Annotated in this window: 52 protein-coding genes (1 of these 52 cut by a window edge); 21 read left to right on the forward strand and 31 right to left on the reverse strand. The window is 73.1% G+C overall.

Translation table 11 applies throughout. From position 1 onward, the window contains the following. Positions 1-297 precede the first annotated feature (297 nt). Complete coding sequence (locus ACVWWH_RS13205) at positions 298-819, forward strand: GtrA family protein (RefSeq protein ID WP_457316876.1); 522 nt, start codon at positions 298-300, stop codon at positions 817-819. 80 nt (positions 820-899) lie between these two features. Beyond that, positions 900-2,450: a DUF222 domain-containing protein gene (locus ACVWWH_RS13210; RefSeq protein WP_457316877.1), complete on the forward strand. Its 1,551-nt coding sequence runs from the start codon at positions 900-902 to the stop codon at positions 2,448-2,450. Positions 2,451-2,503: 53 nt separating this feature from the next. On the opposite strand, the gene ACVWWH_RS13215 is transcribed toward ACVWWH_RS13210, so the two are convergent. The 6 genes from ACVWWH_RS13215 to ACVWWH_RS13240 form a co-directional block, all read right to left on the reverse strand. Next, the gene (locus ACVWWH_RS13215) at positions 2,504-3,661 is read right to left on the reverse strand and encodes a cysteine desulfurase family protein (RefSeq protein WP_457316878.1); all 1,158 of its coding nucleotides are present in this window, start codon (positions 3,659-3,661) and stop codon (positions 2,504-2,506) included. Beyond that, positions 3,658-4,590 carry a carboxylating nicotinate-nucleotide diphosphorylase gene (nadC, locus tag ACVWWH_RS13220; protein WP_447419143.1) on the reverse strand — a complete coding sequence of 311 codons (933 nt, stop codon included), beginning with the start codon at positions 4,588-4,590 and terminating at the stop codon, positions 3,658-3,660. The genes ACVWWH_RS13215 and nadC overlap by 4 nt, the downstream gene beginning before the upstream one ends. A 1-nt stretch (position 4,591) precedes the next feature. Further along, the gene (gene nadB / locus ACVWWH_RS13225; protein WP_457316879.1) at positions 4,592-6,289 is read right to left on the reverse strand and encodes an L-aspartate oxidase; all 1,698 of its coding nucleotides are present in this window, start codon (positions 6,287-6,289) and stop codon (positions 4,592-4,594) included. Further along, entirely contained in the window at positions 6,286-7,578 is a 1,293-nt protein-coding gene (gene nadA, locus ACVWWH_RS13230) for a quinolinate synthase NadA (protein WP_457316880.1), read from the reverse strand. The genes nadB and nadA overlap by 4 nt, the downstream gene beginning before the upstream one ends. Then, positions 7,575-8,438 carry an NUDIX hydrolase gene (locus tag ACVWWH_RS13235; RefSeq protein WP_457316956.1) on the reverse strand — a complete coding sequence of 288 codons (864 nt, stop codon included), beginning with the start codon at positions 8,436-8,438 and terminating at the stop codon, positions 7,575-7,577. Before ACVWWH_RS13235 ends, nadA begins: the two co-directional genes overlap by 4 nt. Before the next feature lie 168 nt (positions 8,439-8,606). After that, positions 8,607-9,077: an Lrp/AsnC family transcriptional regulator gene (locus ACVWWH_RS13240; protein ID WP_066498411.1), complete on the reverse strand. Its 471-nt coding sequence runs from the start codon at positions 9,075-9,077 to the stop codon at positions 8,607-8,609. Positions 9,078-9,326: 249 nt separating this feature from the next. On the opposite strand from ACVWWH_RS13240, the gene ACVWWH_RS13245 reads away from it, so the two are divergent. From ACVWWH_RS13245 to ACVWWH_RS13295, 11 genes are all read left to right on the forward strand, one after another. After that, on the forward strand, positions 9,327-10,748 hold the full coding sequence (locus ACVWWH_RS13245) for an amino acid permease (protein WP_066498413.1): 1,422 nt from the start codon (positions 9,327-9,329) through the stop codon (positions 10,746-10,748). A gap of 335 nt (positions 10,749-11,083) precedes the next feature. Continuing rightward, positions 11,084-12,076 (forward strand): thiamine pyrophosphate-dependent enzyme, encoded by a 993-nt coding sequence (locus ACVWWH_RS13250; protein WP_457316957.1) that lies wholly within the window; start codon positions 11,084-11,086, stop codon positions 12,074-12,076. Positions 12,077-12,197: 121 nt separating this feature from the next. Continuing rightward, complete coding sequence (locus ACVWWH_RS13255; RefSeq protein ID WP_229710949.1) at positions 12,198-13,211, forward strand: alpha-ketoacid dehydrogenase subunit beta; 1,014 nt, start codon at positions 12,198-12,200, stop codon at positions 13,209-13,211. Beyond that, on the forward strand, positions 13,204-13,533 hold the full coding sequence (locus ACVWWH_RS13260) for a biotin/lipoyl-containing protein (protein ID WP_066498414.1): 330 nt from the start codon (positions 13,204-13,206) through the stop codon (positions 13,531-13,533). The genes ACVWWH_RS13255 and ACVWWH_RS13260 overlap by 8 nt, the downstream gene beginning before the upstream one ends. Before the next feature lie 74 nt (positions 13,534-13,607). Next, positions 13,608-14,426: an alpha/beta fold hydrolase gene (locus ACVWWH_RS13265; RefSeq protein WP_066502466.1), complete on the forward strand. Its 819-nt coding sequence runs from the start codon at positions 13,608-13,610 to the stop codon at positions 14,424-14,426. Positions 14,427-14,790: 364 nt separating this feature from the next. Further along, positions 14,791-16,383 (forward strand): fumarylacetoacetate hydrolase family protein, encoded by a 1,593-nt coding sequence (locus ACVWWH_RS13270; RefSeq protein WP_066498415.1) that lies wholly within the window; start codon positions 14,791-14,793, stop codon positions 16,381-16,383. After that, complete coding sequence (locus ACVWWH_RS13275) at positions 16,380-17,099, forward strand: GntR family transcriptional regulator (protein WP_066498417.1); 720 nt, start codon at positions 16,380-16,382, stop codon at positions 17,097-17,099. Before ACVWWH_RS13270 ends, ACVWWH_RS13275 begins: the two co-directional genes overlap by 4 nt. 55 nt (positions 17,100-17,154) lie before the next feature. Further along, positions 17,155-18,705, forward strand: coding sequence for a 5-carboxymethyl-2-hydroxymuconate semialdehyde dehydrogenase (hpaE, locus tag ACVWWH_RS13280; RefSeq protein WP_066498420.1), 1,551 nt, complete (start codon positions 17,155-17,157; stop codon positions 18,703-18,705). Between the two features lie 51 nt (positions 18,706-18,756). Next, a complete protein-coding gene (gene hpaD / locus ACVWWH_RS13285; RefSeq protein WP_457316881.1) occupies positions 18,757-19,923 on the forward strand; it encodes a 3,4-dihydroxyphenylacetate 2,3-dioxygenase in 1,167 nt (388 codons plus the stop codon). A 3-nt stretch (positions 19,924-19,926) separates the two neighbouring features. Further along, a complete protein-coding gene (hpaH, locus tag ACVWWH_RS13290; RefSeq protein ID WP_447419149.1) occupies positions 19,927-20,712 on the forward strand; it encodes a 2-oxo-hept-4-ene-1,7-dioate hydratase in 786 nt (261 codons plus the stop codon). Continuing rightward, a complete protein-coding gene (locus ACVWWH_RS13295; protein WP_084249492.1) occupies positions 20,697-21,533 on the forward strand; it encodes an HpcH/HpaI aldolase family protein in 837 nt (278 codons plus the stop codon). Before hpaH ends, ACVWWH_RS13295 begins: the two co-directional genes overlap by 16 nt. A gap of 169 nt (positions 21,534-21,702) precedes the next feature. Here ACVWWH_RS13295 and ACVWWH_RS13300 read toward each other — a convergent pair whose 3' ends face one another. From ACVWWH_RS13300 to ACVWWH_RS13310, 3 genes are all read right to left on the reverse strand, one after another. Next, positions 21,703-22,314: a DnaJ family domain-containing protein gene (locus ACVWWH_RS13300; protein WP_066498431.1), complete on the reverse strand. Its 612-nt coding sequence runs from the start codon at positions 22,312-22,314 to the stop codon at positions 21,703-21,705. Between the two features lie 115 nt (positions 22,315-22,429). Further along, on the reverse strand, positions 22,430-23,956 hold the full coding sequence (locus ACVWWH_RS13305; RefSeq protein WP_457316882.1) for an APC family permease: 1,527 nt from the start codon (positions 23,954-23,956) through the stop codon (positions 22,430-22,432). Positions 23,957-24,098: 142 nt separating this feature from the next. Further along, positions 24,099-26,126, reverse strand: a complete 2,028-nt coding sequence (locus ACVWWH_RS13310) for a primary-amine oxidase (RefSeq protein ID WP_457316883.1) — start codon at positions 26,124-26,126, stop codon at positions 24,099-24,101. A gap of 131 nt (positions 26,127-26,257) precedes the next feature. Here ACVWWH_RS13310 and ACVWWH_RS13315 point away from each other — a divergent pair, with 131 nt between their 5' ends. Both ACVWWH_RS13315 and ACVWWH_RS13320 read left to right on the forward strand, forming a co-directional pair. Beyond that, positions 26,258-26,851, forward strand: a complete 594-nt coding sequence (locus tag ACVWWH_RS13315; protein ID WP_457316884.1) for a TetR/AcrR family transcriptional regulator — start codon at positions 26,258-26,260, stop codon at positions 26,849-26,851. Positions 26,852-26,868: 17 nt separating this feature from the next. Continuing rightward, positions 26,869-27,831 carry an AraC-like ligand-binding domain-containing protein gene (locus ACVWWH_RS13320; RefSeq protein ID WP_066502472.1) on the forward strand — a complete coding sequence of 321 codons (963 nt, stop codon included), beginning with the start codon at positions 26,869-26,871 and terminating at the stop codon, positions 27,829-27,831. Between the two features lie 27 nt (positions 27,832-27,858). Here ACVWWH_RS13320 and ACVWWH_RS13325 read toward each other — a convergent pair whose 3' ends face one another. The 3 genes from ACVWWH_RS13325 to ACVWWH_RS13335 form a co-directional block, all read right to left on the reverse strand. Then, complete coding sequence (locus tag ACVWWH_RS13325) at positions 27,859-28,644, reverse strand: alpha/beta fold hydrolase (protein ID WP_457316885.1); 786 nt, start codon at positions 28,642-28,644, stop codon at positions 27,859-27,861. Positions 28,645-28,697: 53 nt separating this feature from the next. Beyond that, a complete protein-coding gene (locus tag ACVWWH_RS13330; protein WP_457316886.1) occupies positions 28,698-29,117 on the reverse strand; it encodes a hypothetical protein in 420 nt (139 codons plus the stop codon). Between the two features lie 156 nt (positions 29,118-29,273). Further along, the gene (locus ACVWWH_RS13335) at positions 29,274-30,638 is read right to left on the reverse strand and encodes an MFS transporter (protein WP_457316887.1); all 1,365 of its coding nucleotides are present in this window, start codon (positions 30,636-30,638) and stop codon (positions 29,274-29,276) included. 352 nt (positions 30,639-30,990) lie between these two features. Here ACVWWH_RS13335 and ACVWWH_RS13340 point away from each other — a divergent pair, with 352 nt between their 5' ends. Next, positions 30,991-31,701, forward strand: coding sequence for an IclR family transcriptional regulator (locus ACVWWH_RS13340; RefSeq protein WP_457316888.1), 711 nt, complete (start codon positions 30,991-30,993; stop codon positions 31,699-31,701). 70 nt (positions 31,702-31,771) lie between these two features. Here ACVWWH_RS13340 and ACVWWH_RS13345 read toward each other — a convergent pair whose 3' ends face one another. The 4 genes from ACVWWH_RS13345 to ACVWWH_RS13360 are packed head-to-tail and all read right to left on the reverse strand — an operon-like array spanning position 31,772 to position 38,621. Continuing rightward, positions 31,772-33,055 (reverse strand): MFS transporter, encoded by a 1,284-nt coding sequence (locus ACVWWH_RS13345; protein ID WP_457316889.1) that lies wholly within the window; start codon positions 33,053-33,055, stop codon positions 31,772-31,774. A 49-nt stretch (positions 33,056-33,104) separates the two neighbouring features. Then, positions 33,105-36,386, reverse strand: coding sequence for an AAA family ATPase (locus ACVWWH_RS13350; protein WP_457316890.1), 3,282 nt, complete (start codon positions 36,384-36,386; stop codon positions 33,105-33,107). Then, a complete protein-coding gene (locus ACVWWH_RS13355; protein WP_457316891.1) occupies positions 36,383-37,546 on the reverse strand; it encodes an exonuclease SbcCD subunit D in 1,164 nt (387 codons plus the stop codon). The genes ACVWWH_RS13350 and ACVWWH_RS13355 overlap by 4 nt, the downstream gene beginning before the upstream one ends. Positions 37,547-37,601: 55 nt before the next feature. Next, the gene (locus tag ACVWWH_RS13360) at positions 37,602-38,621 is read right to left on the reverse strand and encodes an aquaporin (protein ID WP_457316892.1); all 1,020 of its coding nucleotides are present in this window, start codon (positions 38,619-38,621) and stop codon (positions 37,602-37,604) included. A gap of 170 nt (positions 38,622-38,791) precedes the next feature. Here ACVWWH_RS13360 and ACVWWH_RS13365 point away from each other — a divergent pair, with 170 nt between their 5' ends. Then, positions 38,792-39,262 (forward strand): MarR family winged helix-turn-helix transcriptional regulator, encoded by a 471-nt coding sequence (locus ACVWWH_RS13365; RefSeq protein ID WP_457316893.1) that lies wholly within the window; start codon positions 38,792-38,794, stop codon positions 39,260-39,262. Positions 39,263-39,280: 18 nt separating this feature from the next. On the opposite strand, the gene ACVWWH_RS13370 is transcribed toward ACVWWH_RS13365, so the two are convergent. Next, the gene (locus tag ACVWWH_RS13370) at positions 39,281-40,534 is read right to left on the reverse strand and encodes a chloride channel protein (protein ID WP_066498464.1); all 1,254 of its coding nucleotides are present in this window, start codon (positions 40,532-40,534) and stop codon (positions 39,281-39,283) included. 127 nt (positions 40,535-40,661) lie between these two features. On the opposite strand from ACVWWH_RS13370, the gene ACVWWH_RS13375 reads away from it, so the two are divergent. After that, complete coding sequence (locus ACVWWH_RS13375; protein ID WP_457316894.1) at positions 40,662-41,663, forward strand: ADP-ribosylglycohydrolase family protein; 1,002 nt, start codon at positions 40,662-40,664, stop codon at positions 41,661-41,663. Positions 41,664-41,702: 39 nt separating this feature from the next. On the opposite strand, the gene ACVWWH_RS13380 is transcribed toward ACVWWH_RS13375, so the two are convergent. Continuing rightward, positions 41,703-42,293, reverse strand: a complete 591-nt coding sequence (locus tag ACVWWH_RS13380) for a DUF4395 domain-containing protein (protein WP_457316895.1) — start codon at positions 42,291-42,293, stop codon at positions 41,703-41,705. 110 nt (positions 42,294-42,403) lie between these two features. Beyond that, the gene (locus ACVWWH_RS13385; RefSeq protein WP_457316896.1) at positions 42,404-43,432 is read right to left on the reverse strand and encodes an exonuclease domain-containing protein; all 1,029 of its coding nucleotides are present in this window, start codon (positions 43,430-43,432) and stop codon (positions 42,404-42,406) included. Positions 43,433-43,553: 121 nt separating this feature from the next. Here ACVWWH_RS13385 and ACVWWH_RS13390 point away from each other — a divergent pair, with 121 nt between their 5' ends. Beyond that, positions 43,554-44,333: a VTT domain-containing protein gene (locus tag ACVWWH_RS13390; RefSeq protein WP_371326627.1), complete on the forward strand. Its 780-nt coding sequence runs from the start codon at positions 43,554-43,556 to the stop codon at positions 44,331-44,333. A 25-nt stretch (positions 44,334-44,358) separates the two neighbouring features. Here the strand turns inward: ACVWWH_RS13390 and rdgB are convergent, their stop codons facing one another. Both rdgB and rph read right to left on the reverse strand, forming a co-directional pair. Further along, the gene (gene rdgB, locus ACVWWH_RS13395; protein ID WP_457316897.1) at positions 44,359-45,045 is read right to left on the reverse strand and encodes an RdgB/HAM1 family non-canonical purine NTP pyrophosphatase; all 687 of its coding nucleotides are present in this window, start codon (positions 45,043-45,045) and stop codon (positions 44,359-44,361) included. Then, positions 45,042-45,806, reverse strand: coding sequence for a ribonuclease PH (rph, locus tag ACVWWH_RS13400; protein WP_447419165.1), 765 nt, complete (start codon positions 45,804-45,806; stop codon positions 45,042-45,044). The genes rdgB and rph overlap by 4 nt, the downstream gene beginning before the upstream one ends. 24 nt (positions 45,807-45,830) lie before the next feature. Here rph and ACVWWH_RS13405 point away from each other — a divergent pair, with 24 nt between their 5' ends. Beyond that, positions 45,831-46,685: an aldo/keto reductase gene (locus ACVWWH_RS13405; RefSeq protein ID WP_457316898.1), complete on the forward strand. Its 855-nt coding sequence runs from the start codon at positions 45,831-45,833 to the stop codon at positions 46,683-46,685. 60 nt (positions 46,686-46,745) lie between these two features. Here the strand turns inward: ACVWWH_RS13405 and ACVWWH_RS13410 are convergent, their stop codons facing one another. The 4 genes from ACVWWH_RS13410 to clpS are packed head-to-tail and all read right to left on the reverse strand — an operon-like array spanning position 46,746 to position 49,419. After that, entirely contained in the window at positions 46,746-47,543 is a 798-nt protein-coding gene (locus ACVWWH_RS13410) for an MBL fold metallo-hydrolase (RefSeq protein ID WP_066498479.1), read from the reverse strand. Continuing rightward, entirely contained in the window at positions 47,540-48,535 is a 996-nt protein-coding gene (gene murI, locus ACVWWH_RS13415; protein WP_066498481.1) for a glutamate racemase, read from the reverse strand. The genes ACVWWH_RS13410 and murI overlap by 4 nt, the downstream gene beginning before the upstream one ends. Further along, on the reverse strand, positions 48,528-49,109 hold the full coding sequence (locus ACVWWH_RS13420; protein WP_066498483.1) for a DUF2017 domain-containing protein: 582 nt from the start codon (positions 49,107-49,109) through the stop codon (positions 48,528-48,530). The genes murI and ACVWWH_RS13420 overlap by 8 nt, the downstream gene beginning before the upstream one ends. Next, positions 49,102-49,419 carry an ATP-dependent Clp protease adapter ClpS gene (gene clpS / locus ACVWWH_RS13425; RefSeq protein WP_084249497.1) on the reverse strand — a complete coding sequence of 106 codons (318 nt, stop codon included), beginning with the start codon at positions 49,417-49,419 and terminating at the stop codon, positions 49,102-49,104. The genes ACVWWH_RS13420 and clpS overlap by 8 nt, the downstream gene beginning before the upstream one ends. 124 nt (positions 49,420-49,543) lie before the next feature. Here clpS and ACVWWH_RS13430 point away from each other — a divergent pair, with 124 nt between their 5' ends. Further along, a complete protein-coding gene (locus tag ACVWWH_RS13430; protein ID WP_457316958.1) occupies positions 49,544-50,842 on the forward strand; it encodes a nicotinate phosphoribosyltransferase in 1,299 nt (432 codons plus the stop codon). 73 nt (positions 50,843-50,915) lie between these two features. Here ACVWWH_RS13430 and ACVWWH_RS13435 read toward each other — a convergent pair whose 3' ends face one another. The 6 genes from ACVWWH_RS13435 to nagB form a co-directional block, all read right to left on the reverse strand. Beyond that, positions 50,916-51,656, reverse strand: a complete 741-nt coding sequence (locus tag ACVWWH_RS13435) for an endonuclease domain-containing protein (RefSeq protein WP_457316899.1) — start codon at positions 51,654-51,656, stop codon at positions 50,916-50,918. Between the two features lie 298 nt (positions 51,657-51,954). Then, positions 51,955-52,545 carry an isochorismatase family protein gene (locus ACVWWH_RS13440; protein ID WP_457316900.1) on the reverse strand — a complete coding sequence of 197 codons (591 nt, stop codon included), beginning with the start codon at positions 52,543-52,545 and terminating at the stop codon, positions 51,955-51,957. A gap of 185 nt (positions 52,546-52,730) precedes the next feature. Further along, positions 52,731-54,614 carry a DEAD/DEAH box helicase gene (locus ACVWWH_RS13445; protein WP_457316901.1) on the reverse strand — a complete coding sequence of 628 codons (1,884 nt, stop codon included), beginning with the start codon at positions 54,612-54,614 and terminating at the stop codon, positions 52,731-52,733. Beyond that, a complete protein-coding gene (locus ACVWWH_RS13450) occupies positions 54,611-56,077 on the reverse strand; it encodes an MFS transporter (RefSeq protein ID WP_457316902.1) in 1,467 nt (488 codons plus the stop codon). Before ACVWWH_RS13450 ends, ACVWWH_RS13445 begins: the two co-directional genes overlap by 4 nt. A gap of 4 nt (positions 56,078-56,081) precedes the next feature. Next, positions 56,082-56,393: a DUF3039 domain-containing protein gene (locus tag ACVWWH_RS13455; protein WP_066498494.1), complete on the reverse strand. Its 312-nt coding sequence runs from the start codon at positions 56,391-56,393 to the stop codon at positions 56,082-56,084. A gap of 29 nt (positions 56,394-56,422) precedes the next feature. Next, positions 56,423-56,518, reverse strand: partial view of a glucosamine-6-phosphate deaminase gene (gene nagB, locus ACVWWH_RS13460; protein ID WP_457316903.1) — the end only. 687 nt of this gene lie beyond the right edge of the window; only the last 96 of its 783 coding nucleotides appear in the window; the start codon falls outside the window, past its right edge — the gene reads right to left on this strand; the stop codon is at positions 56,423-56,425.

Raw genomic sequence — 56,518 nt, forward strand, 5'->3', positions numbered from 1 at the left:
CCGCGAACGCATCCACGAGATCGCCGCCGCCCGCGACGGCTACACCGGCGCAGCCCCCGTCGTCGCCAACCGCACCCGACACGACTGACCCACCCGCCCCACGAGGGGACGGCCGACGACGGCGCCGCACCGCGCCGTCGTCGGCCCACCCTTGTGAGCCGACCTACTCTTGTGAGTCGGGCTACCCTGGTGAGTTCCTCCCCGCCCTTGTGAGTCGGGCTCGCGCCTACGGCAGGACGCATCTGGTCACACATACGGCACAGCACAGCCACAGCGCAGCGTGAGAGGGTGAAGCGCATGGAGAACCCGCAGACCCCGCCCGAGGCCACTGCGGACCGCTCCGCCGACCCCGCCCCGCGCCTCCGTGGGGCGCTGGGCGTCCTGCTGTCCGCGCGGCGGCTCCGGAAGAGCTGGCGCGTGCCCATGGTCCGCCAGCTCACGCGCTTCACCGGGGTCGGTGTGGTCTGCACCGTCAGCTCGCTCGCCCTCTACGCGCTGTGCCGCCCATGGCTCGGGGCCCAGACCGCCAACGCGGTGGCCCTCATCATCACCTCAGTGATGAACACGTCCCTCAACCGCCGCTTCACCTTCAGGGTGCGCGGCACCGCGAAGCTCGCCCAGGACCATCTGAACGGCCTGGTGGCCCTCGCCGTCGCCCTGGTGCTGACGGCCGGGAGCCTCGCGGGCCTGCACTGGGTGCAGCCCTCGGCCAGCGTCGCGGCGGAGCTCTGGACGACGACGATCGCCGGCTGGGTCGCCACAGCGGTCCGGTTCAGCCTCCTGCGGCACTGGATCTTCCGCCGCGCCCGCAACGCCTGAACCGGAAAGCCTGAACCGGGTCGAGCAGCGGGTGGGCTGCCTCGCCGAGAAGTGTCGGAGGCCTCTTCTAGAGTGGCCTCATGGGGTTGGAAGACATCTTCGATTGGATCGGCGATCCGCCGGTGGGTGAGCCGCCCGCGCCTCCTCCCTGGCTTCTGGCTGCATGGGCCGAACACGACCGTCTCGAGCCGGCTCTGTCGCCCCCGGCGCGGGCCGCGGCCCGGCTCGAGCAGGCCGACCGGCTGGTGGACGCCCTCAGAGAGCTCGATGCCGAGGAAGCCCGCCTGGCTGGCGAACGGGCACGGGTCCTCGGGGCCCTGACGGTGGCGGTGGGCGGCGCATCGACGGATCCTCTCCTCCGGGCCGATGCCGCGGGCATCGCCGCATCGGAGGTCGCGGCCGCGCTGAAGGTCTCGCAGCGGACGGCGCGGGCGCAGGTTGCCGAAGCTCTCGAGCTGACGGCGGATGAGTGGAGCCCGGTCCTCGAGGCCATGGAAGCCGGGCGCCTGCCGCGCCGGCGAGCCCTGGCGATCGTGGCGGCGGCGCTTCCCGTCCCTGCCAGGAGGCTTGCCGCCTTCGCTGCCGAGGCCCTCGCGCAGGCGTGCCCGGAGGACCCGGACCGGATCCCGTCGCAGGGCGCGCTGGGCCGCAGGCTGCGGCGGCTCGTGGAGGAGTACGCAGCCGAACCCCCGCAGATCCGCAAGCGTGAGGCCGTGGCGCGGCGGCGGGTCGACCTCGAACCGGCAGCTGATGGCATGTGCTGGCTCACGGCCTATCTCCCACTCGAGGTCGGCGCGGCGATCGACACCCGGCTTGAGGCGCTCGCGCGCTCCCTCCAGACGCCGAACGAGTCCCGAGGCATCGGCCAGCTCCGCCTGGACGTCTTCGCGGATCTGCTCAGGGGCCCCGGACTGAGCCGGGGCGCGTCGGCCATTCGGTGCGCGCCGGGGATCTCGAGCGGACCGGCTGCCCCGGAGGACGTTCCGCACCGAGAGTTCGGCGGGGCGCGCACCGAACTCCTCGTCACGGTCCCGGCCCGGACTCTGCGCGGCGATTCCGACGACCCCGGAGAGATCCTCGGGTACGGACCGATCGACGCGGACGCTGTGCGGCTTCTGGCTGCCGACGCTGCGACATGGAGCCGGATGTGGGTCGATCCCGAGGACGGCACGCCGGTCGCGCTGGGCCGGCGGCGCTACACGCCGACGCTGGCCATGCGCCGGCAGCTCGGAGCACGCGACGCCACCTGCCGCTTCCCCGGCTGCGACGTCCCCGCGGCCGCCACCGAGGCGGACCACACGGCCGAATGGGCCGACGGCGGCACGACAGACCTGTCCAACCTCGCCCTGCTGTGCCGCGAGCACCACCGCCTCAAGTCTCTGGGCCGCTGGAAGCTCCGGCAGCTCACCCGTGCGGACAACAGACCGCCCGGCCCCGCGGCCGGCACTCCCCCTGCCCCACCGGCTGGCACTCCCCCTGGCCCGCCGGCCGACACTCCGGGGCCCGTTTCGCGCCCTCCGGCCGAAACGCCGGGGCCCGCTCCGAGCGCTTCGGGAGTGCTCGAATGGACGTCGCCGACCGGGCACCGGCATGTGAGCTATCCCGAAGGGGACCCTCCGCCGCCGTTCTGACGCCAGTCGGCCTGACGCCAGTCGGCGCCAGGACCTTCCAGCGCTCCAGCCGGCTACCGGTGGGCGATGCCCGTCACGGCCGCATAGGCCTCCGCCACGGCCGCGGCGGCCTGCTCGAGTGCGGCGGCGTCGATCGAGCCCGGGAGGGTGAAGCGGACTGCCGTGAGGGCGACCTCGGGATCGAGTCCCATGGCGAGCAGCACGTGTGAGGGGTCGCTGGAACCGGCGGCGCAGGCCGACCCGGACGAGCACACTACGCCGCGCCGTTCGAGTTCGAGCAGGACTGACTCTCCGCTGACCCGCGGGAAGCAGAACGAGGCGCTGCCCGGCAGCCGCTCCGTGGGGTGGCCGGTCACGATCGCCTCCGGGACGAGTTCCAGGATGCGGGCGACGAAGGCGTCGCGGAGGGACGCGAGGCGGGCCGCCGCCGTCGTGCGCTCGGCCTCGGCGAGCCGCAGCGCCGTGGCGAGGGCCACCGCGCCGGCCACGTTCTCGGTGCCCGAACGCCGGCCGCGCTCCTGGCCGCCGCCGTCGAGGACCGGCTCGAGCGTGAGCCGCCCGGCCGTGTACAGCGCGCCGACGCCCTTCGGGGCGCCGAGCTTGTGCCCGGAGATGCCCAGAGCGTCCACACCGAGCGCCCGCACGTCGAGCGGCAGCCAGCCGGCGGCCTGGACCGCGTCGGTGTGGAACGGGACCCCGACCTCGTGCGCCACGCGCGCGAGCTCCGCGACCGGCTGCACCGTGCCCACCTCGTTGTTGGCGTACATGACCGAGACCACCGCCGTCTGCGGCCCCACGACCGCGGCGAGCGACTCCGGCGCGACCTGCCCCGCGGCGTCGACCGCCAGCACGTCGACGGAGAAGCCGTGCAGCCTGGCGAGCGCCCGCGCCGACTCGAGGACCGCCGGGTGCTCGACGGCGCTGACCACGACGCGCGACCGCCGCGGATCGGTGCCGCGCCGGGCGAGGGCGATGCCCTTGACGGCCAGGTTGTCCGCCTCGGTGCCGCCCGAGGTGAAGGTGACCTCCGCGGCCCTGCACCCCAACAGCCCGGCCACCTCGTCGCGCGCAGCCTCGAGCGCCTCGCGTGCGCGGGCGCCGAGGTCGTGGTGGCTCGAGGCGTTGCCGAAGTCTCCGGTGAGGAAGGGCCACATGGCCTCGAGGACTTCGCGGCGCACGGGGGTGGTCGCGGCGGCGTCCAGGTAGATCATGGCGTGCCGATCACCACGTCGAGCCCGAGGTCGAGGTTGACCACCGAGTGGGTGAGGGCCCCGACCGAGATGACGTCGACCCCCGTGGCGGCGATGGCGGCGACCGTCTCGAGGGTGACGCCCCCGCTCGCCTCGACGATGGCCCGGCCACCGATGAGCTCGACGCCGGCGCGCAGGTCGTCGAGGGTGAAGTTGTCGAGCATGATCGTGTCCACCCCCGCGGCGAGGACGGGCTCGATCTGCTCGAGGCGGTCCACCTCGACCTCGACGTGCGTGGTGTGGCCGAGCCGGGCGCGGACGCCGCGCAGGGCCTCGGTGAGCCTGGCCGGGTCGCCGCCGGTGAGGACGGCCAGGTGGTTGTCCTTGGCCATGACGGCATCGGAGAGGCTGAACCGGTGGTTGCGGCCGCCGCCGCAGCGCACGGCGTACCGCTCGAGCTCCCGCAGTCCTGGGGTGGTCTTGCGGGTGTCGACGATCCGGGCACCCGTCCCCGCCGTGAGGGCCACGTACTGGGCCGTGAGGGCCGCGATGGCGCTCATCCGCTGCACGAGGTTGAGGACCACCCGCTCGGCGGTGAGGATCGACTGCGCCCGGCCGGTGACCCTGGCGAGGACGGCCCCGGCGGCGAACTCCTCGCCCTCGGCGGCCAGCAGCTCGACGGCGGCGTCCGGGTCGTGGAAGCGGAAGCCCGCCTCGATGATGGGGCCGCCCGAGAAGACCCCCGGCACGCGGGCGCGCAGCTCGGCCGTCGCCGCCGCCTCGGCGGGGATCAGCAGCAGGGACGTGAGGTCCCCGCTCGGGGCGTCCTCGGCGTACGCCGCCTCGAGGACCCGGCGCACCGCCCCCGTGGGGAGCGGGATGGGCGCCCACTGGATCGTCGTCTGGCCGTGCGCCGCGGGGACGCCCGCGGCCTCTGCGGTGTGGGTCATGTCAGGCGGTCCTTCCGAGGAGTGCGGGCTGGGCGGGAGCGGCGTCGTCGGCGCGGCCGGCCGGGCGGCGCACGACGCCGGGACGCGGCTGGGCGTCCTGCGCGCCACCGAGCGGGGCGGGCAGGGCGCGGTCCGGGAAGTCGAGCCGGAAGTGCGCCCCGACGGACTCCTCCCGGACTGCCGCGGCGGCCGCGAGCAGGCGCCCGAGGAGGAGGAGGTGGGCGGTCTCCGGGTCGTCGGAGGTCCATCCGCGCAGCGTGCTGGACAGGCGCGCGAGGCCGCTGCCGTCCCTGATGACCCCGCCGTCCGCCTGCATCGCGTCGGCGACGCGCGTCCGCCCGGCCCGCCCCGAGAGAGCCCGGGCGTCGGCGGCCGCGGAGGCGTCCACCTCGTGCGCCTCGGCAGCGTCCGGGCCGTTCCAGCGGCCGGAGCGTCCCTCGGTGAGCGCGTGCCGCACGGCGCGGCCGGCGAACACGACGCCCTCGAGGAGCGAGTTGGAGGCGAGCCGGTTGGCCCCGTGCACGCCGGTGCAGGCGGCTTCCCCGACGGCGTAGAGGCCCGGGACGCTCGTTGCCCCATGCAGGTCGGTCGCGATCCCGCCCATCCAGTAGTGGGCGGCGGGGCCGATGGGCAAGGGCTCCCGGCGCCAGTCGAAGCCTGCGGCGCGCGTCATCGCGTCGAGTCCCGGGAAGCGCCGCGCGAGGAAGCCGTCGCCGTGGACGTCCTCGAGCCCGGTGGCGTCCAGGTACGCCTGGCCGCCCCCGGAGCGCGCGTGCAGGGCGAGGGCCCGGGAGACCACGTCCCGCGGGGCGAGCTCGCCGAGGGGGTGGTAGTCGGTGACGAAGCGGCGTCCTGAGGCGTCGCGGATCACGGCACCCTCGCCGCGCACCGCTTCCGAGATGAGCGAGGACCGCAGGGTCCCATCGGCGCCCATGACCTGCAGCGCGGTGGGGTGGAACTGGTAGAACTCGAGGTCGCGCAGCGCGGCGCCGGCCAGGAAGGCGAGGGCGACGCCGTCGCCGGTCGCGACCGCCGGGTTGGTGGTCTGGGCGAACAGCTGGCCCGCTCCCCCGGTGGCGAGCACCACGGCGTCGGCCCGGACGTGCTCGACGGTCCGGCCTCCGGCGCGTGAGACGGCGATTCCGGCGACGGCACCGCCGTCGAGCAGGATCTCGGTGGCCATCGCCCGCTCGAGCACGGCGATGCGCCCCTCGGCCTCGAGCGCGCGCACACGGCGGATGAGGGCCCGGGTGATGCCGGCGCCGCTCGCATCGCCGCCGGCGTGGAGGATCCGGGGGAACGAATGGGCGGCCTCGAGGCCGAGCAGCGGCCGGCCGCCGGGGCCGAGGTCGAACGCGACGCCCCGGCCCACGAGGTCCGAGACGGAGTCCGCGGCTGACCGGCACATGAGTTCGACGGCCGTGCGCGAGCCGATCCCGCCGCCGGCGGCCATGGTGTCGGCCACGTGGCTGGCGACCGTGTCGCCGGGCGCCCGCTGCCCCTCGGGCAGCACGGCGGCGTACCCGCCCTGCGCGAGCATGCTGTTGCTGTCGGCGAGGTGCGCCTTGGTGAGGAGCACGACGTCGGCCCCGGCCTCCGCGGCCGAGACCGCCGCCGTCAGCCCTGCGACGCCGCTGCCGACGACGACGAGCTGCCCGAGCCGGCCGCGAGCGGCCGGCCCTGCGCCGCGCGGTGTCACGGCCGCGCCGCCAGCATCCGCTCGAGGGCCACGCGCGCGGTCGAGGCGACGTCGGCGGGGACCTCGATGCGGTTGCGCACCTCGCCCTCGACGAGGCCCTCGAGGACCCAGGCGAGGTAGCCGGGGTGGATCCGGTACATGGTCGAGCACGGGCAGATCACCGGGTCGAGGCAGAAGACCGTGTGCTGGGGGTACTCTGCGGCGAGCCGGTTCACGAGGTTGACCTCGGTGCCGATGGCGAAGACGGTGGGCTCCGTCGCCGCGGCGATCGCCTTGCGGATGTAGTCTGTCGAGCCGTACTCGTCGGCCGCGTCGACGACCTCCATCGGGCACTCGGGGTGCACGATCACCCGCACGCCCGGGTACTCCTCGCGCGCCTTCTCGATCTGGGCGACGGAGAAGCGCTTGTGGACGGAGCAGAAGCCGTGCCACAGGATCACGCGGGAGTCCCGGAGGGTGGCCGCGTCGTTGCCGCCCAGAGGCTTGCGCGGGCTCCACATCGGCATCTGCTCCAGCGGGACCCCCATGGCCTTCGCGGTGTTGCGGCCCAGGTGCTGGTCGGGGAAGAAGAGCACCCGCTGCCCGCGCTCGAACGCCCACTCGAGCACCGTCGCGGCGTTGGAGGACGTGCACACGATCCCGCCGTGCTCGCCGCAGAAGCCCTTGAGGGCGGCGGACGAGTTCATGTAGGTGACGGGGATGACCGGCACGCGGCCCTCGGCGTCGGGCTCGGTGCCGAAGAGCTCCTCGAGCTGCGCCCAGGCCTGCTCGACCGAGTCGATGTCCGCCATGTCTGCCATCGAGCAGCCCGCGGCGAGGTTCGGGAGGATGACCGCCTGATCCGGCCGGGAGAGGATGTCCGCGGTCTCGGCCATGAAGTGGACGCCGCAGAACACGATCGCCTCCGCGTCGGGCCGGGTGAGGGCGGCATTGGCGAGCTGGAACGAGTCGCCCACGAAGTCGGCGTGCTCGACGACCTCGTCGCGCTGGTAGAAGTGGCCGAGGACGACCACGCGCTCGCCGAGCTTCTCCTTCGCGGCAGTGATCCGGGCGCGCAGCTCCGTCTCCGTCGCGTGCTTGTACTCCTCGGGGAGCTGGCCCTGGCGAGGCGTCGACGCGGGGGCGCGGTCCGCGACGGACGCACCCGGCCCGTAGGCGGGCATGCCACGCAGGGCCTCCGCGGCGTCGAACTCCCACGGCCCCTTCGCGAGGTCGGCGCTGCACGTGCCCGTGGCGGCCTCGGCCTCCGCGCGGGTGACGAGGCTGATGGCGGTGGCAACAGATGTCATGGCGTGCTCCTGGTGGATGCGGCTGGGGCTGTGGGGCTGGCGGGAGAGGTACTGGGGGGGGCTGGCGGAGGAGGGTCCGCCTCGCCAGATGCCTGCCGGGGAGGCGGGGCCGTCGTGGCGTCGATCCGCCCCCGCGCCCCCGTGTAGCGGTAGAGCCTCGGCGGCCGGTGACGGCCTCCTTCGAGGACCTCGTCGGTGGGCTCGATCTGTGCCATGCCCTTGAGCTGACGGCGGAAGTTGGCCGGGTCGAGCGGGCGGCCGAGCACGGCCTCGTAGACCTCGCGCAGCTGGGCGAGCGTGAACTTCTCGCCCAGGAAGTGGTAGGCGATCTGGGCGTACTCGAGCTTGCTGCGCAGGCGCCAGAGCGCGTAGTCGACGATCTCGCGGTGGTCGAAGGCGAGGCCGCCGTCCTGCTCGCCCGCGGTGTCGGCCCGGTGCCAGGCGACGTTCTCGTCCTCCTCGCCGAGGAGCTCGGCCTCCGTGGGGCGGACGAGCGCCCAGTAGACGATGGAGACGACCCGCTGGCTGCCGCGCTCGGGCCGGCTGGACCGGTTGAGGCCGCCGAAGGCATAGAGCTGTTCGAGGTACTCGGGCTCGAGCCCCGTGGTCTGGCGGAGGTTGCGCCGCGCCGCATCCTCCAGGGACTCCGTGGGTGCCAGGGGTCCCCCGGGGAGCGCCCAACGGCCCCTGAACGGCTCCTTGACCCGCCTCACGAGCGGGATCCACAGGGTGGGCCCTCCCCCGGACTCTCCGCGGGCCGACTCGGGGGTCAGGGCGAAGATCACGGTGGAGATCGCGAGCGACGGCGGCAGCTGGGCCCGCTCCGAGACGTTCGCTCCCACGACGGAGTGCGCCCCCAGGGCGACCGACGCGCCGGAAGACGGGAAGATCCCGCTCATGCGTACCTCCAGCCGTCAAGGTCCGGGACCGGGCTCGACCCCGGCACGAGTTAAAGTCATGATGACTTTTACTGATGATACGCCCCTCCGCCGCGGGCACCAAAAGGTGACACCCCGGCGTCGGACGACTCAGCCCCTGGCAGCGGCCTCGAGCAGGGGCAGCGTCCGGCCCTCGAAGTGTGTGTTGAGCACGATCACCGAGGACGAGCGGACCACGGCACGCGTGGCCGTGACGGCATCGAGCACGCGCTGGAGGTCGGAGTTGGAGCGGGCCGCGACCCGGGCCATCAGGTCGCTGTCCCCCGAGACGGTGTGGACCTCGAGCACCTCCGGGATCTCGGCGAGGGCCGCCGCGACCGCGTCATGCCCGGAGTCCTGGTTGATCGTCAGCGAGCAGAAGGCCACGACGGGGAACCCGAACGCCCGCGGCTCCGGATGCGGAGCCCACTGCCCGATGACCCCGCTCGCCACCATCCGGTCGAGCCGGGCCTGGACCGTGGCGCGGGCCACCTTGAGGATCCGGGAGGCCTCGAGCACGTTCATGCGCTGCTCGTCGGTGAACAGCCGGACAATCCTGGCGTCGAGCTCGTCGACCTTCATGCGGGCCTCCAGATCGTGGTCTGCGGATCAGATTCGAATGCTACAGATTGATGATCCGGCGCGCATGCACTGCGCATTCTGTCAACTTCCGCGGCGCGCTCTCCCCTCTTCCTGCACATCCTGCGTAGGACCGTGAGGTGCACCACACAGCCCCGCGGCAAAGGCGCTATGGTCAGGGGGTCCTCTGGCCGGCGGCGCCCATCCTCGCGACCTCGGCCACCGATCCTCCGAAAGACGGAAATGACAGCTATGCACACGTCAGACGGCCTCGGAACCGCGTCGACGACGACGCTGGAGCCGAGGCTCGGGCCCTCGATGTCCCCGCGGCAGCTCACGATGATGGGCCTCGGCAGTGCCATCGGCGCCGGCCTGTTCATCGGCTCGGGAGCGGGCATCCAGGCCGCAGGCCCCGCGGTCCTCATCTCCTACCTCGTGGCCGGGACCCTCATCATCATCGTCATGTGGGCCCTGGGCGAGATGGCGGCGGCCAACCCCACCAGCGGGGCGTTCTCGGTCTACACGGGCAAGGCACTCGGCGGCGTTGCCGGGGCCACGGTCGGGTGGCTGTGGTGGTGCCAGCTCGTGGTCGTGATCGCCGCGGAGGCCCTCGGCGCCGCCGGCCTCCTCGCCACGGTCTTCCCCGCACTCCCCGTGTGGCTCATGGCGCTGGTCTTCATGGGCGCGTTCACCGCGGTGAACCTCACCGGCGTCCGCAACTTCGGCGAGTTCGAGTTCTGGTTCGCGCTGCTCAAGGTCGCCGCGATCGTCGCCTTCCTCCTCGTCGGCGCAGCCCTCCTTCTCGGCTGGCTTCCGCACGCGGCCTCCCCGGGCCTGTCCCATTTCACCGCCGACGGCGGATTCGCACCCCACGGCATGGGCGGCATCGCGACCGGACTGTTCGTCGTCGCGTTCGCCTTCGGCGGCACCGAGATCGTCTCCGTGGCCGCGGCCGAGACGCGCGACCCCGCGCGCAGCGTCGGCCGCGCCGTCCGCACGGTCGTGTGGCGCATCCTCGTGTTCTACATCGGGTCGATCTTCGTCATCGCCGCGGTGATCCCGTGGAACTCCCCCGAGCTCAAGAGCCCGTTCGCCGGCGTCCTGGACCTCGCGGGACTTCCCGGCGCCGCCACCGTCATCACGCTCGTGGCCGTCGTCGCGCTCCTGTCCGCGCTCAACGCCAACCTCTACGGCGCGTCGCGGATGATCTTCTCCCTGGCCGAGCGCCAGGAGGCGCCCCGCGCCCTCAAGTCGCTGACCAAGGCCAGGGTCCCCGCGGTCGCGGTCGCGGCATCGGTGGCCTTCGGCTTCATCGCCACGGTGCTCGAGCTCCTGTTCCCGGACCATGTCCTGCCGCTCCTGCTCAACTTCGTCGGGTCCACATGCCTGATCGTGTGGGGCTCGGCGCTGGTCTCGCAGATCGTGCTGCGCCGCCGTGCCGATGCCGAGGGCACGGTGCTGCCGCTGCGCATGGCCGGGTTCCCGTGGCTGTCCGCCTTCGGCGTGGTGCTGCTCGCCGCGATCTTCGCCGTGGGGCTCATCGGCGCGGACAGCCGCGCCCAGCTGCTGAGCACGTTCGTGCTCGTCGCCGCCATCGCGGCGGGCGCCTGGCTGCGCCGCCGCAGCGTGGCGGCCCGGCCGGCGATGGCCGGCCCGGGAGAGCCGGAGCGCTGACCCGGACCTGCTGAGGGCACGGGCCCGGACCGCGCAGGCCAGCGCGGTCCGGGCCCGCTGCCGTCCAGGGCGTCGCAGGCGAGTCGCTCCCGTCCTGCACATTGTGTGCAGTGATCCAGGACACAACAGCGCGGTACTAGACATCTTGCCTGATGGATCGATGATCGATTGCACAGACTGTTCGCCCGCCCTACGGTTCTGCTATGCAGACTTCACCGACAGCACAGGCCTCTCCCGGCCGTGCGGGACTCGCCGGAGCGGACCGGGCCCCGCTGCCCGAGCTTCCCGCGGCCGCCCCCGCGACGGACGCAGACCTGCGTGAGCTCTACCGCCTCATGACGGCGGTCCGGCAGCTCGACCTCGCCGCCGTCGCGTGGCAGCGGCAGGGCATCCTCCCCGCCTACGCGCCCGAGCTCGGGCAGGAGGCCGCCCAGGTCGCCTCGGCGCTCGCCCTGGACCTCTCGAGGGACTTCGCCTTCCCGACCTACCGCGAACTCGGCGTCGCCCGCGCAGCCGGCGTCGACATGGTCGAGTACATGTCCACCCACCTGGCCACGTGGCACGGCGGCCTCTGGGACGCCGCCGCCACGCACGTCGCCCCGATCCAGGCCGTCGTCGCCGGCTCGGTGCTGCACGCGGTCGGCTGGGCCCACGGCCAGACCCTCCAGGCCCGCGCCGCCTCGGCGCAGTCCTCCCCCGAGGCGTCCGCTCTGGGTGTGGCGATCACGTACCTCGGGGACGGCGCCTCGAGCCAGGGCGACGTGCACGAGGCCATGAACTTCGCCGGGGTCTTCAGGGCACCGGTCGTGTTCTTCGTACAGAACAACGGCTGGGCCATCTCGGTGCCCACGGAACGGCAGGTTGCGGGCGGCAGCGTCGCCGCGCGCGGCGCCGGCTACAGCATCCCGGCCCTCCAGGTCGACGGGAACGACGCCGCCGCCGTGCTCGAGGCGACCCGCCGCGCCGTCGCCCACGCCCGTGCGGGCCACGGGCCCGTCATCGTCGAGGCGATGACGTACCGGCGCGGCCCGCACGCCACCAGCGACGACCCCGGCCGCTACCGCACCCTCGACGAGGAGCGCACCGACGGGGGCGCCGACCCCCTTCTCCGCCTGCGCGAGCGCCTGCTCAGCGAGGGCATCGCGGACGAGGCCGAGCTCGAGGCCGCCGACGCGGCGGGAGCCGCCGAGGCCGAGGCCGTCCGCGAGGGCGTCCTCGCCCTGGGCCCGCGCCCGGGGGCCGAGATGTTCGACCTCGTCTTCACCGAACCCACCGACGAGCTGCTGCGGCAGAAGGCTGCCTGGCGCGAGGAGTCCGAGCATGCCTGAGACCCTGACCAGCCCGACCCCGGGCCCGACCCCCGGCGCCGATTCCGCCGCCGCAGCGGCCACCGCCGCAGCCACCGCCTCCGCTTCCGCCTCCGCCTCGGTCTCCGGACGGGAGCCGCGCATGCTCTCGCTGCAGGGCGCCCTCAACCTCGCCCTCGACGAGCTGCTCGCCGAGGATCCGAAGGTCCTCATCCTCGGCGAGGACGTCGGGACGCTGGGCGGCGTCTTCCGCGTCACGAGCGGCCTCGCGGCCAGCCACGGTGCCGAGCGGGTCTTCGACACCCCGCTGGCCGAGTCGGGCATCCTGGGCATGTCGATCGGCCTGGCGATGGCGGGCTTCCGTCCCGTGCCCGAGGTCCAGTTCGACGGCTTCGCCTACCCGGCCATGAACCAGATCGTCACCCAGCTGGGCCGCATCCACTACCGCTCCCGCGGCGCCCTGCGCGTGCCGGTCACGCTGCGTGTGCCGAGCTTCGGCGGCATCCGCGCCCCCGAGCACCACGGCGAGAGCCTCGAGGCCGTGTTCGCGCACGTCCCGGGCCTCAAGGTGGTCTCCCCCGCGGACCCGCAGCAGGGGTACACGCTGCTCAAGGCGGCCGTGCGCATGGACGACCCGGTGATCTTCATGGAGCCCAAGTCCCGCTACTGGCAGAAGGGCGAGGTGGTCACCGAGGGCGCGGGCTCGCCGACGCACGACGGCGCGTCCTCGCCGTCGCCGCAGGACGTCACCGGGGCGCGGGTCGCCCGGGAGGGCCGGCACCTCACGCTCGTCGCGTGGGGCGCGATGGTGGCCCGGTGCCTGCAGGTCGCCGAGCTCGCCGCGGAGGACGGGATCGACGTCGAGGTCGTCGACCTCCGCTGGCTCAAGCCGATCGACACCGAGACCCTGGCGAGGTCCGTGGCCAAGACGCGGCGCGCCGTCGTCGTCCACGAGGCCCCGCTCACCGCAGGCCTCGGCGCGGAGGTGGCCCAGCGGATCACGGAGCGCTGCTTCGGAACCCTCAAGGCACCCGTTGAGCGCGTCACAGGCTTCGACGTACCGTATCCGTCGGGAGACCTGGAGGACGAGTACATCCCGAATATCGACCGCATCCTGTTCGGCATCCAGCGAGTATTGGAGTACAAGCGTGGCTGAGATCTCCTTCCCCCTTCCCGACCTCGGCGAGGGCCTCATCGAGGCCACCGTCCTCGAGTGGCTCGTCTCCGAGGGCGAGCAGGTCGAGCGCAACCAGCCGATGGTCGAGGTCGAGACCACGAAGTCGGCCCTCGAGCTGCCGAGCCCGCAGGCCGGCGTCGTCAAGAAGGTCCACGGCGCCCCCGGCGAGGTCATCAAGGTCGGCGAGCCGCTCATCGTCTTCGAGGTCGCGGACGATACCGCGGGCATCGTCGGCACGGTGCCGTCTGAGGGCGCGCCGAAGCGCCGCGTGCGGCTCAGCGCGAACCTCGACGAGGATTGAGCACAGGAGCGGCGCCGGCAGCCTCGAGGGGGACAGCCGCCGCGGTCGCGGACAAGGAGAGGATGGCGCACATGATGGCAGGCCAGCACGCCGGACAGGCGGCGCACCACACGGTCGAGGGCACGGACCCCGGCCTGCACGTGGTCGTCGCCGAGCCCGAGGACCCCGCGGCGCTGCCGCCCGTCCTGCTCATCCACGGCTTCGCTTCCTCGGTGGCCCTCAACTGGGAGCAGAGCGGATGGGTGGGGGCGCTGACCGGCGCGGGGCGGCGCGTCATCGCCGTCGACCTCCCCGGCCACGGCGCGAGCGAGGCGCCCGAGGACGTCGATTCCTACACCCCGGGGCGCATCCGGGCCGACCTGCTGCAGATCGTCACCGACTCCGGCGCCCGGCCCCTCGCCGCCGGCCATCCCGAGAGCGGCCTCGACGTGGTCGGGTACTCGCTCGGGTCCCGGCTCGCGTGGGAGTTCGGGGCGACCCAGCCCGCGCTCGTGCGGCGGATGGTGCTCGGCGGCCCGAACAGCCGCGACCCGCTCGCGGAGTTCGACCTCGCCGGCGCCCAGCGGTTCCTCGCCGACGGCACGCCGATCGAGGACGCCTCGACCGCGCGGCTGGTCACGATGGCCCTCGCCTCGCCGGGGTCGGACATGTACGCCCTGCTCTCCCTCGTGGAGGGGATCAAGGAGGAGCCCTTCGACGCCGCCGAGGCCGTGCCCCAGCAGCCCCTCCTGCTGGTCTCGGGCGAGAAAGACGAGCGCGTCGGCGCGCTCGAGGTCCTCGCAGAGCTCGCGCCGTCCGCCAGGACTGTGGTGGTCCCCGGGCGGAACCACGTCAACGTCGTGACGGCGCGCGCGTTCAAGCAGGCGGCCCTCGAGTTCCTCGCCGAGGCCTAGCACACCCGCCCCTGCCCTCGCCTCGCCCTGCCCCGTCTGGAAGTCACCTCCTGGGAGTCACCTTCTGAGGGTCAGCTCCTGAGAGTCACCTTCTGAGAGGCACCTTCTGGAAGGCACCTTCTGAGAGGCACCTTCTGAACGTCAGCTCCTGAGGGCCAACCCACGGGAGGTGACCTTCAGGACGTGACCTTCAGAAGCTGACCTTCAGAAGCTGACCTTCAGATGAGCGGGGGCGGGGCGGGGCGGCGACGCCAGCGCCGGGGGTTGACGGCCCGCGTGTTCCGCGGCACACTGGATCGTATACGATGATCGTATACGATCCAGCTCCGGCTAAGTGGGCTGCCGACTCAAGGGAGAGGGACACGTGGAGCGAGCAGAACAGCGCGAACAGCTTCGCCAGGACACCATCACGGGCGCCGGCAAGGTGATCGCCGTCCACCTCAACTACCCCAGCCGCGCCGCCCAGCGCGGCCGCACCCCCTCTGTGCCCTCGTACTTCCTCAAGCCCGCGACCTCGCTGGCCCTCGACGGCGCCGAGCTGGCCCGGCCGCGCGGCGTCGAGCTCCTCACGGTCGAGGGCGAGGTGGCCCTCGTGATCGGGGCCCGCACCCGCAACGTCTCCCCCGCGGACGCCTGGGCGCACGTCGAATCCGTCACGGCCGCGAACGACGCCGGCCTCGCGGACCTGCGCTGGCCGGACAAGGGCTCGAACCTCCGCTCGAAGGGCGCCGACGGGATCGCCCCGATCGGCCCGGCCCTCCTGCCGGCCCAGGAACTCGACCCGGCCGGCCTGCGCGTGCGGATGTGGATCAACGGCAACCTCGTCCAGGACGACGCGACCGCGACCCTCCTGTTCCCGTTCGCACAGCTCATCGCCGACCTCTCGCGCCTCATGACCCTCGAGCCCGGCGACATCATCCTCACCGGCACCCCGGCCGGCGCCACGGTGGCCCGGCCCGGCGACGTGGTCGAGGTTGAGGTCGACGGCGTGGCGTCCGACGGCGCCACCCTCACCACCGGGCGGCTCACCAACACGGTGGTCGACTCGGGCCTCGTCCTCGAGCCGTACGGCGCCCTCCCGAAGCTCACCGACGCCGACCGCATCGACGCCTGGGGCTCGGCCGAGGCCGCCGGGCTCGCAGCGGCGCACGGCGAGGGGCACGACGGCGGGCCGACGGCGGGCGCCGGCCACGCGGCGTCGTCCGCTCCCTCGCCCGAGGCGGACACCCGGCCGGCGAGCGTCCTCACGCCCGAGCTCACCGAGAAGCTGCGCTCGGTCGGGACCGCGACGCTGAGCGTGCAGCTGCGCAAGCGCGGAATGCAGAACTGCCACATCGAGGGCCTCACCCCGACGCACCCCGGCGCCAAGGTCGTGGGGACGGCCCGCACCCTGCGCTACATCCCGGCCCGCGAGGACCTCTTCAAGGAGTTCGGCGGCGGGTACAACGCGCAGAAGCGCGCCGTGGACTCGCTGCGGCCCGGGGACATCCTCGTGATGGACGCGCGCGGCGAGAAGGGCACGGGCACGCTCGGGGACGTCCTCGCGCTGCGCGCCCAGGTCCTCGGCGCCGAGGCCGTCATCACCGACGGCGGCATCCGCGACTTCGGTCCCGTCTCCGCGATGGAGATCCCCGCGTGGGGCGCGAACGCGCACCCGGCCGTCCTCGGGCGCCGGCACGTGCCGTGGAGCGTCGACGACACGGTCGCGTGCGGCGGCGCCGCCGTGGTCCCGGGCGACGTGATCGTGGGCGACGAGGACGGCCTCGTGGTCATCCCGCCCGCGCTCGTGGCCGAGGTCGCCGAGGACGCCGTGGTCCAGGAGCGTATGGAGGCCTGGGTGGCGGACCGCGTCGCCGAGGGCCACCCGGTCGACGGGCTGTTCCCGATGAACGCCGAGTGGAAGGCCAAGTACGAGGCCTACCTCGCCGAGCAGCAGGGCAGCGGAGACAAGCCGTGAGCGCATCCGTCGACGGCGCCCCGGCCCCGGCCGGCGAGCGCGGCGCGAGCAAGTCGCAGCTCGCGTACGAGTGGCTGCACGAGCAGATTGTCAGCGGTGGCCTCGCCCCGGGCGCCCGGCTCGTCCTGTCCCAGGTCGCCGAGAAGCTCGACGTCTCGGTGGTCCCCGTCCGGGAGGCGGTGCGCCGGCTCGAGGCCGAGGGGCTCGTGACGTTCGAGCGGAACGTCGGCGCCACGGTGGCGGGGATCGACCCGACCGAGTACCTGTACACGATGCAGACGCTCAGCCTCGTCGAGGGGGCCGCCACCGCCCTGTCGGCGCCGGCGGTGACCGCGGAGGACCTCGCGGCGGCGCGGGCGGTCAACGAGCGCATGCGCGAGTTCCTCGCCCCGGACCCGCTGCACTTCGACTCGGTGGCGTTCACGGCGCTCAACCGCGAGTTCCACTCCGTCCTGTTCGAGCGCTGCCCGAACCCGCACATCCTGGACCTCGTCCACCGCGGCTGGAACAGGCTCAAGGCCCTGCGCGGCTCGACCTTCAGCTACGTGCCGGAGCGGGCGAGCCAGTCCATCGAGGAGCACGAGGCGCTCCTCGCCCTCATCGAGCGCAAGGCGCCCACCGGCGAGATCGAGCTCGCCGCACGCCGGCACCGCTCGGCCACCCTGGACGCCTATCTCGCCCACACGGGCGAGAACCCCGGCTTCCCGACCCTCTAGTCCCCTCGTCCCGGACGCAGCGCGTCCACACGTTCACCGATCGAAGGATCCATTGATGACCAGCCATTCCGTTCCGGAGAACCTGCCCGAGCGCATCCAGCACTACATCGACGGCGAGTTCGTCGACTCGGTCGACGGCGACACGTTCGACGTGCTCGAGCCCGTCACCAACGAGGTCTACGTCAAGGCCGCCGCCGGCAAGAAGGCGGACATCGAGCGCGCCGTGGCTGCGGCGAAGCGCGCGTTCGAGGAGGGCCCCTGGCCCAAGATGCTCCCCCGCGAGCGCTCGCGGGTCCTGCACCGCATCGCCGACATCGTCGAGTCCCGTGACGCCCGCCTGGCCGAGCTCGAGTCCTTCGACTCGGGCCTGCCCATCACCCAGGCCCTCGGCCAGGCACGCCGCGCGGCGGAGAACTTCCGCTTCTTCGCGGACCTGATCGTCGCCCAGGCCGATGACACGTTCAAGGTCCCCGGCCGCCAGATCAACTACGTCAACCGCAAGCCGATCGGCGTCGCGGGCCTCATCACCCCCTGGAACACGCCGTTCATGCTCGAGTCCTGGAAGCTCGGCCCGGCCCTGGCCACGGGCAACACGGTGGTGCTCAAGCCTGCCGAGTTCACCCCGCTCTCGGCCTCCCTGTGGGCCGGGATCTTCGAGGAGGCGGGCCTACCGAAGGGCGTGTTCAACCTCGTCAACGGCCTCGGCGAGGACGCGGGCGACGCGCTCGTGAAGCACCCGGACGTGCCGCTCATCTCCTTCACGGGCGAGAGCCGCACGGGACAGATCATCTTCGCCAACGCCGCCCCGTACCTCAAGGGCCTCTCCATGGAGCTCGGCGGCAAGAGCCCGGCGGTCGTCTTCGCCGACGCCGACCTCGACGCGGCGGTGGACGCCACGATCTTCGGCGTCTTCTCCCTCAACGGCGAGCGCTGCACCGCCGGCTCGCGGATCCTCGTCCAGCGCGGCATCTACGACGAGTTCGTGGAGCGCTACGCCGCCCAGGCCAAGCGCGTCAAGGTCGGCTACCCGCACGACCCTTCCACCGAGGTCGGCTCCCTCGTGCACCCGGAGCACTTCGCGAAGGTCATGGGCTACGTGGAGCTCGGCAAGGAGGAGGGCCGCCTCGTCGCCGGCGGCGGCCAGCCCGAGGGCTTCGAGTTCGGCAACTTCGTGGCCCCCACGGTGTTCGCCGACGTCAAGCCGGACGCCCGGATCTTCCAGGAGGAGATCTTCGGCCCGGTCGTCGCCATCACGCCGTTCGACACCGACGAGGAAGCCCTCGAGCTCGCCAACAACACCAAGTACGGCCTGGCCGCCTACGTGTGGACCAACGACCTCAAGCGGGCGCACAACTTCGCGCAGTCCGTCGAGGCCGGCATGGTGTGGCTCAACTCCAACAATGTGCGCGACCTGCGCACGCCCTTCGGCGGCGTGAAGGCCTCCGGCCTCGGGCACGAGGGCGGCTACCGCTCGATCGACTTCTACACCGACCAGCAGGCGGTCCACATCACCCTCGGCAAGGTGCACAACCCGACTTTCGGCAAGCAGGAGGCGCCCGCGGAGGAGCACGCCGCCACCGATCTCGACGACCCGGATCCCCGCTGAGCCGGCGGCCCCGCAACCACACCCCATCTCACTGAAAGCAAGGACGCTGCCATGACCCACCGCGACGACATGACCCTGACCTCCTCGGGCTTCTACGTCTCCCAGGAGGCCCCGATCTCCTGCGCCAACCCGGTCCCGACCCCGTCGGTGCCCGCCCCGGACATCCTGCGCTGCGCGTACATGGAGCTCGTGGTCACCGACCTGGAGCGCTCGCGCAACTTCTACGTCGACGTCCTCGGGCTCACGGTCACCGAGGAGGACGAGAACGCCGTCTACCTCCGCTCGCTCGAGGAGTTCATCCACCACAACCTCGTGCTGCGCAAGGGCCCCGTCGCGGCCGTGGCAGCCTTCTCCTACCGCGTCCGCACCCCGGAGGACCTCGACAAGGCGGTCGCCTTCTACACCGAGCTCGGCTGCCGGGTGGAGCGCCGCGCGGAGGGCTTCACCAAGGGCATCGGCGACTCGGTGCGCGTGGAGGACCCGCTCGGGTTCCCGTACGAGTTCTTCCACGACGTCGAGCATGTCGAGCGCCTCGCGTGGCGCTACGACCTGCACACGCCGGGCTCGCTCGTCCGCCTCGACCACTTCAACCAGGTCACCCCGGACGTCCCGCGCGCCACCAAGTTCATGCAGGACCTCGGCTTCCGCGTCACGGAGGACATCCAGGACGAGGAGGGCACGGTGTACGCCGCGTGGATGCGCCGCAAGCCCACCGTCCACGACACCGCGATGACCGGCGGCAACGGCCCCCGCATGCACCACGTCGCGTTCGCGACGCACGAGAAGCACAACATCCTGGCCATCTGCGACAAGCTTGGGGCCCTGCGCATGTCGGACCACATCGAGCGCGGCCCGGGGCGCCACGGCGTCTCGAACGCGTTCTACCTCTACATCCTCGATCCGGACGGCCACCGCGTGGAGATCTACACGCAGGACTACTACACCGGCGACCCGGACAACCCCGTGATCACGTGGGACGTCCACGACAACCAGCGCCGCGACTGGTGGGGAAACCCGGTCGTGCCGAGCTGGTACACCGACGCCTCGCTCGTGCTCGACCTCGACGGCAACCCGCAGCCGGTCATCGAGCGCACCGACTCCTCCGAGATGGAGGTGACCATCGGCGCCGACGGGTTCTCCTACACCCGCGCCAACGACGAGTCCGGCTCGTACCACGGCCAGGCCTCGAAGGGCTTCAAGATCGGCAACCAGCTCTAAGCCATGCTGAACGAAGAGACCATTGCGGCAATCGCCGACGAGCTCGTGGAGGCGGGGCGCACGCGCACGCCGGTGCCCCTCCTCCACACCCGCTACGAGGGCATGGACGTCGAGGACTCGTACGCCGTGCAGAAGCTGTGGGCCAGCCGCCTCGAGGCGGAGGGACGGAGGGTGGCCGGCCGCAAGATCGGCCTGACGTCCAAGGCCATGCAGGCGGCCACGGGCATCACAGAGCCGGACTACGGCGTCATCTTCGACGACCAGGTCCTCGAGAACGGCGCGGTGGTGGAGTGGAAGCGCTACACCCACCCGCGCATCGAGGTCGAGCTGGCCTTCCGCCTGGGCCGGGATCTCAAGGGCCCGGGGGTGACCTTGTTCGACGTCCTCGACGCGACGGACTACGTGGTCCCCGCCCTCGAGATCCTCGACTCGCGGATCGAGATGGAGGGCCGCACCATCGTCGACACCATCTCGGACAACGCGGCGCTGGGCGCCATGGTGGTCGGCGGCCGCCCGGTGCGGCCCCACGACGTGGACCTGCGCTGGGTGTCCTCCCTGCTCTACCGCAACCAGGAGATCGTGGAGACGGGCGTCGCGGCCGGCGTCCTGAACCACCCGGCCAACGGCGTCGCGTGGCTCGCGGACAAGCTCGCCCAGCACGGGCAGGACCTGCGCGCGGGAGACCTCGTCCTGGCGGGCTCGTTCACCCGCCCCATGTGGGTGTACGAGGGCGACACGGTCTACGCGGACTACGGGCCCCTGGGGACGGTGACATGCCGTTTCGTCTAGAGCCCGAGAGGACGTTCCGGCATGCCCTGGCCCAGGCCGAGACGGCCGGCAGCGGCGCCCAGATCGGCCTGTGGGTCTGCTCCGGCAGCCCCCTGGTCGCCGAGATCATGGCCGGCTCCGGCGCCCAGTGGCTGCTGATCGACACCGAGCACAGCCCCAACTCGCTCGAGTCCGTCCTCGCCCAGCTGCACGCGGTCCACGGCTACGACGTGCTGCCCATGGTGCGCCTGCCGTGGAACGACGTGGTGCTCATCAAGCAGTACCTCGACCTCGGCGCCCAGAACCTGCTGATCCCGATGGTCAACGACGCCGACCAGGCCAGGGCCGCCGTGGCCGCCGTGCGCTATCCGCCGCACGGCGTCCGGGGCGTCGGCTCGGCCCTCGCCCGCGCGGCCCGGTGGAACCGCATCCCGGACTATCTGGCCCGCGCGGACGAGACCATCTCGCTCACGGTGCAGATCGAGACGGGCGAGGCCGTGGCGAACGTCGAGGAGATCCTGGCGGTGGACGGCGTCGACGGGATCTTCATCGGCCCCTCCGACCTGGCCGCGTCGATGGGACTGCTCGGCCAGCAGGAGCACCCCGACGTGCGCGCCGCGGTCGAGCACTGCCTCGACGCCGCCCGGCAGGCAGGCAAGCCGGCCGGCGTCAACGCATTCGTGGAGGCGACGGCGCGGCACTACATCGACCGCGGTGCGCGGTTCGTGCTCGTGGGCGCCGATGTGGCGATCCTGGCCCGCTCGAGCGAGGAACTCGCCGCGCGCTTCGCGCCCCGGGCCGGGGAGCAGACGGACGACGGCGGGCGGCCGGCGAGCTACTGAGGCTCGCCGCGCGCGCTTGCTGGGCGCCAGAGAACGGAAGCGGAGCCGGAACCTGAGGGTTCCGGCTCCGTTCCGCGCGTCGTGCGGGCATTTCGACACAACTCGCCCGGGATTCGGGGCGCTTTCACCCCGAACCTGACCCGAGTTGTGGCGATATGCCCGGCTGCGCTCAGCTTCCGGTGCCGCGGCCGAACCAGCGGCGCCAGAACGGCGGCGGCCGATCGTCGGCGTCCTCCGCCTCCTCCGCGGCACGGGCGGCCGCCGCGGCGGCACGGCGCTCGTGCCAGAGTGCGACCTCGCGCTCCACGTCGCGGGTCTTCGTGATGACGGGCGGACCGCCCAGGAGCTGGCGGCGGGCCTCGATGATGCGGCGGTTGAACGCCGCGAGGCTGTCCCTGACCTGCTGTTCGGTGTAGAGGGCGTCGAGGGTGGACTCGAGCCGGGCGTCCTCGACGCGCAGGACGAGCGCCTCGGGGCCCAGGCCTGTCAGCTGCTCGCGCTGGATGAGGCCCTTGAGCCACCAGTCGGGGTCGTTGACGTTGTCCAGGTTGGGGATCGGTTTCCCGGCGTACTGGAGGTGGTCGAACTCGCCCCGCGCCATCGCGTCGCGGATGAGGTAGTCGGCCCGGCGCGCCGCGTCGACCTCCCGGCGTCTGCGGTTGAGCTCGTCCTCCCGCTCGATCTCCTCGGCTTCCTCGGGCGAATGGGCGAGCCTGCCCGCCCGGAGCTCGGCCGCGCGCTCCATCCTGCGCCGCAGCTCCTCGTCGCCTCGGCCTCTCATGCCGCCTCCCGCATCGCCCCGTCGCGGCACTGCAGCCACAGCACAGTGCCGCCACGTCCACGGTAGGACGTGACGGCACTGCAGTCACGGCAGCTCCCCGGCCCGGGGAGGCGGATCAGTCCTCCTCGTCGCCGAGGTGGTGCGCCCGCCCTTCCTCGCCGTGCCCGATCCGCGCGTACAGCGCCGCGTCAGTGCGGCGGAGCCGGAGGGCCCAGAGGATGCCGAGCAGGCCCGGGACGACCACGATGGCGGGGAGCACCCAGCTCAGGGCGCTCGGCTCGGTGAGGCCGAGCAGGACGTCGAAGTTCGCCACGATGAGGCAGAACACGACCGCGAGGGCCACGGCGCCGAGGGCGGGGGCGATGACGGCGGTCCAGGCACTCGCCCGGAGGGCCGGGCGGCGCCGGAAGAAGCCGATCACGGCCACGGAGACGATGGCCATGAGCAGCACGAGGCCCATCGCTCCGGCGTTGGTGAGCCAGGTGAACATGGTCAGGACCGGGTACAGGGGGCCCAGCTCGGAGCCGTTGCCGGCGATCGCGAAGCCGGCCGTCACGAGCACCGCGATGCCGGTCTGCACGAGCGAGCCCGCCTTGGGGGCGCCGTGGTGGCTCGTCGCCTCGAGCCAGCCGGGCAGGACCCGCTCGCGGCCGAGGGAGAAGAAGTACCGCGCCACGGCGTTGTGGAAGCTCACGAGCGCGGCGAAGAGGCTCGTGATGAACAGGACCTGCGCGACATCCGCGGCGATCTGGCCCACGTGGGCGCCGAGGAAGGAGAAGACCAGATCCGGGCCCTGCTTGCCCGCAGCGTCGAAGAGCTGGGACGGCCCCGTGCCCACGGCCATGGCCCAGGACGAGACGGCGTAGAAGACCGCGATGATGCCGACGGCGGTGTAGGTAGCGCGCGGGATGGTGCGGTGGGGCTCCTTGGCCTCTTCGCCATAGATCGCGGCGGACTCGAACCCCATGAAGGCCGCGACGCCGAACGAGAGCACGGCGCCGATGCCGGGCACGAAGAGGCTCGACGGCACGAGCGGGGCGGCGGTGACGCCCTCGGGGGCCACGGCGAAGGAGGCGACGTCGTACACGATCACCACCAGGAACTCGAGCGCCACGAGGGCGCCGAGCACCTTCGCCGAGAGGTCCACCCGGTTGACGCCGTGCGCCGCGACGACCGCGATGCAGACCAGGATCGGGGCCCACCACGGCACGTCCACGCCGAAGCGCTCCGAGATGAAGGAGGAGACGGTGAAGCCGAAGATCCCGTAGATGCCCACCTGCATGAGGTTGTAGGACATCAGCGCGGTGAGGGAGGCGCCCACCCCGGCGGGGCGCGAGATGCCCTGCGAGACGTAGGCGTAGAAGGCGCCGGCGTTGGTCACGTGGCGGCTCATGGCCGCGTAGCCGACCGCGAAGACCGTGAGGATGGCGCCGAGGATGAGGAAGGACAGCGGGACGCCCAGCAGGCCGGTCACGGCGAACGTCGTCGTCACGCCGCCGGCCAGGACCGTCAGCGGCGCGGAGGCCGCGATGATCATGAGGGTCACGGAGGCGACGCCGAGGCGGCGCGGGCGCGGTGAGGCTGCGGCCTGCGCCACGGTGGCCTCCTTGGTCCGACGCGGGGAGCTCGTCGGGATGCTCATGGGTCCTCCAAAGTCGATGAGGTGGGGCGGCCGGTGCGGCCGCCCCACCATCGTGCGATGGGCGCCCTCTGCGTGACTTGTCCCACAGTGAACGCCTCTTGTCTGCCTGAGCGCTACCTGCCGGTACCGCCCGTGGCGGGGGCTACCGGTGGCAGTGGCCGCCGCCGGCCGCGGGGGCCGGGACGTCGAGGACGGGGCTGCGGTCGAAGAAGCCCTCGGGGCGGATCTTGAAGCCCACGTGGTCCACCGGCATGATGGGCCAGTCCTCCGGGCGCGGGAAGTGGGTCAGGCCGAACGTGTGCCACACGACGAGGTCGGTCCCGTCGAGGTCGCGGTCCTGGGCCTGGTAGGCCGGCAGGCCGGCTCCCCCGGGGTGCTGGTTCACGAAGTCGCCGGTGGGGTACCGCTCCGCCTCGTCGTAGCGGGTCACCCAGAGGGCCTTGGTCGCGAACGCGGCGCGGCCGGCGACCGACGACGCCGGGTCGGCCAGGAGCGTCGGCTGGCCCTGGGGGTGGATCTTGTAGGCCACGGGCTCGCCGAGGCGGTTGAGCGAGCCGGGGTTGGAGACGACCCACGAGCGCCCGGCCGCCATGTCGTTCTCCCGCGCCGCCTGGGACTCGCGGGCCAGGAGCGTGCGCCTGCGGGTGAACGCGTTGCCGCGCTCGTTCCCCGGCCCCAGCGGCACGCGGACGGCGTCCTCCTCCTCGACGCGGTTCGGCCCGCTGTCGAGCGCGAAGTCGAGCCGCGCGCTGAAGAGGTGCTGGTGGAACGGGGCGCCCAGGCCCGGCGCCATCTCGGACGAGTACGGGTAGTCCGCGGAGGGCTGGGCGGAGGTGAACACGACGCCGGTGGCCTTGGCCTCGAACTCGATCGTGCCGTCGAGGTAGAGGTACCAGTAGAAGCCGTAGTCGTAGTTGCCGATCGTGGTGAAGAAGCTGATGACGAGGCGGCGGTTGCGGCGCACGTAGCTGACCCCGCTCCACAGGTCGGAGTGCTTGGAGAGGATCGAGGCGTCCTCCTCGTGCATGCAGATGCCGTTCGCGATGGTGCGCGGGGTGCCGAACGCGTCGGCCACCACGGGGCTGAGGTAGGTGATCTCGCCCAGGCAGTCGCAGCCGAGCTCGAGCGAGTTCGCGAACTGGCCCACGAGGTACTCGCCGGTGTCGAAGTAGTTCTGCCACGACCGCACCGGGGACGGGTCGCCGTAGGGAACGACCATCTCGGCGATCGAGGCGCGGTCGAGGATGCGGCGGCGGCGGGTCGGCTTCCGGTCGCCCGGGTTGCCCGCCGCGGCGTCGTCGAAGGCGATGTTGTGCAGCACGAGGCCCTCGCGCACGTCGAAGCCGACGTCGAGGCTCCACCGCTCCCATTCGACGTGGTTGCCGCCGGTGACCGTGAAGCTCGGGCCGTCGGGCTGGGTGATCTCGATCGGCTTCTGGGTGCCGCGGGCCGGCCCGGTCAGCTCCGGATCGGTGAAGTTGCCGTGCTCCGCGGGCACCGGGACCGCGCCGAAGTCGAGGACCTGGTCCACGGTGCGGTTCACGACGTCGACGTAGGCCACGAGCCCGTCCACGGGGTGCGCCCACGGGCTGTCGGATGCGTGCTCCTGGACGAAGGCCAGGCCGCGCAGGATCCTGCGGCCCTTTTCCTCGGGGTACTCGAAGACGCCCGCGGAGAGCGGGGCGACGCGGACCGTCGTCGGGTCGAGGCCGCGTGCTGCGAGGGCCTCGAGCCAGCGGGCATCGCCGCCCAGGATCTCCTCGACCGCCTCGAACTCCTCCTCGAGCACGGGCAGCTCGCCGGCCGCCGACGTGTCGAGCTCGGTGTCGTCGTCGACCTCGCCCCGCGTCACCGAGAGCGTGACGTCGTGCGGTCGGGCCCCCGCGACGTCGTGCAGGAAAGCGCGGAACCGGCGGTCGACGGCGGCACCCGGCTCCCCGGCGCCGCTCCCCCGCGGCGGGTCGACGAGGCCGAGGTAGGCGATCCGGGTCGTCTCGTGCCACAGGCCTGCCCGCTCGAGGATGCCGCGGGCCGCCTCGATCTCGCTCGCGGTGGCCAGCGCGTACTGGCCGGCAGCGCCCTCCGCCGGGGACCCCGGCCCGTGGCACGCGTGCTCGCCGGCCGCGTGCTCGGGGACTGGATTCTTGTGGGCCGTCGTGTCGATGCTCATCGGGACCTCCGGGGGTTGGCGGGGAGATTTTTTTCTATGGACGTAGAGAATAACCGCCTGTAAGCTGAATCACAACGGTTGTAGAAAAAAGACGGCGGCCAGGGCCGCGAGGCACAGACTGCGAGGTGGAGATGCCCAAGATCGTCGACCACGACCAGCGTCGGCTCGAACTCGTCGATGCGACGTGGCGGGTCATCGCGGAGCGGGGCCTCGACGCCGCGACGATGCGAGAGATCGCCTCGGCCGCGGGGTTCGCCAACGGGGCGCTCAAGCCCTACTTCACGTCGAAGGACGGGCTGCTCGACTTCGCGTTCGAGCACGTCTTCGCCCGCACCAACCGCCGGATGGAGGCCGCGACCGCGGGCCTGTCGGGGCGTGCCGCCCTGCGGGCCTACTGCCACGAGATCCTCCCGCTGGACGACGACCGGCTCGCCGAGGCGCGGGTCGCGATCGCGTTCTGGAGCAAGGCGGTCAGGGACCCGGAGAAGGCGGCCCTCCACGAGCGCTCCATGGACCAGTGGCGCTCGGCCCTCGCCGACCTGCTCCGCGGGACAGGCTTCTCCGGCGGCGCGGCGGAGCTCGACTCCGCCGTCGGCGCCGTCATGGACCTCGTGCTCGGCGCCCAGATCACGGCCACCCTCTCCCCCGCCCGGCACGGCGCCGGCCAGCTCGTCGCCCAGCTCGACCTCCTGCTCGACGCGTTCCTGCGCGAGGAGCAGTCGTGAGCGCGGCGCCCTCCTCCGTGGACGCTGCCCGGCAGGCAGGCGGGCTCGAGGTCACGGTGGCCCGAGACTTCGACACCTGGCGCCGTGCCGTCTCGGCGTCGTTCGTGCCGCTGGCCGTCGAGGCGGACCGGCGCTCCGCCTTCACGGGCAGCATGCGGGGGCGCCATCTCGCCGCCCAGCAGACGAGCATGATCGAGATCGCCGCGAGCAGCCACGCCGTCATGCGCACCCCCGAGCTCATCGCCGCGGCGGACCGGAAGTACTTCAAGCTGGGCATCCAGCTCGCGGGCACCGGCCTGCTCCTGCAGGACGGCCGGGAGGCGGTGCTCACCCCCGGCACCCTGGCGATCTACTCGACGGACCGCCCGTACACGCTCGCGTTCGACGGCGACTTCCGCTCGCTCGTGCTGATGTTCCCGCACGCCGCGCTGGACCTGCCGGCGGACGCGATGGCGCAGGTGACCGCGTCCGCCATCAGCGGCTCCGAGGGGCTCGGCGCCCTCGTGGCGCCGTTCCTCGTCCGGCTGTCGGAGAATCTGGACGCGGTGGCCGGGCCCAACGGCGCGCGCCTCGTGGGAAACGCGCTGGACCTCGTCACGACGCTGTTCAACGGCGAGCTCGACGCCCGCTCGGCGGCCTCACGCGACCCCCACCAGATGCTCCTCGCGAGGATCCACGACTACATCGAGGCGAACCTGCCCGACCCGGACCTCTCCCCCGGGTCGATCGCGGCCGCGCACTTCATCTCCACGCGCCACCTCCACGACCTCTTCCGCGAGCTCGGCACCACCGTGTCGGCGTCGATCCGCGAGCGCCGCCTCGCCAGGTGCCGCCGCGACCTGCGGGACCCGGTCCTCGCCGACCGGCCCGTGACCGCGATCGCCTCCCGCTGGGGATTCACGGACTCGGCCCACTTCTCCCGCATCTTCCGGGCCGCCTACGGCCTGCCGCCCACTGCCTACCGCGCGGGCGAGGGCTAGCCGGCAGTCCAGGGCCCGCGCTCCAGGCTACGAGGCCGCGTGCAGGAACGGGACGAGTTCGTCCAGGATCGGGTCCGCCGGGGCCAGCGTGGAGGCATGCGTCCGCCCGGGCAGCTCGACGAACCGCGCGTCCGGCATGATCGCGGCCGCGCGCCGTGAGTCCTCGAGCCGCTGCGGGTCGCGGGTGCCCGCCATGAGGAGGGTGGGCAGCGCCAGTTGAGCGACGACGGCCTCCGGCAGCCCCGGGTCCTCTTCCGTTCCGGTGAAGCAGGCGGCGAGCGCCCCGGCGTCGTTCGCGAGGAAGGCCTGGCGCGTGGCGGCGTCCACGGGCTTCCCTGCCGCCTCGAGTCCCTCGACGAACGCCTCCATGCGGCCGGAGCGCAGGGCTTCGAGGTAGCCGGGGAAGAAGACCTTGGCCACTTCGCCGCGCTGCGGCCGGTAGGTGCCGCCGAGCGCGGTCAGCGACGCGGCGCGCCCGGAGGCCGTGGCGGCGAGGGAGAACGCGACCCGCGCCCCGAGCGAGTAGCCCACGAGGTGGGCGCGCCCGATCCCCTCCGCGTCGAGGACGGCGAGGACGTCGGCAGTGTGGAGCCCCATGCGGTACGCCGGGGACGTATCCGGCTTGCCGCTGCGCCCGTGGCCGCGGAGGTCGATCCGCACCACGCTGAATCCCTCGAGCGCCTTCACGTAGCCGAGCCCGCGCCAGATCGCCTTCGACAGGGCGGAGCCGTGGAGGAGGACGACGGCGGGACCGTCGCCGGAGGCGTCGTAGGAGATCTCGGTGCCGTCGGCGGGGTTCGCGGTCGTGCTCACCGGCACACCCTATCGCCGCGCGGCCCCGGTGCGGCCGCGATGTGGCGCACCCCTCAGCGGGGTACGACGGCGAGGCGCCCCGCCCGCTGACGCCGCACCCAGGCGGCGGCGAGGAGGGCGGTGCCGAGTTCGACCGCGATGATGGCGAGCATGGCCCCCGCATGGGCGTCGGCCGCTCCCGCGGCCGGCTGGTGGCCGTGCGCGTGGCCGCCGCCGTGGCCGCCGGAGAGCACGAGCACTCCGTGGACGAGCACCATGGCCAGGGACATCGCGACCACGGCGTGGGCGGCACGCAGGCTCGGCCGGCGCCAGAGGTGCCAGGCGCAGGGCAGGCAGGCCGCGGCCATGGCGGACCCGAGGACCGCCATCCATCCGCCGCCGGGGACCATGGCGAGGTGGGCAGCGCCGCCCACGGCGGCCGCCGCCGCGGCCCATCGGCCGGAGGTCCGGCCGGGCATCGTGCTCATGTCCATGTCCCCAGCATCGCCGGGCTGCGGCGCTGCCGCTTCGGCCACAGTGCACCGTCCTTGACCACGCGCGCACAGCGCGACGGCGGGCCCTCCCGCGTGGGAGGGCCCGCCGTCGTGCGCCGGTGTCGGCAGGCGGCCTGGGTCAGCAGGTGACCAGTGTCAGCGGGCGGCCCCGGGGTGCTCGCGGACGTACTCCTCGTGCGCCTCGGCGACGTGGAGGTCGACCCCCTTGGTCTCCTTCACGAGCGAGACGCCCACGAGGGAGATCACGGCGGCGATGGCGATGTAGGCGCCGATGGTCCAGGACATCCTGAACTGGTTCATGAGCATCTCGGCGATCATCGGGGCGAACGCTCCGCCCAGGATGGCACCGAGGGCGTAGCCGATCGACACGCCCGAGTACCGCACCTTCGCGGGGAACATCTCGGCGTAGAGCGCCGACTGGGGACCGTAGGAGAGGCCGAGGCCGAACGTCATGACGAAGAGGGCCACGAAGTACCAGACGATGTTCCTGGTGTCGATGAGGAACCACATCGGCACCGCCCACAGGGCGAGGAAGGCGTAGCCGATCTGGAAGGTGCGGATGCGCCCGAGCCGGTCGGAGACCACGCCGCCCCAGAGGGTGAAGACGAGCCAGCCGAACGAGGCGAGGGTCGTGGCCAGCAGCACGGTGGGCTGGTCCATCTTGAGGTTCTTCACCGCGTAGGTGGCGAAGTAGGCGATCAGCAGGTAGCCGGCGGCGTTGTTCGCGATGAAGATGACCGCGGTGAGGACGACTTCCTTCCAGTTGTGGCGGAAGAGCTGCCCGAGGGGCGCCGAGGACTCCTTGCGGCGCTCCTGGAGCGCCAGGAAGACCGGGCTCTCCTCGACGGCGCGGCGGATCAGGTAGCCGACGGCGATGAGGACGATCGAGAACAGGAACGGCAGGCGCCAGCCCCACTGGACGAACGCGGGCCCCATCACGGTGGTGAGGATCCAGAGCGTGAACGTCGCGAGGATCATCCCGATCGGCACGCCGATCTGCGGGTAGGCGCCGAAGTAGCCGCGGCGGCCCTTGGGCGCGTGCTCGACCGACATCAGGGCCGCGCCGCCCCACTCGCCGCCGGCGGAGAAGCCCTGCAGCACGCGCAGGAGGATGAGCAGGAGCGGTGCGAGCGCGCCGACCTGGGCGTACGTGGGCAGCACGCCGATGAGCGACGTGGACAGGCCCATCATGACGAGGGTGAACACGAGCATCTTCTTGCGGCCGAGCCGGTCACCGAGGTGGCCCGCCACGATCGCGCCGAGGGGGCGGAAGAGGAACGAGATGCCGATCGTCGCGAAGGCGATCACCTGGGACAGGCCCGGGTCCTCCTTCGCGACGGGGGCGAGGAAGAGCGGACCGAGCACGACGCCGGCCGCCTGGGCGTAGATGAAGAAGTCGTACCACTCGATGGTGGTGCCGACGAGGGTGCCAGCCAGGACCCGACGCTCCTCGCGCGACATCGCGGAGGTGGGCTGGGAGGCGTTGACTGTCTGGGTCATTGGGACTCCGTGGTTCTAGGGTGCGAGTGCCCCGCGGGGGGGCGAACCATTGACGTGGGCCGCACGGGCGGCCCGACCGCTCGAATTACTTACCGATTGGTCGGTCAACAAAATGCAGGATACATGGATGTGAGGTGGCCCACACGCAGTGGGCGGCAGCCGCGTGCCGCGATGCGACGAGCGGCACCTGCGGCGCGCCGAACGGCACATCGCGTTGCTCCAGCCGCCGCCGTGCCCGATACTGGGACGGATACGTTCGATAATGGAACAGATGGTGCTGATATCGGACAGCACCGATATCGGACAGCACCGTGCGCGGGACGCCGCGACAGAGCCAGCTGCAGAGGATCCCATGCCACGCACCGCCGAGACCGGCCCCCACTCCCAGACGCTCTCCCGGGGCATCCGCGCCCTCGAGGTCCTCGCGGAGGCGCGCACTCCCCTGACCATCGCCGAGCTCTCGTCGGCGTTGGACGTGCACCGCTCGATCGCCTACCGGATCGTGCGCACGCTCGAGGACCACGCGCTGGTGACCCGCGACGACTCGGGCCGGCTCCAGCCCGGAGCGGGCCTCGCGGTGCTGGCCCGCTCGGTCTCGCGTGACCTCCAGGCGGCCGCGCTGCCCGAGCTCGGCCGGCTCGCGGCGGAGCTGCACATGACCGCCTTCGTGGCGGTCTGGGACCGTTCCGACTGCATCACCCTCGCTACGGTCGAGCCCCAGCACAACGGCGCGACCCTCGCCCAGCACCCGGGGACCCGACACCCGCTGGACCGCGGCGGCCCCGGCATCGCCATCCAGTCCGCCCTCGGGCGCGACGAGTGGCAGCAGCGGGTGCCCGAGGTGCCCTACCGCGCGGAGTCGGACGAGTCCCGGGAACGGGGCTACGCCCTCAGCCACGACGAGGTGATCCCCGGTCTCTCCTCCGTGGCCGTCCCCCTCATCCTGCCGCACCACCGGCCCGCGGCCCTCGCCGTGGTCTACCTCGGCACGGCCGTCGACCCGGCGCCCATCGGGGCGGCACTCATCGCGGCGGCCGACCGGATCGCCCGCGCCGTCGGCTGAGCCCGCTGCCGGCTGCCAGCGCGGGCGGCCGTCCCGGCCGAGGCTGCGATGGCTGGGCGTTCCCGGTCGTTCAGGCGGCGAGGCGGGCGTGCCCGCGCGGCAGGAGCAGGGACGTGGCGCCGAGGAGCGCCAGGGCGGCGGCGCACACGAGCGGCGCGGCCAACGCGGCGGGCGACCCACCGCCCTCTGCCAGGACCCCGGCGGTGCCTGCACCCAGCGCCACGCCCGCCACGAGTCCGCTCGCGAGCGCGGTCATGGCCGTGCCCATGCGTCCAGCGGGCGCCAGTCGGCCGGCGAGGCCGTAGACCGTGACCATGATCGGGCCGACCGGCACGCCGACCAGCAGCATCATGGCCGCCATCGCACCGAGGCTGTGGGGCACGAGCATGAGGAAGGCGAGCGCGGTCAGGGCGCCCGCGCAGGCCGTCCAGCGTGCCGCGAGGGTGAACTTCGCCGGCCAGGCGGCAACGCTGAGCGCTGCGACGGCGGAGGTCAGGCCCAGCGCCGCGTAGAGGAGTCCGGCGGTCTCCGCGGCTCCGAGCTCTCCCGCGAAGGCGGTCAGGGCGGCCTGGGTGCTGCCGAAGAAGGCGCCCATCGCGAGCATGCCCGCGGCCGGGAGCACGACCGGCGTCCAGCTTCCGGCGGCCGCCGGCGCGGCGTCCGGCCCGTCGGTGGCGGGGCGGCCAGTCCTGGCCGCGGTGTGCACTGCTGCCGCGGTGGGGTGCACGGCGAAGGCGGTCACGAACACGGCGGTGAGGACGGCGGCCAGCGCGAGCGGCAGCCAGGGCGCGATGGCCGCCCCGAGGGCGCCGACCAGGGCGGGGCCGAGGACGAACGTCAGCTCGTCCGCCGTGCTCTCGTAGGAGAACGCCGCGTCGCGCTCGAGCTCGCGCAGTGGGCGCCGCTCGGTGAGGGCCATCCACCGCGCCCGGGCCAGGGGGCCGACCTGCGGGAGGGTCAGTCCGGCCGTGAGCGAGACCGCGATGAGCGGCAGCGGCGCCGACTCGTGGAGGCCGCCGGGCGCGTAGCTCACGGCGATGACCCCGGCAGTCGTGGCGGTGTTGAGGAGGCCGGCGACGAGGACGGTGCGGCGCTGTCCGTACTGGTCGGCCAGCCAGCCGAGCGCGGGCGCGCCCACGGCGGAGCCGATGCCGACGGCGCCGGCAGCAAGGCCGCCGAGCGCGTACGACCCGGAGGCCACCGAAACGAGGGCCAGCGTGCCGATGGTCAGCATGGCCAGTGGAAGCCTGGCGACGAGGGCGATGGGGATGAAGTCCGGCCCGGCCAGGGACGGCAGCGCGGAGTAGCGGGCAAGAAGTGAGACGCGGACGGCCACGGGGTACCTCGAGGACATGCACGGCGTCCCTGCCACCCGCCGTGCAGGACCCGGTAGCGTTCACATCCTACTGTGCTGCCGCTTCGGCCTCGGCTGTCGGCTGGGCCAGCTGGGGCGCGATCCCCACCGAGGCGATGCGGGATCCGTCGCGGCCCTTGTCCACCCGGATCTGGGCCGGGATGCGCTGTTTGAGCTCGGAGACGTGGCTCACGAGGCCAACGACCCGGCCGCCGGCCCGCAGGCCCTCGATGGCGTCCATCACCTGTTCGAGGGCCTGTTCGTCGAGGCTGCCGAACCCCTCGTCGACGAAGAGGGTCTCGATGTCGATGCCCCCGCTCTCGTGCTGCACCACGTCGGCCAGGCCGAGCGCGAGGGCGAGGGACGCCATGAACGTCTCCCCGCCGGAGAGGGTGGAAGGATCGCGCCGCTGGCCGGTCCAGCCGTCGACGACGTCGAGTCCGAGGCCCGAGGCAGCTCCGCGGGCCGCGAGGGCGTCGGTGTGCTCGAGGCTGAAGCGGCCGTCGCTCATCGCGAGCAGCCGCTCGGAGGCCGCGAGGGCCACCTGCTCGAGGCGGGCGGCGAGGACATAGCTGTGCAGCGACATCCGCCGCTCGTTCTCCCCCTGGCCCCGAGCGGTCCGGGCCAGCGCCGCGAGCGAGTCGGACCGGGCCCGCGTCCGCTCGAGCAGCGGCCGAGCGGCCTCGAACGCCGCGCCCAGCGCGGTCAGGCGGCCGCAGGCGGCGGCCGCCCGCTGGGCGGCGAACTCGGCGGTCCGCGCCCGGTCCTCGGCTGCGGCCTCGCCGGCCCGCAGCCCGTCGAGGACCTTCTGGGTCGGTGCTGCGCCGCGGTGCTCGGCTTCGAGGGCCCGCTGGACGGCCGCCGAGGCGAAGAGGCCGCTCAGCTGCTGTCCTTCGGCCTCGTGCGCGGCAGCCTCGGCCTCGAGCCGTGCCGCCTCGGCCGGACCCAGGAGCGCCGCCTGCGCGGCGGGCGCGTCGGCGAAAGGCGAGGCCGAGAGGGCCGCGGCGAGGACGTCCGCGGCCGCCGAGCGCGCCTCCTCGGCCGCGCTGCTCGCGGCGAGCGAGTCAGCGAGGGCGGCGAGCGTGCGGGCCCGTGCCGCCACATCCGCCTGCCGGGCGGCGACGCTGGGGAAGCCGCCGCGCCAGAGGACGATCTCGGCGTGCCGGCGGTCCCGTTCCTCGCCCCGGCTGCGGAGGGTCTCCTCGGCGCGGATCCTCAGGCCTGCGGCGTCCTCGCGTGCCGCGAGGGAGGCCTCACGTCGACGGGACAGGGCGCGTGTCCGCTCGAGCACGGACGTGAGCAGGGCCTCGGCCTGACGGGCATGGCCGAGCGCTGCGAGCTTCTCCTCGCGCACCCGCACGGCCTTGTCGGGGTCGGTCGCTCCGCCGCGTGCCTCCACGGCGGCCAGCCGGGCGCGCGCCGACGCCACGGCCTCGTGCGCGTCGCGCTCGCGCGCTGCCGCCGCCTCAGAGGACCGGGCGGCGGCGCGCTCCGCGTCGACGAGCAGGAGCGGGTCCTCGGTGCCCCGGGCGGGGGCGGGGTGCTCGGCGGAGCCGCACACGGGACACGGGGCTCCCTCGTCGAGGTGTGCGGCGAGCTCGGCGGCGGCCTGGCCCAGCCGGAGCTCGCGCAGGCCCAGCCACGATTCCTTGGCGTTGAGCGCCTCGGTACGCCGTTCCCCGTGCTCGGACGTGGCGTCGGTGAGCGCCCGCAGCGCCCGCGCGTGGTCCTCGACGGCCTTGACGATGTCCTCGGCCGCGTCCGCCTCGAGCGTGGCGGAGCCGAGGGCTGCGGCCTCCACGGCGAGCCGGGAGCGCTCTGCCTCGAGCTCGTCGAGTTCCCGGCCGAGCCGCTCGGCGTCCGCCTCCGCGCGGGCCGCGGCGCTGCGGTGCGCCTCGAGGGCCGCGGCGGCGTCCGCGAGCTGGCGCTCGAGGTCCGCGAGGTTGCGCTCGGCCGCGATGCGCTCGGCGAGGACGGCAGCTTCCGCTTCCTCGGCAGAGGCCGCGCCCCGCACGTCCTCGGCCTCGGGCAGTCCGCTGCCCGGCGCCGTGCGCGGCGGGGTCCACCCCGTCGCGGCGGCGGACTCCGCTGCGGCCGAGGCATCGGCGCGTGCGCGTGCCGATGCCTGTGCCGTGCGCTCTGCCTCGGCGAGCGGCCCGCTGAGGACGGTCGCCGCGCGGTGGGAGGCGAGGGCGCCCAGCCGTCTGGACCGGTCGTCGGCCGCCGATTCCCAGGCAGCCTGGCGGGCCCTGGCGGCCGAGAGTTCCTGGGCGTCCTCGAAGCCCCGGGCGGCCTCGGCCACCGTGCGACGCGCTTGAGTGAGGGCGGCCCGGGCGGCCTCGCACTCGGCTGCGGCGCGGTCCCTGAGCGCGCCGAGCGCCGCGCCCGCCCACCCGAACAGGGCCGCCGCCCGCTCGGGGTCCAGAGGCTCGTCGGGGTCCACGACCGGCCGATGATCGCCGATCGGCTGCTGGTCGCGGACCGGCCCGTGCGCGCCGTCCGGGTGCTGCCGGCCGTCCGCGGCGGTGTCGGTGCCGGTGCCGCGGCCCTCGGCCCGGCCCTCGGCTGGGCCCTCGGCCGGGCCGTCGGCAGGGTCCCCGGGTCCGGAGCCGCGCTCGGCCACCAGACGGGCGAGGCCTTCCGGCAGCTCCTCGATGAGGGCGGCGAGGTCCGACTCGAGGCTGGCGACCGGTTGGGCGGCGGCGCGTTCAGCGGCTTCTGCCTCTGCCCTGGCCGCCTGCGCGAGGGAGGCGAGCTGGGCCTCGACGTCGGCGAAGCGGCGGGTGCCGAAGAGCTTCTCGAGGAGCTCGGTGCGCTCCGAGGCCTTGGCTCTGAGGAAGGAGGCGAACTCGCCCTGCGGCAGGAGCACGACCCTGGTGAACTGCTCGCGGGCCATCCCGAGCACGTCGCCCAGGAGCGCACCCGCCTCGTCGTTGCGCGTGGTGAGGGGGCGCCAGGCGCCGTCCACGAGCTCGCGGACGTGGGTGGCGGCCTTCTGCTGGACCCAGCCGGACGCCGACCGCGCGCTCGGACGCGTCCACTCCGGGGTCCGGCGGACCTCGAAGCGGCGGCCCTGGGCGGTGAACTCGAGCACGACCGCCGGTTCCGCGTCGGCGGCGGCGTGGTGGCTCTTGAGCGAACGCGTGCCCTGCCGGGCCCCGGGGAGGCTGCCGTAGAGCGCGAAGCAGACCGCGTCGAGGATGCTGGTCTTCCCCGCGCCGGTGGGCCCGTTGAGGAGGAAGAGCCCGTGCTCGGCCAGGGAGTCGAAGTCAATGGCCTCGTGGCCGGCGAACGGTCCGAACGCACTGATCTGAAGCTGGTGCAGCCTCACGAGGCCACCTCCGCGAGCCGCACCGACTCGAGGGCGTGCTCCAGGGCCTCCCGTTCGGTCGCGTCCGCGCCGCGGCCGCGGACGTGCTCGAGGAATCCGCAGCACAGGTCCACATCGCTGCGGGCGGCTGCGAGCCGCTCGCTGTAGGTCGCGGCGGCCGTCCCGTCCCGGCCCTCGGGCTCGAAGGCGAGCGCGACCGTGAGGGGGAAGCGGGCGCGCAGCCGTTCCATCGCGGCCCTCGGGCGCTCCGCGTCGGTCAGGGTGACGTGGCAGTAGGCCGACTCGGCTGCGGTGTGGGCCGCATCGGACAGGAGGTCCTCGAGCGGCCCTCGGAGGACCGCGAGCCGGTGCCGGCTCGCCCAGTCGACGGGCTCGACCGACGCGATCCCGTCCGGGCCGACGTCGAGCATCCAGGCTCCCTTCGCCTGCCGCCACTCGGAGAACGAGTAGGCGAGCGGCGACCCCGAGTAGCGGATCGAGGGGGTCAGCTCCTGCCGCCCGTGCAGGTGGCCCAGGGCGGCGTAGTCGAAGCCCTCGAAGACCGACAGCGGCACGACGTCGAGGCCTCCCACCGACAGCGCGCGCTCGCTCTCGCTCGACACCCCGCCGCCGGCGAAGGCGTGGGCCATGACGATCGAGTGCACGGTGCCGGCGGCCTGCCGGGCCACGAGGTCCGCCCTGGCCTTGCCGAGCGCCGCCGCGGTGACGGAGGCGTGGCCGGGCGCCGAGGCCCCGAGGGCTTCGGCGACGAGGCGTGGCTCGAGGTACGGGAGCCCGTAGACGGCGAGCTGGGCGCCGTCGCCGAGCGGAAGCAGGACCGGATCGCCGATCTTCTCCACGCGGGTGCGCAGGTGTACGCCTCCCCGCTCGAGGAGCCTGGAGCCGAAGCCGAGCCTGACCGCCGAGTCGTGGTTCCCGCTCGTGATGATGACCTGTGCACCCGCGGCGGTGAGCCGCACGAGGGTCTCGTCGAGGAGCTCGACGACGTCGACGGCGGGCAGTGCCCGGTCATAGACGTCCCCCGCGACGAGCACCGCGGCGACGTGCTCCGCTTCCACGTGGGCCACGAGGGTATCGAGCCACTCGCGCTGCGCGTCGAGCATCCCGACGCCGTGGAAGGACCGGCCCAGGTGCCAGTCCGAGGTGTGGAGGATCTTCATGGTCAGAACGCTAGACGATGGCACCGACAGTTCTCGCGATGCCGCCGCCGTCACCTCAGCGGTCCTTGTCGAAGAACTCTCGTGCGTCGTCGTCGTCGGAGCGCTCCGGCGCCGGCGCCGCCTCGGCGCTCGCGGCCTCCTCGCGCGGGGCCTCCTCGCCAGCGGCCGCTTCGGACGCGCCCGTGGACTCGCGGGCTGCGGCGCCCTCGGCACCCTCTGCCCCCGCCTCCACTGCCGTCAGGACGGCCTCGGAGACGCGGGCTCCGTCGTCGCGGGTGGCCTCCGCCGTCAGGTCGCCGACGCCGCCCGCCGTCGCGCCGTGCAGCTCGTCGGACGAGCCGAAGCCGCGGAAGATGAGGCCCGTGATGACCGCTCCGAGGACCGGCGCCACCCAGAAGAGCCACAGCTGGCCGAGCGCGCTGCCCTCGGCGAACACGGCGGTCGCGGTCGAGCGGGCCGGGTTGAGCGAGGCGTTGGTGATCGGGGCGATCGCCTGGACCAGGACCGACAGGCCGAGGCCGATCGCCCACGGCGCCATGCCCTTGACCGCGCGCCCGCTGGTGACGAAGAGGATGATCGCCACGAAGGCGGCGGTGGCGACCACCTCGGCCAGGAGGCCGGCGGACATCGGGAACTTGCTCGGCGACAGGCTGTCGAACCCGTTCGAGAGCTGGGTGAAGATCGTCTGGGAGCTGTTCCCGCTGCCCAGGCTCGGCAGCGTCCGGATGGTCACCCAGAGGAGGAGGGTGCCGACCAGGCCGCCCACGAGCTGGGAGGCGATGTAGCCGGGGACGAGCCGCCAGTTGGTGCGCCCGGCCACGGCGAGCCCGAGCGTCACGGCCGGGTTGAAGTGGCCGCCGGAGATGTGCCCCACCGCCGCGATCCCCACGGCGATGCTGAGGCCGACCGCGAAGGGCGTCGGAATCGGTGCCGAGGAGGGCGTGCTGAACAGCGCGACACCGAGCCCCGCGTACGCGAGCAGGAACGTGCCGAATGCCTCGGCGACGAGCTTCGCGACGACGCTGAACTCGGCCGGCGCCTTCACGCGCGTGGACGCAGCCACGTCTGTGGTCATGAGGTCCTCTTTCATGGAGTGTCGAAGTGCTCACGAGGGTGCCTGAGCGGGGCCGCCAGCGCGGGGCAGGCCTCCAGCAGACTATCGCTTCCCACGGGGTGCCCCGAAAACCGGCCGAAGCCCGGCCGCAGGGCGAGCGAGCTGGGCCGTGGCGATCTTAGGCTGGTCCCATGGACTCCCCAGACACCGGCCCGGGCGAGGCATGGGGCCTCACCGACGTGATCACGCGGCTGCGCCGCACGCTCCGCGCCGGCGTGCGCGACGAGCTGCCCTGGGAGGCCCTCCCGATGGCGCAGGTGGAGCTCCTCCAGCGCCTGGCCGACGAGCCGGGGCTCGGGGTGAGCGAGCTCGCGCAGCGGCAGAACCTCGCGAAGAACACGGTGAGCAACCTCGTGGCGCAGATGGCCGCCTCCGGCCTCCTCGCGCGCCGCGCCAGCGAGGCCGACCGGAGGGCCGTGGTGCTGAGCCTCACGGCGGACGGGCACAGCCGGCTGGAGCACTGGCAGCAGGCCAACGAGAAACGCATCCGGCGCGCGCTCGCCTCACTCGCCGCCGAGGACCAGGACTCGATCAACCGCGCGCTCCCGGCGCTGCGCGCCCTCGCGTCCCGCATGGAGGCGGACGCCGCCGGCGAGGCCTAGCTCCGGCGCCGCGCCCGCTCAGGCGATGTCGGAGAGCCGGGTGCGCTCGAGGAAGTACACCACCGCGAGCGCCCCGGCCGTCGCCAGCATGGCGGGGACGAGCATCTCCGGACTCATGCCGGTGAACTCGGAGGCGAGGATCAGCCCGGTCATCGGTGCCTTCATGGTGCTGGCGAGGAACGCCGCGGCGCCGACGAACGCGAACGCGGCCACGGAGGTCCCGGGGGCGAACGCGTTCACGATGCTCCCCAGCACGATCCCGAGCATGGCGCCGACCGCGACCGAGGGCGTGAGCGTGCCGCCCGCCGCTCCGGCCCTGATGGTGGCGAGCGTCGTGGCCGTCTTGGCCACGAGCAGGATCCCGACGAGCGCGAGCGGCGCCGCCGCGGAGAACGCCGTCTGCGCCGCCGCCTTCCCGTTCCCCACCACCTCGGGCAGCACCATCGCGACGGCTCCCACGGCGGCGAAGAGCAGGGGCATCGTCCAGAGGATGGAGCGGCCGCGGGGCCGGGTGCCCGACGAGTAGCGGGTGAGCCAGGTGAAGCCCGCCGCGCCGAGGCCGATCAGGGGCCCCGCGGCGAACGACCAGCCGACGAGCGCAGGGGTGAGCTCCACGGGCGGCAGGGCGTACATCGGATCGGTGGGGACCACCAGCCGGGCCACGGTTGCCGCGATCGCGGAGGTCGCGAACGCGGGCAGCAGGACCGCGAAGCTCACCTCGGCGAGCAGCACCTCCACGGCGAAGAGTGCCCCGCCGAAGGGAACGTTGTAGACCGCGGCGAGCCCGGCCCCGGCGCCGCAGGCAACGAGGATGCGCACCTCGCGGGGCGAGAGGCCGGCGCCACGGGAGACCTTGTCCGCGAGCAGCGCCCCGAGCTCGCGCGGCGCCGCCTCCCGGCCGATCGATGCTCCGAGCCCCACGATGACCACCTGCAGCGCCGCGTTGGCCACGGTCGTGAACCACGGCATCGAGGTGCCCTTCGTGGCGTCCTCGACGGCGACGACCCGCTTCGCCCACGTCCGCAGCGCCCACCAGCCCAGGGCTCCGATCGCCCCGGCGACGACGAGGGCTGCGAGCCGCCGCCACGGCGGCGCCTGGGTGGCGCCGTCCAGGAGGGTCCCGTGCGAATAGCCGAAGGCGAGGTGCTCGAGGCCCTGCAGGGCGACGTCGACGGCGATGCCGATCAGGCCAGCGCCGAGGCCCACGGCGACGATGACCGCGGCCAGGCGCAGCAGCCGGCGGCCCTCCTGGCGCACTCCGTCGACGCTCATGGCCGCCCCATCAACGACGGCCATGGGACCAAAGAAGTTCTGACATAGAACTATTCTAGCGCGGACCCCGTCCCGCGCATCCCCCGGGCGCGCTGCAGGCGGCATCGGCGCCCACTACGCTGTCTGCATGGACGTCCCCTCCCCCGCCTCCCGCATCCTCGGCTGCCTCGCCGGCACGGCGGCGGCCGAGGCCGCAGCCATCGCCGGATTCGGGCCCGAGGGAGCCACCGCACCGGCCGATCAGGACCCCGGCCGGCGCCCCGCGCTGCCGCTGGGGCCGGCGGGCCAGCTGACCCTCTTCACCGCCGATGCGCTCCTCGAGGCGATCGAGTGGGCCAACGACGGGGTGGCCGCGGACGAGGCGGCCTGTGTGTGGCTCGCCTCCCTGCGCTGGGCCGCCGCGCAGGGCGTCCCCCTCGCCCCCACCGCGCCCCTCGCCCAGCCCCGCTGGCTCGACGGGCAGGACGGCGTCCAGGTCCCCGCCGCCGTACGGCCGGAGTGGATCAGTTCGCTCGCCGGCGGCCAGATGGGCTCCCCGTCCCGTCCGGTGGGCCTCGCGTTCGACGACGCCGGCGCCGCCGCGCACGCGGCCCCGTTCGGCCTCGTCCCCCACATCCCGGCCGCCGCCGTGGTGAAGATGAGCGCGGACGGCGCCTCCCTGACGCACGGGACGCCCGGGGCGGTCCAGGCCGCCGTCGCGGTGGCGTCCATGGCGCACTTCCTCTCCCTCGGCGCGGACGCCACGACCGCGGCGGGGTCGGCGCGGGCGCAGATCGCCTCGCTGCCCACCCCCGACGGCGCCATCCTGGACGCGTTCGACGCCGATGCTGCCGCCGCCGGGGGCGGCCGGCCGGACGCCGCCGCGGCCCTGGCGGCAGCGCTGGGTGCAGTGCGTGCGGCCGAGAGCGCCGCGGAGGCCGGGGACGCCGAGCAGGCCGCCTTCGCCGCCGCCATCGAGCTCGCGTCCGTCAGGGGCCACGACGCGGCCGCGATCGCGGGGGCCCTGCTGGGCACGCGCTGGGGCGCCGACGCGGTCCCGGCCCCGTGGGTCTCGCGCACCGCGGGCATGGGCGCGGCCGAGGGCCTCGCGGCCCGTCTGGCGAAGGCCACCGGGGCCCTGGCGGACTGACAGGCTGACCGGAGGATCCGGGTCAGGGCCTGCGGTGCCTCAGGGCTTGCGGCGCCGCAGGGCGATGTCGCTGCAGGCCTCGCACGCCGAGGCGGGGACGAGCCCCGCCAGCTGCAGGCGGCCGAAGAGCCAGCAGCCGAGGCAGAATCCGGCGAAGGCCTCGAGGGAGGCCGCCACGATGAGGATGCCGAGGGCCACCCAGGCGGCGCCCGCCAGCCCGCACGCGAACAGCACGGCCGCGGCGGTCGAGACCACGGCCCCGATGCCCTGGGCGAAGCGCTTGGGGGGCCCGGCGACCAGCCGTGCGGGGCCGAGGCGCGGTGCGATGACGTGCACGGCGAGCCTGCCGGCCGGCGAGTAGCGCGGGCCGCCGGCCACCCTGAGCCAGAAGCCTGCGGCGATGACCCAGAGTCCCCATCCGGCCCCGGTGGCGAGCCCGGCGGCGAGCACTGCCGTGCTGAGCACCACGATGATGCCCGCGGTGGACCTCGCGGCGTACTCGTTGACCGGGTTCGGGAAGGCGAACGCGCGCGCCAGGAGGGAAGGACGGGCCTCCACGGGCGCAATGAACTGGCCGCCCTGCGGCGCGTCGAACACTGACCGAGCGGCGGAGGAGGTGGGTGCAGCCATGCGGATCATGGTAGGAGCGCCGGCGCCAGCCCGCGAAGGAATGTTGCCCCGCATGACGAAACGGGGCCGGATGGCGAAAGGGGCCCGGCCGGCGAAGGGGGGGCAGGGACTCAGGCGCTGGCGGCGGGCCAGCGGCCGCCGAGCATCTGGAGGAACTCGCCCTCGGAGAGCACCTCGACCCGCTGTCCCTTCTCCTGCAGCTGCAGGGCCCGCCGTGCCTTGGTGGTCACGCGCCCGGAGGCGAGGTCGGAGGCGACGAATCCGTCGCCCACCACGAGCAGGGTGGTCGCGCGGGTCACCGAGCTGGCCGGCTGCGCCCCGAGCTCGGCGGCGCGGGACTTCGCCTCGCTGCGCGGCATCCCGAGCGACCCGGTGAAGACGATCCGGTGCCCGAAGAGCGGATGGTGTGGGTCGGCCGCCGCGTTCGCGGGCGGGTTCGCCCCCTCCTGGGGCCACGGCGCCCAGGTGCGGCCCGAGCGGGAGCCGTCCGGCGCCGTCGTCCGCCCGGCGCCCGAGGAGAGGCCCTCGAGGGCGCGGACCGTGGCCGGGGAGTAGGGGTCTCCCGGGACGTACCCGGCTTGGCGCGGAAGGGAGAGCCCGACGGCGCCGTAGACGTCCGCCACGCTGTCGGCGCCGTGCCGGCCGGCGATGTCGATGAGGATTCCGGCGCAGGCCGCGGCGTCCTCGGTGGCATCGTGGTGGTGCTCGAGGGGCACCCCGGCCTCCCGCGCGGCGAACGGCAGTGAATGGGAGACGAGGCGGTAGGTCTTGCGGGAGAGGACCACGGTGCAGGCGTAGTCGTAGGCCGGGGCCTCGAGGCCGCTGACCTCGAGGGCCGAGCGGATCACGCCGAGGTCGAAGGCCGCGTTGTGGGCCACGAGGACGTCACCGCCGATGAACCCGCCGATCTCGGCGAAGAGGTCCCCGAACCGCGGCGCCCCGGCCACCATCTCGGGCGTGATGCCGTGGATGGCCACGTTGCGCGGGTCGAAGGTGTCGTGGCCCGCCGGGGGGCGCATGAGCCACGAGGCACGCTCGGCCACCCGTCCGCCGCGGACCCGGATGAGGCCCACGGAGCAGGGGGAGCCTCGGAATCCATTGGCCGTCTCGAAGTCGATCGCGGTGAAGTCCAGGGCCACGCAGCGAGCTTAGCCGGAGTGCGCCCGCAGGCCCGCCAGCGCCACGCGCCGGCGGCCGCACGCCGCTGTGGGCTGCCCCACTCCCCCGCCCCGCCGCGCCCCCGGCCGGTACCCTTGGAGGGTGATCCCTGCTGCCCTGGCCGATGCCGCCTCTGTCCTGACGCTCGCCGTCCAGCCCAAGACCTCGTTCCTGCCCGACTGGCTCAACCCGGACGTGTTCCTGCGCGATTCGCCGCTGGGGCCCTGGGTGGTGCTCGTGGTGTGCGGGATCATCTTCGCCGAGACCGGCCTGCTCGTCGGGTTCTTCCTCCCCGGCGACTCCATGCTGTTCACGGCCGGCCTGCTCGTGGCCACCGGCGCGATCCGGTTCAACCTCTGGCTCCTGGCCCTGCTCGTGGTCGTCGCCGCGATCCTCGGCAACCAGTGCGGCTACCTCATCGGTGCCAAGGCCGGCCCGGCCCTCTTCAACCGGCCCGATTCGCGGCTCTTCAAGAGGGAGAACGTCGAGAAGGCCCACGCGTTCTTCGCCAAGCACGGCGGCAAGGCACTCATCCTCGCCCGGTTCGTGCCGATCATCCGCACGTTCGTGCCCGTGATCGTGGGCGTGGCGGGCATGAGCCGGGCCCGGTTCTTCCTCTACAACGTGATCGGCGCCGTGCTCTGGGGCGGCGGCGTCACCCTCCTGGGCGCCTGGCTCGGCCAGTACGCGTGGGTGGGCAAGAACATCGACCTCATCTTCGTGGCGATCGTGCTGGTCTCGGTCCTGCCGATCATCGTCGAGTTCATCCGCGGCCGCTCCGCCCGCCGCCAGGCCGAGGCCTTCGGCACGGACCCGGTGGACGAGTTCATCGAGGAGCACGAGCCGGTCGAGGAGCGCAAGACCAACCCCGACTGGAAGTAGCCCTTCCCCCGAGGTGCTGTGCGGCTCAGCCGCGCAGCACCTCGACGATGGCCGGCAGCAGCGCGCGGAACGCGTGCCCGCGGTGGCTGATCTCGTTCTTCTGCTCGCGGCTCAGCTCGGCGACGCTGACGCTGAGGCCCTCGGGCAGCAGGATGGGGTCGTAGCCGAAGCCGCCCTCCCCGCGCGGCTCGCGCAGCAGGGTGCCGGGCATCTCGCCCAGCTCGACCGTCTCGTAGCGCGTGCCGCCTTCGCCCGGCACCGCGAGCGCGGCGGCGCACACGAAGGCCGCCTGCCGGTGCTCGTCCCGCACGTCGCCGAGCTGGGCCAGGAGCAGCTCGAGGTTCGCGCGGTCGTCGCCGTGGCGGCCGGCCCAGCGGGCCGAGAAGATGCCGGGCGCGCCGCCGAGCACCTCGACCGCCAGCCCCGAGTCGTCCGCGATCGCCGGCAGGCCCGTGGCCTCGGCCACCGCGCGCGCCTTCTTCAGCGCATTCTCGGCGAACGTCACGCCGTCCTCGACGACGTCCGGGCCGCCGACCGCGCCCGCGTCGACCACCTGCGTGTCGACGTCGAGGCCCGGCACCTTGCCGCGCAGGAGGTCGCGCAGCTCCTTGAGCTTGCCCTGGTTGTGGGTGGCGAGCACGAGCCGCGGGGCGGGGACGGACGACGCCGGGCGGTCGCCGTCGTGCGCGGCGCCGGCGCCGGCAGTGCTCACCGCAGTGCCTCGGCCAGAGTCTCCCGCTGGATGTCCGCCAGCTGGGCCGTTCCCAGGAGCGCCAGGTCCAGGAGGCTGTTGAGCTCGTCGCGGTCGAACGGCGCGCCCTCGGCGGTGCCCTGGACCTCGACGAACTTGCCCGAGCCGGTGACCACGACGTTCATGTCCGTCTCGGCCCGCACGTCCTCGACGTAGGGCAGGTCCAGCATCGGCGTACCGTCGATGATCCCCACCGACACGGCGGAGACGGTGTCCACGAGCGGCTCGGCGCCGCGCTCCACGAGGCCCTGCTCCTTCGCCCAGCGGACCGCCTCGGCGAGCGCCACGAAGGCGCCGGTGATCGCCGCGGTGCGGGTGCCGCCGTCGGCCTGGAGGACGTCGCAGTCGAGGACGATCGTGTTCTCCCCGAGCGCCTTCGTGTCGATGATCGAGCGCAGCGAGCGTCCGATCAGCCGGGAGATCTCGTGCGTGCGGCCGCCGATGCGGCCCTTGACCGACTCGCGGTCCGAGCGGGTGTTCGTGGCCCGCGGGAGCATCGCGTACTCGGCCGTGACCCAGCCCCGGCCCTCGCCCTTGAGCCAACGCGGCACGCCCTCGGTGAACGAGGCGGTGCACAGCACGCGCGTGTTGCCGAACTCGATGAGCGCCGAGCCCTCGGCCTGCTTCGACCAGCCGCGGGTGATGGAGATGGGCCGGAGCTGGTCGGGCGTGCGGCCGTCGGCGCGCGCGACGAGGGGACTTCCAGGGGTGCTTGGGGTCATGGGACCAGCTTATAGACTCGCCGCATGGTCACCGAAGTCCCCACCGTCGCCCTGCCCAACGGGACCGAGGTCCCCGTGCTCGGACAGGGCACGTGGTACCTCGGGGACTCCCCCTCGGCCAGGGCAGAGGAGGTCCGCGCCCTCCGCACCGGGATCGACGCCGGGCTGACGCTCATCGACACGGCGGAGATGTACGGCGACGGGCGGTCCGAGGAGCTCGTCGGGGAGGCCATCGCCGGGCGGCGCGACGAGGTGTTCCTCGTGAGCAAGGTGCTGCCGTGGAACGCGACCGCCCGCGGCACGGCCGCCGCGCTCGAGGGCAGCCTCCGCCGCCTCGGGACCGACCGGCTTGACCTGTACCTCTACCACTGGCGCGGGAGCACGCCGCTGGCCGAGAGCATCGCCGCCCTCCAGCGCCTCCAGGACGAGGGCAAGATCCTCGCGTGGGGCGTGAGCAACCTCGACCCGGACGACCTCGACGAGTTCGCCGGACTCCCCGGCGCGAGCGGCCCGAAGGGGGTCCAGACCGACCAGGTGCTCTACAACCTCGGCCGGCGCGGCATCGAGGCCGACCTGCTGCCACGCCTGCGCGGGCAGGGCGTGCCGGTCATGGCCTACTCCCCCATCGAGCAGGCCCGCCTGCTCGGCCACCCGGCGCTCGCTGCCGTCGCGGCCCGCCACGGCGTCGACGAGGCGGCCGTCGCGCTGGCCTGGGTGCTGCGGGGCCCCGGGGTCATCGCGATCCCCAAGGCGGGCACAGCCGAGCATGTCCTCGCGAACCGGGCGGCCCTCGAGGTGCGGCTCGACGATGCGGACCTCGCCGCGCTCGACGCCGCGTTCCCGCCGCCGCGCGGGCCCGTCCCGCTCGAGATGCTCTAGGCCGCCGGCGCCGGCAGTGCCGCCGGGCTCAGGCAGTGCCGGGCTCGTGCGGTGCCGGGCTCAGACGGTGTAGTGCACGCCCGCGACGGCGACGGCGATGGGGCCGCCGTAGGCCTCCTGGGCCTCGGCTACGGAGCGGTTCGCGTCGTTCCACACCGGAAGGTGGGTCAGCAGCAGGCGCTTCGCGTCGGCGTCGTGCGCGGCCTGCCCGGCCCGCAGGCCGGTGAGGTGGACGCCGTCGATCGCGTCGTCGCGGCCCTCGTGGTAGGCGGCCTCGCAGAGGAAGAGGTCGCATTCCCGCGCCGCCTCGACGAGCCCGGCGCACGAGTCGGTGTCCCCCGAGTAGGTCAGGACGCGCCGCATGACGCCGCCCGCGCCGTCGGGCTCGGTGCACTCGACACGCAGCGCGTAGGCCTCGGCGATCGGGTGCCGGGCGCGGTAGGCGGTGAACCGGAACGGGCCGAGCTCGACCGGCTCCTCGGCCGCCCACTCGTGGAACTCGAAGTCCTCGCCGAGGTCCGTCGGGGGCTCCATGTCGAGGGCGATGGTGATGCGCTTCTTCGTCGCGGCGGGCCCCCACACCGGGATCCGCCCGGCGGTCCAGCCGTTCGGGTCCCAGTGCACCGCGATGTGCAGGCCGGTGAGGTCCATGCAGTGGTCGGGGTGGAGGTGGCTGAGGAGGACGCCGTCGATGTCGCTGAGGTCCACGTAGCGCTGGAGCACGCCGAGCGCGCCCGAGCCGAGGTCGAGCAGGATCCGCCAGTCCCGCTCGCCGTCGTTGGCCGTGACGAGGTAGCACGAGGCGGGCGAACTCGGGCCGGGGAACGAGCCCGAGCAGCCGACGATGGTGAGCTTCACGGTGCCATCCTGCCCGCGTCGCGCAGGGCGAAGTGGGAGATCCGGGCCGACCCGCCGCGCGCCCGCGCCTCCTCGAGCATCTCCGGGGTGATCGTGGCCAGGCTCGCCGTGGGATAGCGGGCGGCGACGTGGTCGGCGTGCTCCACGCCCTGGACCTCGGGGCCCAGGAACCGGCGCGCGAGCGTCTCGAACTGGGCAGGGTCTCCGGTGGCGATGAACCGGTGCACGGGCGCGGTGGTGCCCGAGCGGACGAGGTTGTGCCGCATGAGCGCCCGGTAGACGTCCTTGGCGGTCTCCTCCGCGCTCGAGACGAGCGTGACGCCCTCCCCCATCACGTAGGAGATCACGCCGGTCAGGAGCGGGTAGTGGGTGCAGCCGAGCACGAGCGTGTCGACCCCGGCGGCCTTGAGCGGCGCGAGGTAGCCCTCGGCGGCCTCGAGGAGCTCCGGGCCGGTGGTGACGCCCGCCTCGACGAACGGGACAAAGTCCGGGCACGCCGCGGAGGTGATCGCCAGGTCCGGGGCGGCGGCGAACGTGTCCTCGTAGGCGCGGGAGCCCACGGTGGCACTCGTGCCGATCACGCCGACCCGGCCGTTCCGGGTGGCCGTGACGGCAGCCCGGACCGCGGGCTGGATCACCTCGATGACGGGGATCCCGTAGCGGGCGGTGTAGCGCTCCCGTGCGTCCCGCAGCACCGCGGCGGTGGCCGAGTTGCAGGCGATGGTCAGCGCCTTGACGCCCGAGTCGACGAGCTCGTCCATGACCCCGAGCGCGAAGGCCCGGACCTCCGCGATCGGCAGCGGGCCGTAGGGGCCGTGGGCGGTGTCGCCCACGTAGACGATCGATTCCTGGGGCAGCTGGTCGATGACGGCGCGGGCCACGGTCAGGCCGCCCACGCCTGAGTCGAAGATGCCGATGGGGCGCTCCGAGCGCGGCAGGTCGCCCGTGGAGCCGAGCTCGGCCAGGGCGGCCGGGGCGGTCGGCTCACTCATGGCCGCTCCCCTGGGAGCGCACCCGGCGGGCGTCGAGCATCGCCTCGATGAGCGTCGTCTGGAGCCACGTCACGAAGTTGTACACGAGAGCAAGGTACGCCTCCACGTCCTCCGCGGCGGACCAGTCGGTGATCGCGTGGACCTTCTCGGCGTCCTCCTCGCTGCGTATCCCGAGGCGGGAGGCGAGGACGAGGCGGACGTCGTTGAGCGCCGTCGACCAGTGCTGGGCGGCGGCGTCGTCGAGCACGAGGTGGCGGGACTCGAGGGAGAGGGCGGCGGCGCGGAGGGCGCCGGCCTTGCCCTCGCGCAGGGACCGCTCGGTCAGGCGCCGGAAGTCGAGCGCGGCCTCGGGGTCGTCCTTGAAGGCGTTGGGCAGCAGCCGGGCGAGCGCGGGGTCCTCCGGCTCCTTCGCGTGCGGGGACAGCCCCACGAGGGCCTCGAGGGGATCCTGGTCGCCGGTCCCGGGATCGAGCATGCCGATGACGTCGTTGAAGAGCCCCCGCAGGAGCTCCCGCTCCGGCTCCTCGAGCCTGCCGGTGATGCCCCGGCGGCCATAGGTGAAGGGCTCAGCCATGCTCGCCGGACCTCTCGACCGTGGCCCAGAGGCCGTAGGTGTGCATCGCGACGGCATGCTGCTCGACCGTCTCCTTCGATCCGTGGCTCACGATCGAGCGCCCCTCGGTGTGGACCTGCATCATGAGGGCATCGGCCTTGGCCTCCGAGTAGCCGAAGTAGGACTGGAACACGTAGCTGACGTAGCTCATGAGGTTGACCGGATCATTCCAGACCACGAGGTTCCACGGGGTCAGCCGTGCGGCATCCTCCCGCGCCTCGATCTGCCCGGCGACCTCCTGGGAGGGCTCGGTGGCGACGCTGATGCTCATGCGCTCCATTCTAGGCAGGCCCTCGGACGCCCCGGCCGCCGCCGTCGCCCGGCCGGGCGTGGGGGCCGCCATATAGAGTGGCACCGTGACCGACCCGAGTCCCTGGGCCCCGCCCCGCACCTCCCTGTTCACGGACCACTACGAGCTCACGATGCTCCAGGCCTCCCTCCACTCCGGCGCCGCCCACCGGCGCTGCGTCTTCGAGGCCTTCGCCCGCCGCCTTCCGGACGGGAGGCGCTACGGCGTGGTCGGGGGAACCGGGCGCCTGCTCGAGGGCATCATGGCGTTCCGCTTCACCGACGAGGAGCTCGGCTTCCTCGAGCGCGCCAAGGTGGTGAACGCCGAGACGCTCGACTACCTCGCCGGCTACCGGTTCTCGGGCGACGTCTACGGCTACGCCGAGGGCGAGGCCTACTTCCCCAACTCCCCGGTCCTCATCGTCGAGTCGACGTTCGCCGAGGCCTGCATCCTGGAGACGTACGTGCTCTCGGTGCTCAACCACGACTCCGCGATCGCCTCCGCGGCCTCGCGGATGACGACGGCGGCCGGCGGCCGCCCCTGCATCGAGATGGGCTCGCGGCGCACGCACGAGGAATCCGCCGTGGCCGCGGCCCGGGCCGCCGTGATCGCCGGGTTCGCGAGCACGTCCAACCTCGAGGCAGGGCTGCGCTACGGCATCCCGACCGTGGGCACCGCCGCCCACTCGTTCACCCTGCTGCACGACACGGAGCGGGACGCGTTCGAGGCCCAGATCGCCTCGATGGGCCCGGGCACCTCGCTGCTCGTGGACACCTACGACGTCGAGCGGGCCGTGCGCACGGCGGTCGAGATCGCCGGCGAGAAGCTCGGCGCCGTCCGCCTCGACTCGGGGGACCTGATCGAGCAGGCGCACTGGGTGCGCCGCCTCCTCGACGAGCTGGGCAACGTCGACACCAGGATCATGGTCACGTCCGACCTGGACGAGTACGCGATCGCCGCGCTCCAGTCCGCGCCCGTCGACGCCTACGGCGTCGGGACCTCGCTCGTCACGGGGTCCGGGGCGCCCACCGCCTCCATGGTCTACAAGCTCGTCAGCCACGTCGACGACGCGGGGCACGAGGTCTCGGTCGCCAAGTCCTCCAAGAACAAGGCGACCGTGGGAGGCCGGAAGTACGCCCTCCGCCGGCTCGACGAGCGGGGCCGGGCGACCCAGGAGATCATCGGCGTGGGCCGCCGGCCGCACGACGACGGCAACGACCGGCCGCTGCTCGAGCACTTCATCGTCGGCGGCGAGCTCAAGCCGGGGTGGACGGGCCACGAGGGTGTTTCCCGGGCCAGGGAGCGGCACGCGGCGTCCCTCGCCGAGCTGCCGTCGTCCGTCCAGCGCATGCACCGCGGCGAGGCGGCGATCCCCACGGTCTACGAGGAGTCCAGACCCGTCTGAAAGTCACCTCCTGAGAGTCATTTTCTGAAGGTCACCTCCTGAAGGTCACCTTCTGGGAGTCACCTTCTGGGAGTTAGGCCGCGGCCGAGGCGAGGTGGGCTCGTATCCTGCGGAGGACGGCCCGGAAGTCATCCCTGAGGTCCTCGACGCGGACGAGGATGATCGTCCATCCTGCTTCGCGGAAGGCGCGGTCGCGCAGAGCATCGCGAAGCCGCTGGGCCTCATCGTTGTGGTGGGCGCCTTCATACTGGATGACCAGCTTGAGATGCCGGTAGCCCATGTCTCCGGACGGCGCGTAGGGGTCGAGGGGCCAGAGGGAAATCTGCAGCTCGGGCTCCGGCAGGCCAGCGGCGATGATCGCCTGGCGGAGCAGCGACTCCGGCACAGAGTCAGCGCCCACGCGAAGGTGCTCGAGTGCTGACCGCGCAAGGCCCACGCCCTTCATCCAGACATGGGCGTCCAGCAGCTCCCTGAGGTCCGCCATCGAAGCCAGCGGCTGGTCGCGCCCATTCTCGAGCTCGGGCCTGGGACGGCGGATGAGCTGGTCACCCAGCGCAATGCGGAACTCCTCCCCCAGCTCGACGGCGAGGTCCAGCCAGGTCCGTGCCGGTGTGGTCATGAGGAGGCCCTCAGCGTGGTGGAGCTCCCCGGGCCGGATCCGGGTGTGGTGGCCGACAACGCCCGCGCGGCGAACCCGCGCGAGATGTGCGGGCCTGCTCAGGTGGATCCTGTCGTGGTCATCGACCCACGGCGGCAGGAACATCCCCTGCAGCGACGCAGCGGTGCGGTGGGAGATCCAGGCGTCTTCCGTCACCGCAAGATGGACCTCGGCGCGTTCCGGCAGTGTCGATGCGCATCCGGTCGGAACGTAGATGCCGCGGCTCCAGCGCTCGAGATCCTGGGCACGAAGCCTGCTGACGCTGACGCCAGCTTCCCGGGCGTCTCGATAGGTGAAGGCCCGATCCCGAAAGTCTTCTGGAAGCTCTCCGCGTGTGCTCACCCGGCCAGTCTGCTGGACATCCCCTCGGGCCCGACCAGGTTATCCACAGCAACCCGCAGGACGTGACCTTCAGAAGCTGACCTTCAGAAGGTGCCTTTCAGAAGATCGGGCGTCAAGCCAGGGCAATGCCCGATCCCTTGAGTTCCTCGTACGTCGGCCCGAGGTCGTCGGCGATGCCGGCACACAGCCCGGTGAGCACGCGGGTCGCGTAGCCGGACCGCGCGGCGTCGAGCGCCGTGGCCCGCACGCAGTAGTCCGTCGCGATGCCCACGACATCGACGGCGCCGATGTGGTGCTCGCGCAGCCAGCCGTCCAGGGTCGCCGAGTCGCCCGCGTCCCCGGCGGCGTCCCCGTACTGGGCGAGATGTCCCTCGAAACCGGAATAGGCGGCGGTGTACTGGCCCTTGCGGAACATCGCATCGACTTCTGCGACGTCCAGATTCCGGTGGAACTCGGCCCCGGGGCTCCCCGCCACGCAGTGCGGCGGCCACGAGTCGACGAAGTCCGGGTGGTCGGAGAAATGGCGGCCGGGGTCGATGTGCCAGTCCTGGGTCGTCACCACGGCGTCGTAGTCGGAAGCATGCTCAGCGAGGAACGCGGTGATCCGCGAGGCGGCGGCCGCTCCGCCGTCCACCGCAAGGGATCCCCCTTCGCAGAAGTCGTTCTGGACATCGACGATCACGAGTGCTCGAGGTGTGGCCATGGCACCATTGTGGCCCTTCAGCGCGCTCGGAGACCCGCAGGACGTGGCCTACAGGAGCTGACCTCCAGGAGGTGACACCCAGAAGCTGACGTTCAGGAGGTGACACCCAGGAGGTGACCTTCAGGAGGTGACCTTCAGGAGCTGACACTCAGAGGGTGAGCTGGCGGGCCGGCGGGCGGCGGGAATCAGGCGCGGCCCACGAACCAGTCGGCCAGCTTGGACAGCCGCGCCCTGAGCTGAGCCTCGTCCGCCTGGGCCACGGCCGGGCCGCCGCACAGCTCGCGCAGCTTGTTGTGCACCACGCCGTGCGGGGTGCCGGTCCGCGCGCTCCACGCGGAGACGTTCTTGGCGAGCTCGTTGCGCAAGTCCATGAGGCGGCGGTGGTCCGGCACACCGGCCGGGGAGGACGTGGGGCGGGAGCCGCGCCGGGACACCTGCTCCTGCTGCCGCTGGCGCAGGAGCGTGGCGACCTGGTCGGCGTCGAGCAGTCCCGGGATGCCGAGGAAGTCGAGCTCGTCGTCGGAGCCGACGTCGCCGCCCATCCCGAACTCGCCGCCGTCGAAGAGCACCTTGTCGAACGCGGCCTGGGACTCGAGCGCCTCGTACTTGCCCTTCACGAGGGTGTCCGAGGCCTTCTCCTCCCGGTTGGCCTCGTCCATGAGGGACTCTTCGAGGTCCATCAGCCCGTCCTCGCCGCTCGAGGGGCGGTCGAGGGCGTGGTCCCGCTCGGCCTCCATCGAGTTGGCGAGCGCCATGAGCTGCGGCACGGAGGGCAGGAAGACCGACGCCGTCTCCCCCCGCCGCCTGGCCCGGACGAAGCGTCCCACGGCCTGCGCGAAGAAGAGCGGGGTGGAGGTCGAGGTCGCGTAGACGCCGACGGCGAGGCGCGGCACGTCCACGCCCTCGGACACCATGCGCACCGCGACCATCCAGCGCTGCGTGCCGGCCGAGAACTCCTCGATCTTCCCGGAGGCCTTCGCATCGTCGGAGAGGATGACCGAGGGCGACTCGCCGGTGATCTTCTTCAGGAGGCCCGCGTAGGCCCGGGCGTCCTCGTGGTCCGTGGCGATGACGAGGCCGCCGGCGTCGGGGACGGTGCGGCGCACCTCGGTGAGCCGGCGGTCGGCGCCGGCGAGGACGGCGGGGATCCACTCCCCCTGCGGGTTGAGCGCGGTCCGCCACGCCTGGGCCGTGACGTCCTTCGTCACCGCTGCCTCGCCGAGGGAGGCCGCCATCTCCTCGCCCGCGCTCGTGCGCCAGCGCATCTGGCCCGAGTACGCCATGAAGATGACCGGACGCACCACGTGGTCCCGCAGGGCCTGCCCGTAGCCGTACGTGTAGTCCGCCTTCGAGCGGCGGATGCCGTCCTTGTCCTCGGCATACTCGACGAACGGGATGGGCGAGGTGTCGGAGCGGAACGGCGTTCCGGTCAGGGCCAGGCGCCGCACCGCGGGGTCGAAGGCCTCGCGCAGCCCGTCGCCCCACGAGAGCGACTCGCCGCCGTGGTGGATCTCGTCGAGGATCACGAGGGTGCGCGCGGCCTCGGTCTTCGCCCGGTGCAGGAGCGGCTTGCTGGCGACCTGGGCGTAGGTGACGGCGACGCCCATGAACCCGCGCCCGTGCTGGCCGTCGGCGTTCTTGAAGTTGGGGTCGATCGCGATCCCGATCCGGGCCGCCGCGTCCGCCCACTGCCGCTTGAGGTGGTCGGTGGGGGCGACGATCGTCACGCGGTTGATGAGGCCGCGCTCGATCAGCGTGGAGGCGACCCGCAGCGCGAACGTGGTCTTTCCGGCGCCGGGGGTGGCCACGGCGAGGTAGTCGCGCGGGGCGATCTCGAGGTACTTCTCCAGCGCCTCCTGCTGCCAGGCGCGCAGCTTGGGGGCGGTGCCCCAGGCGGCCCGCTCGGGGTATGCAGGGGGGAGAGCGGGAGAGGCCTGCGGGAGGGCGGGAGAGGCCTGCGGAAGCGCGGGCGCACCGTGGGCGGCGGAAGCGGAGGCCGCGGGGCCGCCGTCGGACGTGGAGGATCCGGCGTTCGACGGCGAGGGGTCACCGAAGAGCGTTTCCCTCACGCGAGGTCCTCGCCCGCCGCAGCGGCGGTCACGGCCGACGGCGCGGCGGACCGCACGCCGGCGAAGGCGGACAGGAAGGCGGAGAGCGTCAGCGCGGCGGCCAGCAGGGCGAAGACGCCGGGCCCGGGAACCGCCTCCGGGGTCAGCAGCAGCGAGTACAGCGTTCCAGCTCCGGCGGTTCCCATCACTCCACCGAGCATATCGGCCATCTGCAGCGAGGCCGAATTCCGCCCCCGGTCCGCGGCCTCGCTCAGGTCGAGGACGAGCACGGATGTCGTGGTCGTGGCGAGCCCCATCCCGCACCCCGCGAGGAGCCAGCCGAGGGCCAGGAGCCACGGCGCCGCGGCCACGGACACCACGCCCGCGATGGACCCGAGGCCCGCGGTGAGGACTACGGAGCCGAGCACGAGGAACGTCGGCTTGGCGAGCCAGCCGCGCGCCTGGACGAAGGAGCCGACGGTCCACCCGAGGGCCCCGCCGGTGAGGGCGAGGCCCGCAACGGACGGCTCGAGACCGTACGCGTCGACCAGCATGAGCGGAATGAACGCCTCGGCGCCGAAGAACGCGAGCGTCAGCAGGCCGCGCACCACCATGACGGCGGGCAGCCCCCTGGCCACGCGGGCCACCCCGCGCGGCATGAGCCGCGGCGCGGTCGCGAGGACCGCGGCGATGCCGCAGAGCACGACGGCGCCGAGCACCGGCGCCGGGACGGCGGCCCGCGCGGCCGGGTCGGCCCAGGACTGGGCGGCCCACTGCGCCGCCGCGACGCCCGCGGCGAGGAGGACGCCCAGGAGGGCACGCCGTCGGCCCTCGCCCGGCGCGAGCGAGGTCTCCTCCGGCGCCCCGAGGCCGCGGACCCGCGGCCAGATGAGCACGACCGCCACGATGACGATCGGGGCCACCCCGAAGAACACCCACCGCCAGCTCGCGTGCTGGGCGAGCAGGCCCGAGATGTAGGGCCCCACGAGGGACGGCAGGACCCACGCGGCAGAGAACCAGCTGAACAGCACGGGCTGGAGGGCGGAGGGCAGGGCCTGGCCGATGATGACGTAGAGCGGGACGATCATGAAGCCGGTCCCCGCCCCGGAGACCATCCGGCCGACCGTGAACACGCCGAAGTCCCATGCCCCGCCGGCCAGCAGGAGGCCGCCCGTCATGAGGACGAGGCCGACCAGCAGCGAGGGACGGGGACCTGCGCGGTCGCACCAGGGGCCGGCGGCCGCGGTGGCGGCGAGGGACGCGGTGAGGAACAGCGAGAACGCGAGGCCGTAGGCCCGCTCGCCGCCGAGGTCTGCGGCGACGACGGGCATGGCGGTCGTCACGGCCATCGCCTCGAAGGCGCTGCACGTGACGATCGCCAGGAGGCCGACGACGAGCCCCCGGTAGGCGGGGGACATGAGCCCGCGCGGGCGCGACGCCGTGCCGCCTGCTCCGTGGGGCCCCTCCCCCACAGGCGCCGTCACGGGGTCATGACTGGTCGTCGTCGTTGCTCGGGCGCAGGCCCTCGTAGATCTCCTTGCACGTGGGGCACACGGGGAACTTCTTGGGGTCGCGGCCGGGGGTCCAGACCTTGCCGCACAGGGCGATCACGGGCTCGCCGGTGAGGGCGGACTCCATGATCTTCTCCTTGCGCACGTAGTGGGAGAAGCGTTCGCGGTCGCCGGGCTCGAGCTCCTCGCGCAGCTCCTCGCGCTCGATCGTGGCGGTGGAGCCGCCGAGGCCGGGGTCGCGGGGGTCGTCGGCGAACGGGTCCGGGGGCATGGTGCTCATGGGATCCATGCTAGCCCCGGCCGGCAGGGGCGCCCCAGTCACAGGCCCTGCCATGAGGGCTTGTTGTCGTAGATGTGCCGGTAGTAGTCGGCGAGGTCCAGGGCCGAGGCCGCGGCCTCGTCCACGATCACCGT

It is taken from the genome of Sinomonas sp. RB5, assembly GCF_054063535.1.

Coding starts and splice junctions, on each gene's coding strand:
- ACVWWH_RS13405 (WP_457316898.1), top strand. CDS start 45,831: ATGGTCACCGAAGTCCCCACCGTCGCCCTGCCCAACGGGACCGAGGTC.
- ACVWWH_RS13335 (WP_457316887.1), bottom strand. CDS start 30,638: ATGACCCAGACAGTCAACGCCTCCCAGCCCACCTCCGCGATGTCGCGC.
- ACVWWH_RS13255 (WP_229710949.1), top strand. CDS start 12,198: ATGCTCTCGCTGCAGGGCGCCCTCAACCTCGCCCTCGACGAGCTGCTC.
- ACVWWH_RS13305 (WP_457316882.1), bottom strand. CDS start 23,956: ATGAGCATCCCGACGAGCTCCCCGCGTCGGACCAAGGAGGCCACCGTG.
- ACVWWH_RS13205 (WP_457316876.1), top strand. CDS start 298: ATGGAGAACCCGCAGACCCCGCCCGAGGCCACTGCGGACCGCTCCGCC.
- ACVWWH_RS13340 (WP_457316888.1), top strand. CDS start 30,991: ATGCCACGCACCGCCGAGACCGGCCCCCACTCCCAGACGCTCTCCCGG.
- ACVWWH_RS13330 (WP_457316886.1), bottom strand. CDS start 29,117: ATGGACATGAGCACGATGCCCGGCCGGACCTCCGGCCGATGGGCCGCG.
- ACVWWH_RS13315 (WP_457316884.1), top strand. CDS start 26,258: ATGCCCAAGATCGTCGACCACGACCAGCGTCGGCTCGAACTCGTCGAT.
- nadA (WP_457316880.1), bottom strand. CDS start 7,578: ATGACATCTGTTGCCACCGCCATCAGCCTCGTCACCCGCGCGGAGGCC.
- ACVWWH_RS13300 (WP_066498431.1), bottom strand. CDS start 22,314: ATGAGAGGCCGAGGCGACGAGGAGCTGCGGCGCAGGATGGAGCGCGCG.
- ACVWWH_RS13310 (WP_457316883.1), bottom strand. CDS start 26,126: ATGAGCATCGACACGACGGCCCACAAGAATCCAGTCCCCGAGCACGCG.
- ACVWWH_RS13250 (WP_457316957.1), top strand. CDS start 11,084: ATGACGGCGGTCCGGCAGCTCGACCTCGCCGCCGTCGCGTGGCAGCGG.
- hpaE (WP_066498420.1), top strand. CDS start 17,155: ATGACCAGCCATTCCGTTCCGGAGAACCTGCCCGAGCGCATCCAGCAC.
- murI (WP_066498481.1), bottom strand. CDS start 48,535: ATGAGTGAGCCGACCGCCCCGGCCGCCCTGGCCGAGCTCGGCTCCACG.
- ACVWWH_RS13420 (WP_066498483.1), bottom strand. CDS start 49,109: ATGGCTGAGCCCTTCACCTATGGCCGCCGGGGCATCACCGGCAGGCTC.
- hpaD (WP_457316881.1), top strand. CDS start 18,757: ATGACCCACCGCGACGACATGACCCTGACCTCCTCGGGCTTCTACGTC.
- rph (WP_447419165.1), bottom strand. CDS start 45,806: ATGACCCCAAGCACCCCTGGAAGTCCCCTCGTCGCGCGCGCCGACGGC.
- ACVWWH_RS13375 (WP_457316894.1), top strand. CDS start 40,662: ATGGACGTCCCCTCCCCCGCCTCCCGCATCCTCGGCTGCCTCGCCGGC.
- clpS (WP_084249497.1), bottom strand. CDS start 49,419: ATGAGCATCAGCGTCGCCACCGAGCCCTCCCAGGAGGTCGCCGGGCAG.
- ACVWWH_RS13440 (WP_457316900.1), bottom strand. CDS start 52,545: ATGGCCACACCTCGAGCACTCGTGATCGTCGATGTCCAGAACGACTTC.
- ACVWWH_RS13355 (WP_457316891.1), bottom strand. CDS start 37,546: ATGAAGATCCTCCACACCTCGGACTGGCACCTGGGCCGGTCCTTCCAC.
- ACVWWH_RS13215 (WP_457316878.1), bottom strand. CDS start 3,661: ATGATCTACCTGGACGCCGCCGCGACCACCCCCGTGCGCCGCGAAGTC.
- nadC (WP_447419143.1), bottom strand. CDS start 4,590: ATGACCCACACCGCAGAGGCCGCGGGCGTCCCCGCGGCGCACGGCCAG.
- ACVWWH_RS13240 (WP_066498411.1), bottom strand. CDS start 9,077: ATGAAGGTCGACGAGCTCGACGCCAGGATTGTCCGGCTGTTCACCGAC.
- ACVWWH_RS13380 (WP_457316895.1), bottom strand. CDS start 42,293: ATGGCTGCACCCACCTCCTCCGCCGCTCGGTCAGTGTTCGACGCGCCG.
- hpaH (WP_447419149.1), top strand. CDS start 19,927: ATGCTGAACGAAGAGACCATTGCGGCAATCGCCGACGAGCTCGTGGAG.
- ACVWWH_RS13245 (WP_066498413.1), top strand. CDS start 9,327: ATGCACACGTCAGACGGCCTCGGAACCGCGTCGACGACGACGCTGGAG.
- ACVWWH_RS13360 (WP_457316892.1), bottom strand. CDS start 38,621: ATGACCACAGACGTGGCTGCGTCCACGCGCGTGAAGGCGCCGGCCGAG.
- ACVWWH_RS13370 (WP_066498464.1), bottom strand. CDS start 40,534: ATGAGCGTCGACGGAGTGCGCCAGGAGGGCCGCCGGCTGCTGCGCCTG.
- ACVWWH_RS13265 (WP_066502466.1), top strand. CDS start 13,608: ATGGCAGGCCAGCACGCCGGACAGGCGGCGCACCACACGGTCGAGGGC.
- ACVWWH_RS13210 (WP_457316877.1), top strand. CDS start 900: ATGGGGTTGGAAGACATCTTCGATTGGATCGGCGATCCGCCGGTGGGT.
- ACVWWH_RS13365 (WP_457316893.1), top strand. CDS start 38,792: ATGGACTCCCCAGACACCGGCCCGGGCGAGGCATGGGGCCTCACCGAC.
- ACVWWH_RS13455 (WP_066498494.1), bottom strand. CDS start 56,393: ATGGATCCCATGAGCACCATGCCCCCGGACCCGTTCGCCGACGACCCC.
- ACVWWH_RS13295 (WP_084249492.1), top strand. CDS start 20,697: ATGCCGTTTCGTCTAGAGCCCGAGAGGACGTTCCGGCATGCCCTGGCC.
- ACVWWH_RS13345 (WP_457316889.1), bottom strand. CDS start 33,055: ATGTCCTCGAGGTACCCCGTGGCCGTCCGCGTCTCACTTCTTGCCCGC.